This is a genomic window from Croceibacterium segetis, assembly GCF_011320115.1.
Classification (GTDB): Bacteria; Pseudomonadota; Alphaproteobacteria; order Sphingomonadales; family Sphingomonadaceae; genus Croceibacterium_B; species Croceibacterium_B segetis.
In genome coordinates this window covers 1-57,671 of record NZ_JAANOZ010000015.1, presented here as the reverse complement: position 1 = coordinate 57,671, position 57,671 = coordinate 1, and the positions used below count along the sequence as shown (strand labels likewise).

The following is a 57,671-nucleotide window of genomic DNA, read 5'->3' as shown; positions in this document are numbered from 1 at the left end:
CACGCAGGCGAGCTTCAAGCTCGGCATCTCGTTCGAGGACTGGGCGCGCGTCGGCGACCGCTATTTCCACGCCTTCGGGGTGACCGGACAGTCGACGTGGATGGCCGAGTTCCATCACCTGTGGCTGCAGGCCCATGAGCAGGGCCTCGCCAAGGACTTCGGCGAATATTGCTTCGAACTTCGCGCAGCGGAGGCGGGCAAGTTCCTCGGCGGCAAGGATTCCCGCCTCAATTACGCCTATCACCTCGATGCGACGGCTTACGGGCAATACTTGCGCCGGTTCGCCGAGCCACTGGGGGTCAAGCGGGTCGAAGGCAAGATCGCCGAGGTCCGCCTGGCACCCGAAACCGGGTTCATCGAAGCACTGGTGCTCGAATCCGGCGAAGCGGTCGCCGGCGACCTGTTCATCGACTGCACGGGTTTCCGTGCGCTGCTGATCGAGGGCGCGCTCGAGACGGGCTACGACGACTGGGCGCATTGGCTGCCGACCGACAGCGCGATCGCCGTGCAGACCGAGGCGACCGGACCCGCGCGGCCCTACACCCGCGCGATCGCTCACAAGGCCGGCTGGCAGTGGCAGATCCCGTTGCAACGGCGCGTCGGCAATGGACTGGTCTTCTGCAGCCGTCATATTTCCGACGACGAGGCCCATGCGATGCTGGCCGAGCGCGTCGAAGGCGAGATGCTCACCGAGCCGCGCCTGATCCGCTTTCGCGCGGGCAGCCGGCGCAAGGCGTGGAACAAGAACTGCGTCGCCATGGGCCTGGCGAGCGGGTTCATCGAACCGCTCGAGTCGACCAGCATCCACCTGATCATGATCGCCGTCACGCGGCTGATGCAGCTGTTCCCCTTCGGCGGCGTGAACGAGGCGCTCGCCACGCGCTACAACGAGGTCTCGCAGCGCGAGCTCGACGGTATTCGCGACTTCATCATCCTTCACTACCACCTGACCGAGCGCGACGAGGATCCCTTCTGGCGCGAATGCAGGGCGATGGAGATTCCGGGTACGCTCGCCCAGCGCGTCGCGCTGTTCCGCGACGGCGCCTACGCTTACCAGGCGGCCGACGAGCTGTTCCGCACCGACTCCTGGGTGCAGGTCATGCTCGGCCAACGGCTCTTGCCGCGCAGCCATCACGCGATCGGCGGTCTGATGCCGCCGGAACAGCTTCGTGACGCGCTGGCCAGCATGAAGAGCAACATCGACTCCGCCGTCGCCAGGCTGCCGCAGCACCAGGCCTTCCTCGACGGCTTCTGCGGTTCGCCGGGAGGATAGCAGCCCGTCGCGAACTGCCGTGACGTGAACCGATCCGCCGCGATCCGGAACCAACGGATCGCAGGAGGTACGGTTGGTTCGAAGCGCCACGCAGACGCTCGGAGGAACGGACGTCGCGGTCGCTCGCCCCGTGCGAACATGGCTCGCCGACGTTCGCCGGTCGCTGGCTGGTCCGTTGACCGACCTTGTCACCGACATCGCGCGCTTCGCGGGCCCGCGGCGTCTCGCCGCTGCCTTTGCCGTCATCGTGGCCGGTGCCGTGTTCGAAGGCGCCGGCATCCTCCTGCTGGTGCAGCTCATGCAGACACTGCTGAGCCCCGCCGCCGATTCCGCGGCCTTTCCATCGCTTGCACGGGCGGGACAACACCTGCTGGCCGGTATCGCGCCCCCCGCCCGGATGGCGCTAGGACTGGCGCTCTTCTGTGGCCTGATCGCCGCGCGCGGCGTCACCCTGACGGTCCGCGACACCTTGCTCGCCCGGTTGCAGCATGGGTTCGTCCAGCACACCAAGATGGACCTGCTTGGGCAACTCGCCGCGGCGCGCTGGGTCGATCTCATCCGGCGCGACCGCGGGGCCCTGCTGCAAATGCTCGGCTCGGAAATGGCCCAGCTGGCCGGCGCCGTGCATCATTGCCTCGGGTTGTTCGTGTCCTCGATCTTCCTCGTCGCCATGACCGGGTTCGCGTTCTGGCTGGCTCCCGGCTTCGCGCTGTTCACCGTGAGCTTCATGGGCGCGTTCGGCCTGGCGAGCGCGATCTACCTCCGTCGCTCGGGCCTCTCGGGCAAGAAGCTGCTCGATGAGGAAATCGCCATGAACGAAACCGCGATGAGGTTCCTCGATTCGATCAAGCTGGCGAAAGCTCACGGGCTGGAGAGGTCGTTCCTCGAGCGCTACGACAGCTCGTCGAGCGCCGCGGTTCGGCAGCGCGTGGCCTTCGTGCAATTGCTCAGCCGGTCGAGGAACGGCCTCATGGCAACGGCTGCCATCGTCGCCGTGCTGGCGGTGGCCACGGGGCTGTCGCTTATGGAGGTCAAGCCGGCCGAGCTGGTCGCCTTCGTGATCATCCTGTCGCGGCTCGCCGTGCCCGCCCTTTCGATCCAGCAGAGCCTCCAGCAAGTCGCCGTCAGCGTTCCGCAGTTCGACCTGGCCAGGAAGCTCGGGCGGACCCTGGGCGAGCCCGGCCTGGAAGGACTCGCCGCCGAGCCCACCGGCCCGCGCGTAGGGGACGGGCGGGTCGAATTGGCGGGCGTCCATCTCGAACGGAACCTCGGTCCCCTGGGATCCGGGTGCCTGCATGATGTCTCGTTCGCCGTCGACCCCGGAGAACTCATCGGTCTTTGCGGCCCGTCCGGCGCCGGAAAAACGACGATCCTCGATATCGTCGCGGGCCTGATTGCGCCGTCGCGCGGAGTGGTGAGGATCGGCGGGACGGCCGTGTCGCCAGGCCGGCGCCGTGGGATCGTCTATCTTGGGCAAGAGAGCGCGCTTTTCGCCGGCTCGCTGCGCGACAACCTGCTCTGGTTCGCTCCCGGCAAGACCGACGAGCAGGCCGAGCGGGCGATGCGGCAGGTCGGCGGTGGCGAATTGCTCGCCCGACACGGCGCCGGGCTCGACATGGATCTGGCGGACGGAGGCGGCAACCTTTCGGCGGGCGAGCGCCAGCGGATCGCGCTGGCGCGCGGCGTGCTGCGCGGCGGTTCGCTTTTTTTGCTCGACGAGGCGACATCGTCGCTGGACGCCGCATCCGAACGCCAGGTCATCGAGGCGATCCGTTGCCTGGCCGGGAGGCCGACGGTCATCCTGATCTCGCACCGCCGCGAGACCCTGGCGATCTGCGACCGTCTGCTCGCACTCGAAGATGGCCGATTGCAGCATGCCGCCGCGAGTCCATCGGCGAGCGCCCCGACGTGGCCGCGGCCCCATTCCATCGATGCAACTGGAGTTTAGTGATGCGTAAAGGCACCAGAATCCTCGTCTCCCTCGCCGCCGTGGGCGCGCTTCTTTCGATCGCGGGCGAGGCCTTCGGCGAAGGGACGAGCGGCGGAAAGACCTACACCGTCGAAATGGGCAACATGGTCTATGCCAAAGTGCCCACCACCGCGAAGGTCGGTGACACGATCGTGTGGATCAACACGGACACCGTGCAGCATAGCGCGACGGCGAAGGACGGAAGCTTCGATGTCCGGCTGCAGCCGGGCCAGAAGGGCCGCACCGTGCTCAAGAAGGCCGGCAAACTGGCCTTCTACTGCATCTATCATTCGCTGATGCGTGGCACGCTTCCCGTCGCTACGTCTTGACGAGCATCACCTGCTGCCAGGGAAGCCCGACGGCGCTGACGCCATGCGAGGCGCAGTGTTCGTCGAATGCGGTGCGGACTTCGGCGAGGTCGTAGTCGTCTCCGAGAAGGATCCCGCCCGGGACCAGGCGCGGCCAGAAGAATTCGAGCGCGGCGCGCGTGCCGGCGGCCAGGTCAAGGTCGAGATGGACGAAAGCGAACCGTTCCGTGCCGCTGGCGATAGCCGACTGCGGGAACAGCCCGGTATGGAAACGCACCCCCTCGTAGGGCGCCAGGAGTCGCTCGACAGCGGCAAGCGTCGAATGGAACCGGTCGAAGTGGTCCCGAACGGTGCGCCCGTCATCGTCCAATCCGCCGGATTGGAGCGTCTCGAAGACGTCGTACAGGTGCAGCGCGCAGTCGCCTTTCTCCTGGCAGATGAGCCGCGCGCTTCCGCCCCAGAGGACGCCTGCCTCGGCCATGGCGGCGCCAAGCGGGCGCGCCGCGCGCACGCAGGCGAGCAGAAACAGCGCGCGTGCGTCGGTGAGCAGCAGGGGGGTCGTCTCGCGCGTCTCCGAAATTCGCGCAAGATCGCGCGCCGAGGCCGGACCGAGCTCCATCAGTGCCCTGTTCCGGGAGGCAAGGAAGCGCCGCAACAACCGTCCCGCCGGCGAATGCAGGCGTAGCCGCCGCCAGCGCGGAACCTTCGCTGTTCCGCCGATCACCAGCGGAATCGCAGGGCGGCCTGAAGCACGTTCTGGCGCTCTTCGGCCGGAATGGCGAAATACGTCGTTCGCGTGCCGCGCGTGCTCTCGACGTGCAGCGCCTCGACGAACACGTTGAGCATGTTTGCCAGCGGCCAGCGCACGGCGGCGGTCATCGCCCAGCCGTCTTCGCTTTCATCGGCGTGGACCATCTGGCTGCCGCGCTCCCGGGTATCGAAAGCCTCGACCCGGCCGGTCAGCGCGCCCGCGCCGATCGTGTGCGTGATCAGCACGAAAGCGGAGCGGAAGCGCGTGTGCACCCAGACGACGTCATTGGTCTTGAAACCCATTTTGGTGGTGCCTTGCATCGCCTGGGCGATCAGTCGGGTGCCCGGACCCAGTTCCGCGGCGAGCCCGAGGTTGAGGAAGCGCGTGCGCCAGCCCCATTGCAGGACGTTGCTGAAGGCCTCGGGATCGCCGCGATTGTCGTAGTAGAACGCATTGAGCACCAGGCTGGAGGATGGGCGCCACTCCGCCCGGCCGTAGAACCCCGGGCGATCGTCGATCTCGAGCAGCGAGCGGGTGCGGTGCTCCTGCGCGTTGGTGATGAACGAGTTGAGCGGCGGGAGCTTGAAGTGGCCGAAGGCCGTCGCCTTGATGTCGTGCAGCGCCCAGCCGCGGAACGACAGCAATGTGCCCGAGGTATTGTTGAAGCCGAACACCCCGGCGGTGAACGACAGGTCCTGCTCCCCCAGGCTTGCGTGGAGCGTGGCTTCGGCGCCGACGACTTTCACTTCCTCGCCGACCCACGCATTGATGGCCGAAGGGGTGATCGTATAGATCGTGCTCCAGGCGCCGCCCGTCGCGTGCTCGAGCGAGATCTCCGGCCAATAGAGCCCGCCCTTCAGTGAGTAATCGACATTGCCCGAGCGGCGCGGATTGAAGGTGAGGTAGGCTTCGAGGAGATCGGCGTCGTTTTCCTGGTCCTTCTGCCAGGCGACCGAGACATTGCCGACGAACGTGTCGGTGAAGCGCGGTTGCCAGATCAGGTCCGCTTCGACCGGCACCGCCTGGAGCCTGAAATCTCCCTGGGAGTTGCCGTCGAAACGAGTCTTGCCGAGGCCGCCATCGGCGAAGCTCCTGTGTCCATCGGCCACCACCAGCCGGGCGTCGAGCAGGACGGTCAGGGTGTCGGCCGAAAACAGGTCGAGCCCGCCGCCGGCGGAATCCTCGACGAAGTCGCCGGAGTTGTCGTTCGCGCCGTCGTTCGCGCTGTCGTCCGGCGCGAGTTCGCCGGCGTCGGTCTTGTCCGCAGAAGCGTCCTGCGCAAACGCCGGGCTGCCGGCGAGCAGGGCGAGGGCCGCGGCCGTGACTGAAAGATGCCTTGTGGCGATAGCGATCAACAAACCTGTGCCCTCCCTGGCGTGGACCTTGTCATCCTCGTCGGTTGGTCCTGCCGGGGCCCGCATGAGTTCAAATGGCCGCGCCGCTGGTCCACCGTTCGATGCCGCGAACCGTCGCCAGGCGGCCGCAATATCCGAGCTGCTCCAGCATAGGTGCAAGATCCGGCCGTGCCACTCGCGGCGTGCCGCCGGCGAGGACCAGGACCACGTCTGCCGCCGAAGCCTCGAGCAACGGAGCGGCAAGAACGACGACATCGGCGGGCTCGCCGGGAGCGAGCCGCGCCACGGGCAATCCGAGCCGCCGGGCCGCGGTTTCGCCGATCGCCTGTTCGAGCCGGCGGTCGCGAGCCAGCCCCGTCGCGCGGGCGAGGCGCAATTCGTCGAGCAAGTCGCCGTCGCTGGTCAAATGCGAATCGCTGCCGAGCAGCAGATCGATGTCTTCGGCGAACATCGCCGGCGGCGCGGTCTGGCCGAACAGGAAGAGGTTTGACGACGGGCACCAGCAGAATGCCGCCCCGGAGCGGCGGAATCGCGCCGCCGCATCGGCATCGACGCCCACGCAGTGGATCGCCAGCAGGTTCGCATCGAGCAGGCCGCGCGCCTCGAGCTCGCGGACTTCCCCGGCGGCGACGGGGTCCACCCCTTCGGCGACGTGCAGGGCGAGCAGTCCGCCCGGCTCTCCCCGCTCGAGTTCGGGCGTCATTCCGAGCGAGTCGGCGCTCGGGACCGGCGCGACGCGAAGCGGGAACTCGCGTTCGAAATCCGCCTCCCAGGGATCGTGGTGGACCACCGTCGTGACGCCCGCGAAGAGGTTCTTCCACGCGCCCGCCAGAAGGGCCTCGCGCCGCGGGATCCGCCGCCCCGCAGCGATGCGATCGCGGTAGCGCCGCTCGACGTCGCTCCCCCAGGCATAGGCGCTGGGATAGGGCGGCGTGCCGAGGCGGCCGTAGTGGTTGCGGTGAAGGTGGTCGTGGGCGTTGATCAGCCCCGGCCTGATCGCGCAGCCGGGAAAGCGCAGCTCGAGGTCGAACGCGCCGGCCGGCTCGACCAGTGCTCCACCCTCGATCCCGACCGCGAGGTTGTCCGCCGCGAGGAGGATCCGGCGGTCAGGCATCGCGCCTGAAGGCGAGCCCCAGCACTAGCGGACGGCCGCGCTGCTGCTCGTACATCGCAGCCTTTCCGGCCGCGCTGTAGAACCCGCGCACTTGCGGCCCGACGACGCCCTCGGCGGCGGCGCTCAGCACCAGTCCGGCCTTTTCGGCGGCGGCGATCTGGGTTTCGGCGGTGTGCACGTAGTGCTCGATCTCGAGCACCTCCTCGCCGTCGCGAAAGGTGCGGCGGAGCCCGGCGGCGTAGGCGTCGGGATGGAAATCGGTCACCACGACCTGCCCGCCGGCGGCCGCGGCCCGGCCGAGCTCGCGGTAGGCGGCTTCGCATTCGGGCAAGTGCCCGATCATCAGGCGGCACCAGACCAGCTCGAACGCGCCGGCGGGGACCGGCAAGGCCCGCGCGTCCCCTTCGAGCAGGCGGACTTCCGGGCCGAAACTGTGCGCCTGGCGGCCCGCCGCGAGCATCTCGGGGCACGCCTCGACGCCGGTCGCGCTCGCCGCGCCGCTGCCGACGAGCCGGCGCCCGGTGCCGCAGCCGACGTCGAGCAGGCGCAACCCTCGCGGCGAGCGCGAGAGCCGCTCGACCAGCTCGCATTCGAGCGTGGTGACGGCGTTCTCGTGCTCGTAGGTCGCGGCCCAGCGGGGATAGGCCTCCCGGGCAGCGGCGACCGTCATGCCGCCCCCGCCTGCCGCAAGTGGCCGTAGGCCTGGCGGTCGTCGGGAAGGCGCCGCGCGAGCGTGCGCACCCGTCGGAGCAGCTCCGGATCGGCGTAATGCCCGCTCCGCCAGCGGCGCAGCGCGAGGAGCTGCCCGGCGAGCTTGCCCCAGGGCCGCGTCAGGCGGTCGTGCGCGGAAGGAAAGCGGCTCTTCAGCACCAGCTCGAAATCGTCGACCCGCGCCTTCACCTCGCGGGCGAGCCACGGCACGTGGGGGTCCTCGTGGGTCATCCAGTTGACCCATTCGGGCCGCGTCCATTCCTCGAGATCGCCCGGCGTGCCCGACATCGCGTCGACGTCGCCGTAAGTGCCCGCGCGCTGCGGCGTGGGGGTGTAAAAGTAGCTGATGATCTCGAGCCGCGGGTTGATGCCCTTGAGCTTGCGGATGAAGCGCAGCGTATTGTCGATCTCGCGCTCCGGCTCGTCGGGATCGCCGAACACGAACGAGAACTCGGGGATGATCCCGTGCTGGCGGGTGCGCGCGGCGACTTCCTCGATCTGCGCCGTGGTGATGCCCTTGCTCATCTTGGCGAGGACCTCGTCGGAGCCGGATTCGGCGCCGCAGAAGACCATCTTCAGCCCGGCTTCGCGCAGGCGCCGCCAGGTATCGTCGGAAAAGCGGCACAGCGCGTCGATCCGCGCCTCGCACCACCAGGCGAGGCCGAGCGGGGCGAACGCCGCCGCCACCTCGCGCGCGTGCGCTTCGTTGAGGAAGAAGTTGTTGTCGTAGAAGTGCACCGAATCCATCCCGTGGTGCCGCTTGAGCCAGGCAAGATGCCGTGCGGTGCGCTCGGGCGGCTGGACTTTCTCCTTGCGCCCGAACACCGAGATCACGCCGCAGAAGTTGCACGCGTAAGGGCAGCCGATCGAGGCCTGGTAGACGCCCGAGCGGCGACCGAGGAAGGTCGGGTGGAGGTACTCGGCGACCGGTACCTTGTGATAGGGCGGGTCGGGCAGCTCGGCCGGGCCGACCCAGGTGCGTTCGGGGCCGATCCAGTGCGAGCCGTCGGCCTCGCGGAACGCCAGCCCGGCGACCGCGTGGGGATCGAGCCGGCCGGCGAGGACCTCGAGCAAGTCGAGGAAAGTCTGCTCGCCCTGTCCGCGCACGAGCCAGTCGACATAGGGCGCGTCGAGGACCGGCGCGGGATAGAGGCTGCCGAAGTTCCCGCCCCAGACGATCGGGATCTGCGGATGCGCCGCCTTGAGCGCCTTCGACACCGCGACCCCGCTGACCACCTGCGGGCCTGGCATCACGGTCACCGCGATCAGCTCGACCGGATCGGCTCCGCCGGCCCGCTCCTGCACGATCCGGGTAACGGTGGCCGGCACGTCGAGATCGGGCAGGTTGCCGTCGACGATCTCCCATTCGGTGCCTGCGGGCAGCGCGGCGCCGACAGCCATCAGCGAGAGCGGAAAGCGGCGGTTCTTGGGCCGCGTGGCGCGGGGGTTGATGAACACGATCACGCGCGGCGCTCCAGCTCGAGCAGGTAGTGATCGGCCAGCCACGGCAGCGGCGGCACGGTCTCGAGCCGGCGCTCGCAGCGGTCGAGCGCCGCCAGCATCCGCGGGTGACGCGCGGCCCAGGCTTCCGCGTAGGTGGGCGGCAGCAGAGCGCCGATCGCCGCGACGCGGCGCTGCGCGAAGTGCGGCGCGAACGCGCGCCGTGTCTCGCCGATCGAGGGATAGCGGATCGTCAGCCCGCGCCACGGCGCGCCTCCCCGGCGCAGCCGCCGCGCCGCCTTGCCCGGTTCGCCGTGAGCGAGGTACCAGCCCCACTCCCACGGGACGGCCGGACCCATCACGCACAGCAGCGCCCGCGCGCCAGGCCGCAGCAGCGCGGCGAGTGCGCGCGCGACGGCGGGCAAGTCGCTCACGCAATTCAGCCCGCCGAAGTTCGACAGCGCGCCGTCGAAGCGCCCGGCCGCCGTGTGCGCCAGCTGCTCGATCGCCAGCGGAGCGGCCTCGACCAGAGCGTCGAGCCCGGCGCGCGCCACTTTCGCGCGGGTCGCCTCGACCATCGGCGGCGAGCTGTCGGTGGCGAGCACGCGCACGCCGCGTTCGGCCAGGTGGACCGCGTCGTCGCCGGTGCCGCAATTGAGCTCGAGCACGCGCTCGCCCGGGCGGAATGCCGCGTCGAGCCGGCGCCAGGTGGCCGCGCGCATCCTCCGGCCGACCGCGCCCGCGCCGAACGAGCGGTCGTATTCGGACGCCATGGCGTCGAACGGCGAGGGTCGGCCAAGCGCGGCGAGGGTGGGGGCGGCGGTCACGCTTCGACCTCGTGCGCGGCGGCGAGAAGGGAATCGCGCGCGCGCAGCGCCTCGGTTCGGCGTGCGAGCGCTTCGGCGGGGTTGTCCTGCTCGAGCCGGAAGGCCGCCACCTCGCTGCGCAGCCAGGTGTCGGCATGCTTGTAGTAATTGCGTGAGTGGCGGCCCTTGATGACGAAATCGCGGTCGGTCGCCGCGCTCCATTCCTTGGTCAGCACCGCTTTGTCGGCGACCTTGCCGAAGTACGGGGTGTTCATGATCGGGTAGGCGACCGTGGTCAGGAACACGTCGGGGTTCCATTTCTTCACCTGCTCGACGGTGGCCTCGATGTCCTCGAGCTCCTCGCCGTCGTAGCCCCACATCAGGAACATGCCGACTTCGATGCCGTGGCGCTGGGCGGCCTTGGTCGCCCATTCGACCTGCTCGACGGTCACCGCGCGCTGCATGCCGTCGAGAATCCGCTGGCTGCCGCTCTCGGCGCCGATCCAGATGCGGTAGCAGCCCATCTCGGCGAGCGTCTCGAGCACCTCCTCCTTCATCATCCGGTCGGCGCGCGAGATGGTCTCGAACGGCAGGCGCAACCCGCGGCGCTTGAGCTCGCCGGCGTAGTTGTAGAGCCAGCGGTGATTGATGGTGAAGACGTCGTCCGAGTACCACACCTGGTCGGGGCGATAGACTTCGTTGATGTGCTCCAGCTCGGCGGCGCAATCGAGGAAGCTGCGGCGGCGATAGGAATAGCCGAACACCGCGTGCGAGCACCAGTTGCACTTGTAGGGGCAGCCGCGCGCGGTGATCAGGTTGACGCTGCCGCTGCCGTGGTGGGTGCGCCAGGTGTCGACGTACCTGGGCAGGTCGATCGCCGCGCGGTCGGGCCACGGCAGGCTGTCGAGATCGGCGATCTGCGGCCGCGGGGGATTGCTGACCATGGCCCCGCTCTCGTCGCGGAACATCGTGCCGGCCACGCCGTGCAGGCGGTGCGGCCCCTTGCTCGCGAGCGCCGGAAGCAGCTCGGCCAGGGTCTCCTCACCCTCGCCGACGACCACGACGTCGGCGCCGTGAGCCAGATACTGCTCGGGGTAGTTGGCGCTCTCCGGCCCGCCGAGAACGACCGTCCAGCCGTGACGCCTGGCCTCGGCGACGATCGCCAGCACGTTCGCCCGGGTTATCAGGTTGGTGTAGATCCCCAGCGTGCCGCCCGGCTCGCGCGCCAGCCGGGCGAAAAGCTCGGGCTTGCTGCCCCAGGTGCTGTCGTAGATTTCGGCCTCGTACCCCGCCCGCCGCAAGTAGGCCGAGATGTAGAGCAGCCCGAGCGGCGGGTAGGGCTTCATGATCTGCTGCTCCTTCTCGTCTTCGCCGAGGAAGTAGCCGTGGGTCAGGAGGATATCGGGCATGTCAGGCGCTCAGCCGCAGATCGCCGCTCCGGTGCAGCGCCGCCTTCGCCGCCAGTGCCGCCCAGCGCGCGTCGTCGAACGCGCCGGAGGGCGCCTCGGCATGGAGCGCATCGCGCACTTCGCGGTAGAACGCCGTGTCGAACGTGCCGCGGAACAGCATTGCCAGCTCGTCGGTGTCGCGCCAGTTCCGCTGCGGCCCCAGTTCGGCGAGCTGGCGTTCGTGGAACACGGTGCCGGGCAGCGGATAGGCGACCGACACGCCGATCTCGTCGGGCGCCTCCTCGCGCACCAGGTTGCGGGTCAGCAGGATGTCGTGCCAGTCCTCCGGCGGGTAGCCGAGCTGGAGGAACCAGCAGGCGCGGATGCCGTGGCGCTTGAGGTTGCGCGTCGCCGCGCGGGCGGCTTCCACGCGGGCGCCCTTGTCCATCGCGTCGAGGATCCGCTGCGAGCCGGACTCGACGCCGAGCCAGACTTCCTGCGCGCCGGCCCGGCGCAAGGCGTCGGCCACGGGAACCGAGATCAGGTTGACGCGCGACTGCATCATGAAGGGGATCACCGCGTCGCGGCGTTCGACCTCGTCGGCGAACTCGCGCAGCCAGTTCTCGCTCATGCCGAAGATGTCGTCGGCGAACCACAAATGGTCGGGATTGTAGCGCTGCTTGAGCTGGCGCATCTCATCGGCGACCGAGGCCGGCGAGCGCTGGTCGTAGCGCCGGCCGAACGTCGGCTTGGCGCACCAGTTGCAGGTATACGGGCAGCCACGCGAGGCGGCGATGTTGATCGAGAAGTGGCCGTGGGCAGCCGACCAGACGGCGCGGTAGGCCTCGATGTCGATCAGCTCCCACGCCGGCAGCGGCAGGCGGTCGAGATCGGGCCGGATGCGCGGACGCGGCAGGGGTTGCAGCCCGCCATCCGCGCCGATGGTGATGGTGCCCGGCCCGGCGGGGACCCCGCGAACGAAGTCGGCTGCGGCGAACTCGCCCTCGCCGGTGAGCACCGCGTGCGCCCCGGCGTCGAGGTAGAGCCGCGGATTGTCGGCGGAATCGGGCGAATTCACCGCCACGCGCCAGCCGCGCCTGCGCGCCGCGCCGATCATCGCCAAGGCATCCGCGCGGCGGGTCTCGGTGCACATCTTGGTCAGGAAATTGAAGTTGTCCTCGATGAGGATCAGCGTCGAAGGACGCCGCTGCGCGATGTGGGCTTCGAACGCGCCAGGCCCGTCTGCGAAGGTGGCGTCGAACAGCGATACCTCGTGCCCGGCTTCGCGCAGGATGGCGGCGGCCAGCAGCGTCGTCAGGGGAGGGTAGGGCTTCTGGCGGGCGAGTTGCTTTGCGTCTCTTCGCAGGAAGAACGAATGTGCCAGTAGTGCCAATGCCATGTTCCCACCCGCCGACTTGCGGGAATGGGTAGCCTGTCGCGGAGGCGAGGGTTCAAAGCGGGCGCGAAAAAAGGCGGTCAGCGCGTGAACTTCGCCCGATCCCGGCCGAACCAACGGGCCATGCGGAGCGGGGCCGAATCGTCGGCGCAAATGATCGCGGCCAGCCGGCTCGTCCACCGGGTCGAAGCCGTGCTTCTCGGCATGCCGGTGCGCATCGCCTGCGCCGGCGCTGCGAGTGCGGCATCGGTGCGCAAGGCCTGCGGGACGTGGGACGGCGCCCCCGACCGGGCGGCTGCTCCCTTGCTGATCGAGGTGCGCGAGAGCGCTCGTTCCGCGATGCTCGAATCTCCGCGCATCGAGGTCGCCGGCGGGCGCATGACCTTGTCCGGAAGGGGCGTCGCCGCCGCGGCCGATGCTGCCGGCCGGCGGGCGGTCTGCACGCTCTCGCCAGAGCTGCTGGGCTCGCCGGGCGCGCTGCGGGCCGATGTCCTGGAGCCGCTTTGCCTGTTCCTCGCCACCCGCAACGGACGCGTGCCCATCCATGCCTCCGGCGTCGAGCTCGACGCCCTGGCCGTGCTCTTCTCCGGCCCGAGCGGCGCGGGCAAGAGTTCGCTGGCCCTGGCCGCCTCGCGCGCCGGGATGGCGGTCATTTCGGAAGACACGGTCTATGTGCAGCAAGAGCCGCATTTGGCGATCTGGGGCTGGCGGGGACCGATCCACTTGCTGGCCAAGGATGCCGGAACCTCCGCCGGGCCGCCGCGCCTGCGCAACGGCCGGGTGAAGTTCGCCATCGAGCCGTACCAGGGCCGTGCCGCCCGGGAGCCGGCGACTTCGGCGACCCTTTGCCTCCTGCAACACGGCGAACGCGCGTCGCTCGCGCCGATCTCGCAAGAGCGGGCCCTGGCCGGACTCGGCGCGCTCGAGCCGGGGTTCGACCTCTTGCGATCCGAGATCGAAGCCGTGCTCGCCCGGCTGACTGCGAACGGCGCCTGGTTGCTGACGCTGTCAGGTTCGCCCGAGGAGGCCGTGGCGCTCGTCAGGAAAGAGGCCGAGGCCTTGCGCGGCCGCGCGACTGGCCGATGAAGATCGCGGTGGTCTTGGCCGGCGGGGTCGACCGTGACGGTACGACGCGCGTCATTCCGTGCGTGCTCTGGCTGATCCGGCGCCTGGTCGAGGCGGGCGACGAGGTGCATGTCTTCGCGATGCAGCAGGAGCCCGAGCCGGGCCGCTGGCGGCTCCTGGGAGCGAGCGTCTATAATGCCGGATCGAAGCCGAGGAGCCTTCGCATCGGCCGGGCGATCGCCGCCGAGCATTGGCGCGGCCGGTTCGACGCGATCCACGCTTTCGGCTCGTGGACCGGGGCCATCGCCGGCCTGCTAGGGCGGCTGCTTCGGGTGCCCGTGATCTTGACCTTCGTGGGCGGCGAGCTCGCTCGGGTCGAGGCGGCCGGATACGGCGGGCAGCGGACCGCGAGCGGGCGGGCGGTCGTCGAGCTCGCGGCGAAATGCGCTCGCGTGGTGACCGTGCAGAGCGAATTCATGCGAAAGCTCGCCGACGGGATCGGCATCGCGGCCGTGCGGCTGACCCTCGGCGTCAGCACGCGAGACTGGAGGCCTTCACCGCCGCGGCCGAGGATGGCGGGCGTGCCGCTGCGCATCCTGCACATCGCCAGCCTGAACCGGGTCAAGGACCAGGCGAGCCTGCTGCTGGCCATGGCCCGGCTGCGGGATCTCGATGTCGATTGCCAACTGTCGATCGTCGGCTGGGACGCGCTCGGCGGCGCGGTCCGGCGGCAGGCGGAGGCGTTGGAGCTCGGTTCGCGCGTGCGGTTCTGCGGCTTTCTGCCGCATCGCGAGCTCAGGGACCGGCTCGACGAGGCCGACCTGCTCGTCATGACCTCGCTGCACGAGGGCGGGCCGCTGGTGGTTCTGGAGGCGGCCATGGCGGGCGTTCCGACCGTCGGCACCGCGGTCGGTCACCTGGCCGACTTGTCCCCCGCGGCAGCCCTTTGCTCACCGCCCGGCGATCCGGCCGCGCTGGCGGACAACATCCGGCGGATCGCCGGGGACGAACCCCTGCGAATGAGCCTGGCCGCCGCCGCACATACCTTCGCTATGTGTGAAGATGCAGACTTTACCGCCGCCGCCTTCCGCAAATTGTACTTCTCGTCCTGACCCTTCGTGGACTCGTGCAGCACTGCACGAGAGCAGGGATGGCCGCCCGGTCCAGGTCAGGGACCGGGGACGATCGTGAGCGTGATGACGTCGGCGTAGGTCCCGGGCAGTTTCCCCGATGGAACGCCTCCGGGCAACGTAAGGGCAAAAGCGAAGGTGTTGCCGCCGACACCCGCTCGCGAAACGGTCTGCGGCGAGCCCGCCGTGATCGCCGAACCGGCGAACGTCATCGTGTACGGGATCGTCGAATTGGTGGGAAAGGGCGATACGGCTCCGTTGAGGACCATTTGCGAGCCGTTCACGGTGGAGACGGATACCGACATCGTGCTGGTGCTCTTGAGGGAAACTTGCAGTGTCTGCGACGTCGTCGTGAAGTTGCCGAAGTTGAGCGTCTGCGGGCTGGCCGTGACGATGCTGAGGACGCTGGCGATCGAGGTGGTCAGGGAGACTGCCGATCCCGTGTCGGCGCCCGAGGAGTTGCCGTTGGCGAAGAAGCATTGCAGCGAGTAGCCGAGATTTTCCGTGCACTGGGTCCCGCCGACAAAATCCTGTCCCGAAGAATTTACCGGCAGCGCAACGGTGAAGCTCGGCGATGTGACGGCCTTGTCCGACTGAGCAACGCCGGAGCTGACTGCCGTGGTGTTCTTTGGAAAGGATACCGTCGTGGCGCCCGAGGTGATGGTGTAGATCGGCCCAGTCGTGCCAATCCGCAGCGGCGTTCCCGTGTCGGCATCGGTCAGGATGAGGATATACTTCTTGTCGTTACTGGCGAACCCAGAGAGCGTCGCCGTGAACGTGGTCGTCGCCGATTGTGTGGCCTTAATCGGGTCGTAGGTGATCGTGGCAGGCGCACCGGGCGAAAAGGACACGTTGGCGCAATTCGCCGCCAACGCTGGCTCGGCGCCAAGGGCCGTTGCCGCCGAGGTCGCCACAAGTACAGCTCTAAGCGTCCGGTTCATTTGCCATGCTCCTGCGGAGTTTCCGTCAACGTGCCGATCCGGATCATCCCCGGTGCCGAGCCCGCCGCTTCATCGGGCAGTTCGAAGTCGAAAATGGCTGGAGGCTCGCTCGCCATGACGATCCGCCAACGCCCTGGACGAAGCCCTTGCGCGACAAAGCGTCCGTCCCGCGTGGTGAAGACCGTGATTCCCGGCCGTTTTGGCGCGGCTAGCTCGGTCGCCGTGCCGGTGAGCAACGAGACCGGGTCGCCAAAGCGGTTGAGCAGCTTGCCGACCAGGGCGGGGCCAAGCGTTCCCGATCGCGCCATTTCTCCGGTCGCGCGCGGGTCCAAGCGAGCCGCATGGCCTACGCGCCTGTGAACGTATGTCCGTCCGGATCGAGATCCCGTAGGTCGCGGTCGCGGGTTTCCTTGCCGTACCATCCGACGAGAATCAGCGCGACCACAGTTGGAACGGCGGTCGCGACCGCGACCAATGCCAAGGGTGGAACTAGGGCGAGAATGGCGAAGAACTGCGCGAGCATGCCGCCCGCCTTGCTGCAGGCGGCGACAATCCCGGTCGTCCGGCCGCGAATGCGCAGGGGGAAGCTTTCAGCGGCATAGGGTAGCAGCATGGCGACAAGCGCGTTCGTGCCGACGATCATCAGCGCCACTGGCAGCACAGGGCTACCAAAACCGGTCAGTTCGAGGTTCAACACGCCGAGCAAGCCGGCGATCGTCACGGCGATCGAAACGACTACCGACCATTTCGTGCTCCAGCGGCTGTAGGCGAGCGCGGCAAGGAACACGGTGGGAAAGGCGATCAGGGCGGATTCCGCGAGCAGCCGGCTCGAGACCTCCATGCTGTAGCCCTTGGCGACGAGATCCGCCGGGAGCCATAGCAGCAGGCCGAAGTTGACCAGGCCATAACAGATTGCGGCCAAACTCAGCGCGATCAGCTTGCCAAAAAACGCGCGGCCCGTCAGGGCCACGGCCTTGGGTTCGCTGGCGAGCTCGGCTTTCGGGGCCTGCAAGGCGTGGGCCTGGGCACCGAAGCGCGCCATCACCCGCTGTGCTTCCTCGTTGCGGCCGCGCGACAGCAGGAACTTGGCCGATTCCGGAATGAACGCGCCGAGCAGCACGAGCGTCAAACCCGTCGGCAGGTTGAGCAGCCAGAGAATGCGCCAGCTAAAGATCGGCACGAGCAGGGCGGACGCCCCGCTGGCGGCGAAATAGCCTCCGACCGAGCCCAGACCGCCGACCAGCACCAGGCTCCAGCCGCGGTGCTTGCTTGGCATCATCTCGGCCAGCAATGCGTAGGTTACCGGCAGCATGCCTCCGGCGGCGGCGCCCATCATAAAGCACATGCCGATGTTCCACTCGAGCGATGGCATCGCGCCGCACACCGACGTCCCGACGAACATCACCGCCGATAGCAGGATCGACGCCTTGCGGCCGTAAATGTCGGCGATCGCTCCCCACAGCACCGATCCCACAACAGTGCCGATGAGCGCGAAGAAGGGCACCAGCGAGACAGTCGCCTTCGGAACGCCGTATTCGCCGACCATGCCGGGGATAGTGAAACCGAGGCTGGCAGGCTTCATCACGTCGATGATCAGGGCGACGACGAGGACGGCCATGAGGCGCCAATGCTGCCACGATAAGGGCGCGTCTTCGGGCGGCGAAACCACAATATCCGAGGCGGCGGCGACCGTTGTCAGTCTTCGCGGAAGCAGGCCGTAGGCTGCAACGCCGATTCCGGCGACGATCAGCACCATCGCGACGATCATGGTGCGATCAATCCCCATGCCGACCATCTGGTAGCCCATAGGGGCGCCCATCAGGAACATCTGCACGTGGACCACGACGCCTGCAGCCACGGCGATCACTCCGAGCGCAAAGGCCCAGAGACCGCGCCGGTCCGTGCGCGAACCAACACTCGTCATTCCGCCTCCAAATTCCCCTGGCGCGTCACGCCTTTGGCGCTGGTCAACCCTTCGCAGCTTTGCCATGGTAGCGCAACCAAAGGAGGGAAATCTGCGACAAGTTGACGACAGCAAGCTCCCGCTGATCGCGCGGGCAGGGTTGACGCTGGCAGCGCTATTGCTCGCCGCGCCGGCGGTTGCGGGAAGCGCCGAGCCCGTGCCCCACGGCATGCTGGTGACTACCGATTCCGGGCTCAAGGTGCGCGTGCTCGCCTATTCGGACGGGACCTTCCGCGTGACCGCAGCGACCGATCCGATGCAAGCGCCGAAGAGCTACATGGTCGTGGCCGAAGCGGACGGTTCGCCGCAATTCGCCAGCGACGGCGGGACCGCCAGCCTGACCACTTCCCTCTCGCGCGCCGTGGTGCGGCTCTCCGACGGTCAACTCAGCGTGTTCGATGGTGCCGGCAAGCCGTTGCTCGAGGAATACGCGCCCGCGCGGCGGCTCGACCCCGTGACCATCGAAGGGCAGAGCTTCCTTGCCACCCGCGCGCAGTTCAATCGCGGCACGGACGCAGGCCTCTACGGCCTCGGGCAGCACCAGAACCGGCAGATGAACTACAACGGCGAGGACGTCGAGCTCGCCCAGCACAACATGGACATCGCCGTGCCCTACCTGCTCTCGACGCGCGGGTACGGCATCCTGTGGGACAACAATTCGATTACGCGGGTGGGCGACCCCAAGGGGTACGCGGAGCTGAAGCTGCCAGCCGGGTGGCAGGCCGAATATTTCGCCGGCGAGAAGCTGGCGGCGAGGCGGTCAGAGGCCGCGATCGACTACCCTTACATCCGCGATCTCAAGCGCTGGCCTGCGAAATTGCCCCTCACCCAGACGACAATGGTTGTCTGGAACGGCGCATATATTCCTGAAAAATCTGGAGATCACAAGTTTCGCCTGTATTCCTCAAGCTATGTCGAGGTCTATGCCGACGGCAAGAAAGTGCTCGAGCGCTGGCGGCAGAACTGGAACCCCTGGTACCACAATTTCGAGCTGCCGCTGACCGCTGGCAAATCCGTCAAACTGCGCGTCGAGTGGCAACCGAACCAGGGCTATATCGCGCTCTATCACGCCGATCCGCTGCCCGAGGCCGACCGCCGTTCCGTCAGCTTCGCGTCGGAGGCCGGCAAGGCGATCGACTACTATGTCGTGCCCGGCAAGGACATGGACGCGCTCGTCGCCGGCTATCGCCGGCTGACCGGCAAGGCGCCGATGATGCCGCGCTGGGCGTACGGCTTCTGGCAGTCGCGCCAGCGCTATGAAACGCAGGATCAGCTCGTCGGCGTGGTCAAGCAGTACCGCGACGAGGGCATCCCGCTCGATGCGATCGTGCAGGACTGGTTCTACTGGCCGGAAGACCAGTGGGGCAGCCACACGTTCGATCCCAAACGCTTTCCCAGGCCGCGGGAAATGGTCGACGCCGTGCACGCCATGCACGGCAGGATCATGATTTCGGTCTGGCCCAAGTTCTATCCGGGGACCGACAACGGCAAGGAGCTGGCGGCGAAGGGATACCTCTACCAGCGCCCGCTCGACGCCACGCAGAAAGACTGGGTCGGGCCGGGCTACGCCAACACTTACTACGACCCTTATTCGCCTGAGGCGCGGAAGATCTATTTCCGCCAGATCAGGGACGCGTTGGTCTCGAAGCACTTCGACGCCTGGTGGATGGACGCGACCGAGCCCGACTGGCACTCGAACCTCTCAATCGAGGAGCGCGCGTATCAGATGACCTCGCCCGCGGCCGGGCTTCCCGGTGGGGCGATCTTCAACAGCTACCCGCTGGTCCATGCGCTTGGCATGGCCGAGGGGCTGCGCGCCGCCGAGCCCGACAAGCGGCCGTTCATCCTCACCCGCAGCGGCTTCGGCGGCACCCAGCGCGCTTCGGCCGCGGTGTGGTCGGGCGACGTCGCCGCGCGCTGGAGCAACTTGCGCGACCAGATCAGCGCGGGATCGAACCTGTCACTCTCGGGCATTCCCAACTGGACGCATGACATCGGCGGCTTCGCCGTCGAGGACCGCTATTCGAAGCAGGACCCGGCGGCGCTGCCCGAATGGCGCGAGCTGTACTTGCGCTGGTTCCAGTTCGGCGCGTTCAGCCCGCTGTTCCGCAGCCACGGCGAGTTCCCGCTGCGCGAAATCCCGCAGGTCTCCGAGGGCGACCCGGCGATGCGTGCGGCGTTGATCCATTACGACAAGCTGCGCTACCGCCTGCTGCCGTACATCTACACGCTCGCCGCCGGGACTTACTTCGACGACGGCACGATCATGCGCCCGCTGGTGATGGACTTCGCCGGCGACAAGCGCGCCTGGGGCGTCGACGACGAATACATGTTCGGCCGCGCGTTGCTCGTCGCGCCGGTGAGCGAGTTCAAGGCCCGCGAGCGGCAGGTCTACCTTCCCGGCGGAAGCGAGTGGTACGAAGAAGCGAGCGGCAAGCGGATCGCAGGCGGCCGGGAGTATGCCGCGCCAGCACCGCGCGAGAGGATGCCGTTGTTCATTCGCGCCGGATCGATCGTGCCGCTGGGCCCGGAGGTGCAGTGGACAGGCGAGAGCTCGCAAGGTCCGCTGACGATCCACGTCTTCCCGGGCGCCGACGGATCGTTCACCCTCTACGAGGACCAGGGCGAGGACATGGGCTACGCCCGCGGCGAATTCGCCCGCATCCCCATGAGCTGGGACGACAAGGCGCGGCGGCTGACGATCGGCGAACGCGAAGGCCATTTCCCCGGCATGGCGACAACCCGACGGATCGGTATGGTCGTTCACGGCAGCGTCGGCGGGCCGGTGTTCGAGCAGCGGCCCGAACGCTGGCTCGACTATTCGGGCAAGGCGGTCGCGCTCAAGCTGTAAGGCGCGGCATGGTCGAGCGGCGGGATCGCGCCGTTGCGCATCATCACCCATGCCGCCAGTTCGTGACCGGCCCGCGCCGCTTCTTCGGCCGAGCCGCCGCGCAGACGGCAGGACAGGTACGCCGCGCCAAAGGCGTCGCCGGCGCCGCTGGTGTCGACCGGCTGCAAGGTCGCGTGGGGTGGCGCGATGTCCCCGCCCGGCAGCACGCAGCCCCGGGCGCCGAGCTTGACAACCACCTCCTGGCAGCCCGCCTCGCGCCAGGCGGCAGCGATGGCGGCCGGCTCGGCCGCGCCCCCGGCGATCTGTTCTTCGTCTTCGAGCGTGGGAAAGCCGAAATCAGCCTCATGGGCGGCCCAGTCACGCCAGAGCCGGGCTTCGTCGGGGTTTTGCCATAGACGCGGGCGATAGTTGCCGTCGAAAGCCACCTTGCCTCCGCGCGCGCGCACCGCTCGCGCCAGGCCCAGCAAGGCCTCGCGTCCTTCCTCCGGCAGGATTGCCAGCGAAATCAACGAATAGACGAGCACATCGGCTTGCGCGGCCTTGGCGGCGGCGCTCACGCTGTCGGGGTGATTGAACAGCCGTCGCGCGGCGCTGTCGGAGCGCCAGTAACTGAACTGACGCTCTCCCTGCGCATCGATCGAGATCGCGTAAAGTCCGGTGGTCCGGACAGGATCGCTCAGCACCAGCGAGGTGTCCATTCCTTCCCGGCCCCACGCGGCGCGCATCGGCCCGGCGAAGGGGTCGCAGCCGAGCACGGTGAGATAGGCGACGTCGTGGCCGAAGCGTACGAGGTGGAGCGCCTGGTTGATCGTGTCGCCGCCGTGCCCGACCTGCCAGCCGCCCGAGCGCGAGGACAGCTCGATCATCGCCTCGCCGGCGCAGACCACGCGAAAGCGCCCCCCGATCATGTCACCAGTTCCACATCGTCCCGTCGCTGAGGCGCGCGACGGGCAGGCACATGGGATTGTACGGATACTTGGCCGCCAGCGCTTCGTCGATCGTCACCCCATGCCCCGGGCTCTCGCCGCAGATCAGGTGCCCGTCTTCGAAGCGGTAGTCGTGCGGGAATACCGCGTCCGTCTCCTCGGTGTGGCGCATGTATTCCTGGATGCCGAAGTTGGGCACCCAGGTGTCGAAGTGCAGGGCGGCTCCCATGCATACCGGGCTGAGGTCGGTGGCGCCGTGGCTCCCGGTGCGGACCTGGTACATCGCCGCGAAGTCGGCGATCCGGCGCAAGTGGGTGATTCCACCCGCGTGGACTACGGTCGCGCGGATATAGTCGATCAGCTGCTCCTCGATCAGCTGCTTGCAGTCCCAGATGGTGTTGAACACTTCGCCGACCGCGAGCGGCGTGGTCGTGTGACGGCGAATGTGGCGGAAGGCCTCCTGATTCTCCGCCGGAGTGGCGTCCTCCATCCAGAACAGGCGGTGGGGTTCGAGCGACTTGCCGAGCTGCGCCGCTTCGTTGGGCGTCAACCGGTGATGCACGTCGTGCAAGAGCTGCGGCCCGAAACCATAGGCCTCGCGCAGCTTGTCGAACAGCCTGGGTGCGAAATCGAGGTACTTCGCGGTGTCCCACACGGTCTCGGTCGGCAGCCGTGCGTCGGCCGGCTCGTAGTATGTATCGCCGCGGCCGACACCGTAGGCCTTGTCGATGCCGGGAATCCCGCTCTGCGCGCGGATGGCATGGTAGCCCATCTCGATGTAGCGCCCGACCGCCTCGACCGTACTGTGGAGATCGGCGCCGTTGGCGTGGCCGTAGACAAGGACGCGCTCGCGGCTCTTGCCGCCGAGCAACTGGTAGAGCGGCTGGCCGCAGACCTTGCCCTTGATGTCCCACAGCGCGGTGTCGACCGCGGCTATCGCGGTCATCCCGACCGGCCCGCGCCGCCAGTAGGCGCCGCGATAGAGGTATTGCCAGATGTCCTCGATCTGGCTCGGGTCGCGGCCGATCAGGCAGGGGATGACGTGATCGGTCAGGTACGAGGCGACCGCCAGCTCGCGGCCATTGAGCGTCGCGTCGCCAATTCCGGTCACGCCCTGGTCGGTTTCGATCACCAGAGTGACGAAGTTGCGGCCCGGGCACGTCACGATGACCCTTGCCGAAGCGATCTTCATGCCCGAAACTCCTCTCCCGTTAGCGCTACCATTGCGTTAGGACCCCCGGGTTCGGCAAGAGACAAGTTGAGGAGGGCCCGCTGGCACACAAGCTCGAACTTCATCCTGACCGCTTGTTTCCCGCCGAGCCCGGCGTGCGGGCGATCGCGCGCGAGCTTTATGCGCCGATCGCCGGCCTGCCGATCATCAGCCCGCACGGGCACACCGATCCGGCGTGGTTTGCCGACAACGCGCCATTCGGCAACGCCAGCGAGTTGCTGCTGCAGCCCGACCATTACCTGTTCCGCATGCTCTATTCGCAGGGCGTCCCGCTGGAGGCGCTCGGCGTAGGCGGCCCGGCGAGCGGGCGGCACGCGTGGCACCTCTTCTCCGAGCACTACGCCCTGTTCCGCGGCACGCCGTCGCGCATCTGGCTCGACTGGGTCTTCGCCGAAGTCTTCGGGCTCGAGGTGCGCCTCGAAGCCGAGTCCGCCGATCTCTACTACGACACGATCACCGACGCGCTGCTGCGGCCCGAGTTCGCGCCGCGAGCGCTGTTCGAGCGGTTCAACATCGAAGTCATCGCGACCACCGAAAGCCCGCTCGACGCGCTCGCGCATCACAAGGCCATTCGCGAGAGCGACTGGCCAGGCCGCGTCGTCACCGCTTATCGGCCCGATCCTGTGGTCGACCCCGAGTACGATGGCTTCCTCCCTAACCTCGGCCGCTTCGCCGAGTTGACGGGGGAGGACTGCGGCACCTGGCACGGATACCTCGCCGCCCACCGCAAGCGGCGCGCGTTCTTTGCGTCGATGGGCGCAACCTCGACCGATCACGGCCACCCGAGCGCGCGCACGGCCGATCTCGCGCCGGCCGAAGCCGAGGCGCTGTTCGCCAAAGTGGCGTCGGGCAACTCGTCGCCGGAAGACGCCGAGCTGTTCCGCGCGCAGATGCTCACCGAGATGGCCGCGATGAGCCTCGACGACGGGCTGGTCATGCAGATCCACCCGGGATCGTTCCGCAACCACAACCGCGCCATTTACGCAGGCTTCGGACGCGACAAGGGCGCCGACATCCCGATGCGGACCGATTACGTGCATGCGCTCAAGCCGCTGCTCGACCGCTTCGGCAACGAGCGCGATTTCACGCTTATACTCTTCACGCTCGACGAAAGCGCCTACGCGCGCGAACTGGCGCCGCTTGCCGGGCATTACCCCTGCCTGCGCCTCGGCCCGGCCTGGTGGTTCCACGACAGCCCCGAAGGCATGCGCCGCTTCCGCCGGATGACCACAGAGACGGCCGGGTTCTACAATACCGTCGGCTTCAACGACGACACCCGCGCGTTCCTGTCGATCCCGGCGCGGCACGACGTCGCCCGGCGGATCGACTGCGGCTTCCTCGCCGAGCTGGTCGCCGAGCACCGGCTTGAGCTCGACGAGGCCCACGAGGTGGCAAGGGCGCTGGCGTACGATCTCGCGAAGGCGGCCTACAAACTGTGAGGCTGGCAAGCGAAACGCTGGGCCGGCTGCCGCCGGACGTTGCCCGCTTCGAATACGAACGGGATGCGCAAGCCGTCGGCATTGTCCATTTCGGTCTCGGCGCGTTCCACCGCGCGCACCAGGCCTGGTACACCGACCTGGCAATGAGCGGCGGCGAACGCGACTGGGCGATTGCGGGGGTGTCGCTGCGCTCCGCCGCTGTCGCGGAGCAACTCAATCCACAAGATGGGCTCTACACCTTGACCGAGCGCGGCGGCCACGCAGAAGCCACGCGCGTGATCGGGGCGGTGCGTGAAGTACTGGTCGGCAACCGTGAAGGAGTGGAGATCGTCGAACACCTGGCGGCTCCCGAATGCCACGTCGTCAGTTTCACGGTGACCGAGAAAGGCTATGCGCGGGCGCCCGACGGTTCGCTCGATTTCGCGCTGGCGGAAACAAGCTTCTATCCGCCGCTGGCGGAAGGGCTTGCGCGACGCCGCGACGCGGGGCTGCAAGGGCTGACGCTGCTTTCGTGCGACAACCTGACCGACAACGGTCGCCAGCTTGAACGGCTGGTGCGCGAGTGGCTCGCCTTTCGCGCGCCGGACCTGGTCGAGTGGTTCGAGAATGAGTGCCGCTGCCCGAACTCGATGGTCGACCGTATCGTGCCGGCCGCTACCTCGGCCGACATCGACGTCCTGGAAGCCCGCCTCGGCCAGCGCGACGAAGGCGCGGTGTTCGCCGAGCCGTTCAGCCAGTGGGTGATCGAGGACTGCTTCGCCGGCCCGCGCCCTGGTTGGGATAAGGTCGGCGCCGAACTGGTCACCGATGTCGCGCCGTACGAAACCGCCAAACTACGCATGCTCAACGGCGCCCACTCGGCGATGGCTTATCTCGGGCTTGAGCGTGGTCACGAATACGTCGATCAGGCGATCGCCGACCCGGCGTTGCGGCCGCTCATCGAGCAGTTGATGCGGCGCGAGGCGGCGACAAGCTTCGTTCCCGCTGTCGGGCAGGACCTCGACTCCTACGCCGACGCGCTGCTTGGCCGTTTTGCCAACCCCGCGCTCAAACACCGGCTGGCGCAGATCGCCATGGACGGCAGCCAGAAGATTCCCCAGCGCTGGCTCGCCAGCCTCGCGGCGCACCAGGCGCGCGGCGAACTGTGCGAAGCGACCTTGGCTGCGCTCGCCGCGTGGTTGCGCCACGTGCGCGGCGGTCCGCTTGTCGACGATCCGCTTGCCGCCGAGTTGGCTGGCGCCTGGCGCGAGAATGGCGCGGATGAGATCGTCCCGGCGTTTTTCGGTCCGCCGGGGCTGATCGCCTCGCCATGGCAGCCTAGCGCGGAGGAGCGCGCCTACCTGGAACGGCAGTTGCGGGGCTAGTTGGTCGCGAACGCCTCGGCGTGCTCGCGGATGATCGCCAGCATCTCGGCGTCGCTGTCGAAATTGCCGTACCAGCCTTGCGGCTCGTGCGGCGGGTCGCCCATGTACTGGGTGTCCACGCCGGCAACGAAATGGTGGTCGGCGTGCTGAGCGCGAGCCTCGCCGTTCCAGGCCCAGAAGTTGGTTCCCTGGACCGGCCCACCCGCCGCGAGGCTGGCCTCGGCGGCGCCGTAGATCAGGCGGTAGTAGCGCTGGCGGAACGTGGTCGGCACGGAGGGATCGTAGAGCTCGCCGTCGCGCGGGAAGCCGAATTCCTCGAACACCAGCGGCTTGCCCGCTTCGCGCGCCAGGCGAACGTGGGTGTCGATGTAGTCGACCACCTTGGCCTTGCCCGCGTCCCAGGTGCCGGCGAGGTTCTTGCCGTCGACCCAGCCCCAGTTGAGCGGCCAGACGTGCGCGGTCATGTAGTCGATGTCGCGGTGCGCGCGGGCGACGATCTCGGTGCTACCGTTGGTGGCGATCGTTCCTTCCATGCCGAGCGAAACGAGGTGGTTCGGGTCGAGCGAGCGGATCAGCGCCGCGCTGTCGCCGATCCACTTGTAATAGGCGGGCAGGATCGCCTTCATCACCGCCGGCGAGACGCCCGGGCGCGGCTCGTTGCCGAGTTGCCAGGCCATCAACGTCGGGTCGTCGCGATAGGCGAGGCCGGTGACGCTGTTGGTGCGCGTTACCAGCATCCGCACATAGCCGAAGAAACGCCTGACCGCCGGCTCGTTGGCGTAAAACGCGCTGCCCGCATCGGGGAAGGCCGGCCACGGGTCGGCCGGGTCGTTCATGTTCTTGAGCTTGCCGGTCTCCCAGTAAAGGCGGCTCATCATCCCGCCCGACCATTCCCAGTTGTTGGTGATGTACAGAACCGCGGTCATCCCGCGCTTGCCGAGCTCGGCCATCGCCGTGTCGAGCCCGGCGAGGAGCGCGGTGTTGAGCGTGCCGTCCTGCATCTCGAAGCCGGGCTTGATGCTGTTCCTGACCGGGCTTTCCTCTGCGCCCGCGAGGAGGCGGACGTTACCCACGCCGATCGCCTGCAGCCGGTCGAGCTCGCGGCCGAGCCGGGCACGGTCGCCGTACTTGGTGTCGCTGCCGAGCCAGGCGAGATACCACGCGTTGGCGCCGGTGTAGCGATAAGGCCGACCGCCGCGGGTGAAGCGCATGCCGTCCCGGCGGACGAAGCGGTCGCTTCCGGCGGGTGGCAGAGTGACGCAGCCTGCGAGGCTGGTTGCCCCTGCTCCGGCAAGCAACGAACGCCTGTCGAGCGTGAAATCCATCAAGGCCATGGCGCTTCTCCCCTCACGCTCTTGCATCGCGCGATGATAGCGCTACCATAACCACGAGGCCGCGACAATTCCGTGCGCAACGGGAGGGCGGCAGCGAGGGGAGAGGCCGTCTTGCACGCATCGATTCGATTCGCTCTGGGGGCCGTCGCGGCGCTGGTCGTCGGCTGTACGACGGCTTCCCAAAAACCGTCGGCCGAGGGCAACGGCGTCGCCCATCCCGAGAAATGGCCGCAGTACAAGTACCCGGTGCCGCGCGACCCGGCGGTCGAGGCGCAGATCACCGACCTGCTCAAGCGCATGACCCTGGAGGAAAAGATCGGCCAGCTTGTGCAGGCGGACTTGTGCTGCGTGAAGCCCGAGGACGTGAAGACGTATCACCTCGGCTCGATCCTCGTCGGCGGCAACAGCGGGCCGAACGGCAACGACCTGGCGCCCGCGCCCGAGTGGCTCAAGACGGCCGACGAATTCTACCTCGCCTCTGTCGACAAGTCGGGCGGCGGCGTCGGCATTCCGGTGATCTGGGGCATCGACGCGGTCCACGGCCACGCCAACATCATCGGCGCCACCGTCTTCCCGCACAACATCGGCCTTGGCGCGATGCGCGATCCCGCGTTGGTCGGGAAGATCGGCGCGGCTACAGCACAGGAAATTCGCGTCACCGGCCAGGAATGGACGTTCGCGCCGACGGTCACCGTGCCGCAGGATTACCGCTGGGGCCGCGCCTACGAGGGCTACTCGTCCGATCCCAAACTGGTGGCTTCGTACGTCGGGGCGATGGTCCGCGGCCTGCAGGGCCCGCCCGACCAGCCGAACCTTCTGGCGCGCGACAAGGTCATCGCCTCGACCAAGCACTTCCTCGCCGACGGCGGGACCAAGAACGGCGTCGACCAGGGCGACGCGCAGATCTCCGAAGACGAGCTGCGCGACATCCATGGACTGCCTTACGGTCCGGCGATCGAGAACGGCGTCGCCACCGTCATGGTCAGCTTCTCGAGCTGGCAGGGCAAGAAGATGACCGGCAACAAGAGCCTCGTCACCGACGTGCTCAAGAAGCGCATGGGTTTTGGCGGCTTCACCGTCAGCGACTGGAACGCGCACGGCCAGGTCGAAGGTTGCACCAACGATTCCTGCCCTCAGGCGCTGATGGCCGGCGTCGACATGTACATGGCGCCCGACAGCTGGAAGCCGATCTACAACGACCTCCTCAAGCGCGCGAAGGCGGGCGAGATCCCCATGGCGCGGATCGACGAGGCGGTGACCAACATCCTGCGGGTCAAATTCCGTCTCGGCGTGTTCACCGCCGGCAAGCCGTCCGACCGGCCGCTGTCGGGTCAGTGGAACCTGCTCGGCTCGCCCGAGCACCGCGCCGTGGCCCGGCAGGCAGTGCGTGAATCGCTCGTGCTGCTCAAGAACCAAGGCGTGCTCCCGCTCAAGCCCGGCGGCCGCCTGCTGGTCGCCGGAGAGGGGGCGGACGACGTCTCGCGCGCCTCGGGTGGGTGGACATTGAGTTGGCAAGGCACCGGCCTGAACAACTCCCAGTTCCCCGGCTCGACGACGCTGTGGAAGGGCCTCCGGCAAGCGGTGACCGCCGCCGGCGGCAGCGCGCAGCTTTCGCCCGACGGCAGCTTCACCCACAAGCCCGATGCGGCGGTCGTGGTGTTCGGCGAGAAGCCTTACGCCGAGTTCCAGGGCGACCGTGCGACGCTGGCGCTCGATGCCGACCTCACAGGTCCCTATGCCACGATGAAGAAGCTCAAGGCGCAAGGCATTCCGGTGGTCGCGGTGATGATCACCGGGCGGCCGCTCGAGGTGAACGCCGCGCTCAACGCTGCCGACGCATTCGTCGTCGCCTGGCTCCCGGGAACCGAGGGCGGCGGGCTGGCCGACGTGCTGATCGGCGATGCCGCCGACAAACCGCGCTACGATTTCGCCGGCAAGCTGCCGACAGCCTGGCCGAAGACCCCGAGCATGGCCGATGGGGCGTTGTTCCCGTTCGGCTACGGGCTGACATATCAGTCGCCGCGCACGGAGTGGAAGGCGCTGCCCGAGACCGCAGGCGATGCCCGCGACGCGCGGATCTACTTCGCCAAGGGCGTGCCGGCTTCGAGCTGGTCGCTGGTTCTCGGCAATATCGACCGCGCGGACGAGAAGCGCATCACCTCGGTTCCGGCCGATGCCATCGGTGGCCGTGCCAAGGTCACTGCGGCGGACGCAGCGGTGCAGGAGGGCGCGCGGCGGGTGCAGGTGAGCAGCGGCGGTGCGGCGCTCGCGGTGTCGAGCCACGATCCGATCAACGTCGGCCGCGAGACAAACGGCGACGTGCTGGTGCTGTTCACCGTCAAGGTCGACAAGGCGCCGGCCAGCACTGCGCTGGCGCTGCGCTGCGACGGGCCCAAGTGCGGCGCGCGCGTACCGGTCAAGCTGCCGGCCAACGGCAAGTACGTCCGTTACGGGGTGCCGCTCAAATGCTTCGCCGCCAAGGGCGCCGACATGAGCAAGGTCACCGCGCCGTTCATCCTCGAGACCACCGGAGCGGCCGACTACTCGCTCGCCGAGGTGCGCCTCGGCAGCGACGCGGAGAAGGTGCTGCCTTGCGGCTGAGCGGCTTCGTCGCCGCGGCCGTGCTGGCCGCTACGGCTGCTTCGGCGCAGCCGGCGGGGCCCATGGTCGCCGTTCCAGGCGGCGAAGTGCGCGGCGAGGCGGTCGGCGGCGCGCTGGTCTTCCGCGCGATCCCGTACGCCGCGCCGCCGTTGGCCGACTTGCGCTGGCGCCCGCCGCAGCCGGTCAATCACTGGCAAGGCGTGCGGGACGCGACGCACAACGGCCCGGCCTGCCTGCAGAACTCGGAAGGCTGGAACCGCGCGTCGTGGCTCCACGCCAGCGAGGATTGCCTGACCCTCGACGTTAAGACGGCGTCGCTGACCGGCAAGCGCCCGGTGATGGTGTGGATCCACGGCGGCTCCAATCGCTCGGGGTCGTCCGGCGGCCCGGCGGATTCGGACCTGACCCAGCAAGGGGTGGTCGCGGTCGGGGTGCAGTACCGCCTCGGCGTGCTCGGTTTCCTCTCCTCGCCCGAGCTGTCGGCCGAGCAGGGCGGGGCGAGCGGGAATTACGCGCTGATGGACCAGATCGCCGCGCTGCAGTGGGTGCATGACAACATCGCGCGCTTCGGCGGCGATCCGGACAACGTGACGATATATGGCGAAAGCGCCGGGTCGCAGGACGTCTCGCTGCTGCTCGCCGCACCGGCTGCGCAAGGGCTGTTCCACAAGGCGATCCTCGAGAGCGGCACGCCGGGTTTCGGGATGACTTTCCGTCCGCTCTCCGAAGCCGAGAAGCTCGGAACCGAACTGGAAGAGAAGGCCGACGCCAAGGGCGATCTCGCAGCGTTGCGCCGCCTTTCGCCGGTGGCGCTGCTGACGCTGCAGGAGCAGCTGCACGATCCGCTCGCGCAGCACGGCGAGGCCAATTGGCTGCGGATCACCGTCGACGGGAAGGTCCTGCCGCGCGCGCCCGACCTGCTGATCGCCGAGAACAAGCCCAAGCCGGTCATTATCGGGACCAACAAAGTCGAGTTCGGGCCAGGCGCTGATTCGATCGAACCCACCAAGCTCGCCACGCTGGCCGAGACCTGGTTCGGCGCCCATGCGGCCGAGGCCGCCGCGGCCTACCGCGCCGAGCAGGCGCCCGATCCGCGCCGCGCCCATCTCGAGATGCGCATCCAGTCGGACGGCGAATTCCATTGTCCGGCCGACCGCCTGGCCGATCTCCTGGCCGATCACGGGTGGCCGGTCTGGCGCTACAGCTTCGACGTCGGCGAGAACGGCGGCTTTACCCGCCACGCCTACGAAATCGGCTGGGTGTTCGAGCGCAAGCCGCTTCCGGGCGGGGTGGCGATGCAGGACTACTGGGCGGCGCTGGCGGTCAGCGGCGATCCGAACGGCAAGGCCGGGCGAACCGCGGCGCGACCGGCTTGGCAGCGGTGGGTCCCGGTCAGGCCGCGCCAGATGGGTTTCGGGCAGGAGCAGTCCGCGATGGAGCCGGGCAAGCCCCGCGCCGCGTTCTGCCGCTTCACGGAGAACTACTAGGCATGCGCACACTCTTTGCTTCGTTTCTCGCCGCGCTGCTGCTGCTCCCGGGCACGGCTACGGCGCAGAAGGCCGACCTCGCCCAGACCCCGCCGATGGGCTGGAACAGCTGGAACCATTACGGTTGTTCGATCGACGAGGCGCTGATCCACCAGACCGCCGATGCGCTGGTAAAGTCGGGCCTGCGCGACGCCGGTTACGTCTACGTCAACCTCGACGATTGCTGGCAGCTCTCGCGCGACGCGCACGGCGACATCCAGGCGGATGCGCAGAAGTTCCCATCGGGAATGAAGGCGCTCGGCGATTATCTCCATTCACGCGGCCTCAAGTTCGGGCTCTACACTGATGCCGGCGAGAAGACCTGCGGCGGCCGCCCCGGCAGCCAGGGCCACGAGTTCCAGGATGCCGCGCAGTACGCCGCGTGGGGTATCGACTACGTCAAGGTCGACTGGTGCAACACCGGCTCGGGCGCGGCCGAGCGCAACCCGCGCGAGGCCTACGGCACGATGAGCCGGGCGATCGCCGCCTCGGGCCGGCCGATGGTGCTGTCGATCTGCGAATGGGGCGATCATCAGCCGTGGCTGTGGGGCCGCGAGTACGGCCATCTCTGGCGCACCACCGGCGACATCACCAATTGCTGGGACTGCATCGTGAACCACGGCGGCTGGTTCAGCTCGGGCGTGCTGTCGATCCTCGACCGCCAGGACGCCCTGCGTGCCTACGCCGGGCCGGGCGGGTGGAACGATCCCGACATGTTGGAAGTCGGCAACCTGCCGACCGCGGCGGAGAACCGCTCGCACTTCGCGATGTGGACGATGCTCGCCGCGCCGCTGATCGTCGGCACCGACGTCGAGGCGATGACCCCGGCGATCCGCGACCTGCTCGCCAATCGCCGCCTGATCGCCATCGACCAGGACTCGCTCGGCATCCCGGCGATGAAATGGATCACCGTGCCGGGGCTGGATTACTGGGCCAAGCCGCTCGCCGACGGACGCTGGGCGATCGCCCTGCTCAACCGCGGCGACAGCCCGCGCGCCGCGCGGCTCGACTGGGCGACGGCCGATCTCAACGATGGGCTCAAGAACAGGCAAGCGGACTTCAAGAAGACCCGTTTCCGCCTGACCGACGTGTGGACCGGGCAGGCCGCGGGGACGACCGCCACGCCGCTCGAACGCACCATCGGGCCGCACGACACGCTCGTCTTCACGCTCGATCCGGCGTGACGGCGATGGACCAAGGGATAATGCCATGAATCGTTCGATCTTGCTCGCGGCGGCCGCGTCGCTGACGTTGGCCTCAACCGCCCCGGCGGCCGACGCGCCGCGCTCGCTGCCGGTCGGCGCGTGCATCAACATGGGCAACCAGCTCGAAGCCCAAGCCGAGACCGCGCACGGCGGCGTGGCGATCGAGGCGAGCGACTTCAAGCGCATCCGCGCCGCCGGGTTCACCACCGTGCGCATTCCGGTGCGCTGGTCGGACAAGACCGGCGGCGGGCCCGATTACGCGATCGATCCCAAGTGGATGAAGCGCGTCACCACGGTCGTCGACCAGGCGCTCGCGGCCGACCTGCACGTCATACTCAACGATCATCACTTCAACGCGCTCGACGACGATCCGGCGGCCAACAGCGCCAAGCTGGCGGCGATCTGGCAACAGGTCGCGGTGCACTTCGCGAACCGGCCGACGAAGACCCTGTGGTTCGAGATCGAAAACGAGCCGCACGAGAAGCTGACCAACGCGATCCTCGGCGAAACCCTCGCCCCCGCGCTCAAGATGATCCGGGCGAGCAATCCCGACCGGCCGGTGGTGATCGGCGGCGACAACTGGTCAGGGATCGATTCGCTGGCAACGCTCGAACTGCCCGGCGATCCAAACGTCTATCCGACGTTCCACTATTACGAGCCGTTCGACTTCACTCACCAGGGCGCCGGCTGGGTCAAGCCGGCGCCGCCGAAACTGGGCCGCGTCTACGGCAGCGCCGAGGACGCCCAGCGGCTGGTGACCGACACCGCCAAGATCAGGATCTACATCGCCCGCACCGGGCTGGTCCCGTTCATGGGCGAGACCGGGGCCTACGACGCTCACATCCCGCTTGAGCAGCGCGTGCAATACACCCGGGCGGTGCACGATGCTTTCGCCCCGCTCGGCGTGGGCATCTGCGGCTGGGCCTACACCAACACCTTCCCGTACTACGACCACGAGGCCAGGCGCTGGCTGCCGGGGATGCGCGCGGCCTCCGGTCTGCCTGAGAATTGAGCGCGAAGCGAAAGGGAGGCGTTGCGATGATCGGAAAAGCCGCGATGGCGGGGATCGCCGCGGGCGCCTTGGCATTGGCGAGCGTCGGGTCGGCGCAGGACCTCAGCCCCGAGTTGCAGGCGCTCGACGCCAAGCTGCCGGGCACGCTGATCAACGATCCGTCGAGCCTCGACTGGAAGACCCAGGGGCTCGGCTTCAAGTCGAAAGGCGTGACCGACCCGGCGATTCCCGGCGGCGGAGCGGCGGTGCAGTTCGAGATCCGCAAGGCGGACCCCAAGCCGTACACCATCCAGGCCTTCGTCCCGCTGCTGAGCACCATCGCCAAGGGGGACACCGTGACGATCGGCTTCTACGCCCGCGCGCTGTCCGCCGACACGACTGACGGCAAAGGCGTGGTCAACGTCCGCTTCCAGCAGAACTCCGACCCGTGGCCCGGCTTCGGCGACGCGGCGGTCAAGGTCGGGTCAGAATGGGAGTGGCACGAGGCCAGCGGCATCTCGAACATCAATATCGCCAAGGAGGTCGCCGTCGTCGCGCTGCAGCTCGCCGGAGCCAAGCAGACGATCCAGATCGGCCAGGCGATCGTGGTCAAGGGCGCCTCGGCAATCGCCGGCGCGGCCGATCCGTCGCGCCAGGCCGATGCGGCGATCGCCGCGCTCAAGGAATCGGTCGATCTGCCGCCACCGCTCAAGGACGCCGGGCGCCTGATCGACCGCCCCGACGTGCGCGGCTGGGGCAATTCCGGACCCGCAGGCTCCATCGCCGAACTCGACGACAAGACCATCTGGCTGGGCAAGGCGACCCGCTTCACCGTCACCCAGAAGGGCCAGAACCGCTGGGACGTCGGTACCGCGATCCAGCTGCGCGAGGGCATAGCCGTCGGCGACAAGCTGCTGATCGCGGTCGCCGCCAAGACCGTCAGCGCCAGCACAGCCGACGGCAAGGCGCTGGTCGGAGTGCGTGTGCAGAGCAGCGACCCTCCGCACGAGGGCTTCGCCGACCATCTCGTCGCTGTCGGGCCAAACTGGCAGCTGATCCGCCTGAATACCACCGCCACCCAGGCGATTCCCGAGGGCAAGGCGGAGATCGCGCTGCACTTCGCCGAAGCGCCGCAGGTGGTCGATATCGGCCCGGTCTACGTGTTCAAGGTGCCCTAGCGGCCCGCCAGTGCGTAAGGCCCGATCACCAGTCCGGTGAACAGCCCGGCATGGACCGTGGCGAGCGGCTCGACGTCGACTTTCGCCGACAGCACCTGCCAGCGGCCGCCCGGCTTGCGCCAGCTCAGCGCCGCGTGGCCGCCGTCGATGGCCACACGCAGTTCGAGCGGGCCGGTCACGCCGCGCGGCGCGCTGGCGACCACTTCGCCGCGCTCGTCCTGCGTCGCATCGGTGCGCCGGTGAGCGACGATCTGCTGGCCCTCGATCCCGAAGGCGAGGAAGTGCGCCTCGTCCATGAACGCCAGCAGCCCGGCGAAGTCGCCCGGCTTGTCGGGCGCGAAGGCGACGGTGGTCGAGACGGTCGCCGCCGGATGGCGCAGGCGCTTGCCCCAGAAGGCGGGCGTGCCGAGGCTGCCCGCAGGATCGGCGCCGGGGACCAGCGCGAGATCGCCGCCTTCGAGCGCGTGGTCCTGCACCGCGCCGGGATTGCGGATGCGCAGCCATTCGGCGGAGAGCGCGCGCTCGCTGAAGTCGTCGGTCCACTTGTCCCATGCGTCGCCCGGCGAGGCGGGCAGGGCGGGACGCCTGGCCACCAGCGGCACCGGCTCGCCCGGGGAGAGGAACAGCGGCCAGCCGTCCTGCCAGCTTACCGGCAGCAGGAAGGTCTCGCGACCGAGCAGGGTCGATTGCCCGGCGAATGGCCGCGTCGCCAGGAACACGCCCCACCAGCTGCCGTCGGCGAGCTGCACCAGGTCGGCATGGCCGGTCGCCTCGACGCGGTCCGAGCGGCCGGGCGGCAGGTTGCGCTGGGTCAGGATCGGGTTGATCGGCCCGGCCTCGTACGGCCCGTCGGGCCGGCGCGAGCGGTAGATCGTCTCGGAATGATTCTCCGCCGTGCCGCCCTCGGCGGCCATCAGGTAGTACCAGCCGTCCTTCGTGAACACGTGCGGCCCTTCGGCCCAGACCGGCCTGTCCTCCGGGTGCACCCCGCCGTCGACCAGCACCTTGCGGGGCCCAAACAGCTTGAGCGTCTTCAGGTCGAACTGCTGGATCCAGATCGCCCGATGTCCGTCGTAGCGCGGCGTTTCAGGCGGCGAACCGTTGTTGACGATCCACGCACTGCCATCCTCGTCGACGAACAGCGAACAGTCGATGCCGTCGAAATCGAGCCATACCGGGTCCGACCACGGACCCGCTGGGTTGGTTGCCGTGCCCAGGAAATTGCCGCCGCAATCGACGCAGGTGTTGAGGATGTAGAACGTGCCCTCGTGCCGGGTGATCGCCGGCGCGAAGACGCCGCGGCTGGTGCCGAGCCCGGCGAGGTCGAGCATCCCCGGCCGGTCGATCGCGTTGCCGATCTGCCGCCAGTGGACGAGGTCGCGGCTGTGGTAGACCGGGATGCCCGGAAACCACGCGAAGGTCGAGTTGACGAGGTAGAAGTCGTCCCCGACGCGGATGATCGAAGGGTCGGGCTGGAAGCCCGGCAGCACCGGGTTGCGGTAGCTCCCCGCCGGCGTCGGCGGAACATGCTGCGCAACGTAGGTCAGCTCGGCGAAGTGCGCCGTCGGCGCCGCGGCGCAAGGCGCTGAAACAAAAGCCAGGAATGCTCCGGCGGCGGCCAGTGTTTCGCGCATACGAAATCCTCCCATAGGGGATGAACGGACTTGCTCTCTCGTTCATCCTCGCCCATATGGTAGCGCTATCAACGGAGAGGGCAATAAGCGGCTGTGGCCGAAACGCTGCACGACATTCTGCCGTCGGACTTTGCGTCCGGGACCTTCATCGGCCGCGCGCTCTCGCCGGCCGGGCCGTGCGTCATCGCGCTGCGCGGCGGGCGATTGTTCGACCTGACCGACGAGGTCGCGACGGTCGCCGGCGCGATCGACCGCAAGCATTTCTCGGGCGGGCGCGACCTTGGGCCGGTGGAGCAAGGCTTGCCTGAGGGCTGGAGCCTCCTTTCCCCGGCCGACTTGCAATGCATCAAGGCCTGTGGAGTCACTTTCGCGCTCTCGGCGATCGAGCGGGTGATCGAGGAACGCGCGCGCGGCGATGCCGGCAAGGCGGCCGAGATTCGCGGCGCGCTCGAAGCCAAGGTCGGCGCCGGCATCCGCGCGGTGGTGCCGGGGAGCGCCGAGGCGGCCGAGCTCAAGCAGGCGCTGATCGACGAAGGCATGTGGTCGCAGTACCTCGAGGTGGCGATTGGGCCCGATGCCGAAGTGTTCTCCAAGTCGCCGGTGCTCTCCACCGTCGGCGCGGGCGCCGAGATCGGCGTGCGCTCGGATTCGGCGTGGAACAACCCCGAACCCGAGGTCGTGCTGGCGGTCGATCCGCGTGGGCAAGTGCTCGGAGCGACGCTCGGCAACGACGTCAACTTGCGCGATTTCGAAGGCCGCTCGGCACTGCTGCTGTCGAAGGCCAAGGACAACACCGCGAGTTGCGCGATCGGGCCCTTCATCCGCCTGTTCGACGGCCACTTCACCATCGACGACGTGCGCCAGGCCAACGTCGACCTGACTATCGACGGGCCCGAGGGCTACCGCCTCGAAGGCAGCAACGACATGGGCCAGATTAGCCGCGACCCGCTCGACCTGGTGGCGCAGACCTTGTCCGAGCATCACTATCCCGACGGTTTCGTGCTGTTCTGCGGCACGCTGTTCGCGCCGACGCAGGACCGCGACACGCCCGGCGGCGGCTTCACCCACAAGATTGGCGACCGGGTGACGATCTCGTCGCGCCGGCTCGGGCGGCTCACCAACACCGTGACGACCAGCCGCGATGCGCCACGCTGGGAGCTCGGCATCGGCGCTTTCATGCGCAACCTCGCTTCGCGCGGGCTGGCAGACAGGATTTAGGGACGCAAAATGGATACGCAGATTCTCGGGCATTACATCGGCGGCGAATGGACCGGCGCGGACGGCGCGCTCGAAAGCCGCAACCCGTCGGATACCGACGAAGTCGTCGCCCGTTTCCCCGACGGCGGCGAGGCGGAAGTGGCCCATGCGGTCGCCGCGGCGAAGGACGCGCAGCCGGGCTGGGCGAACGCCTCGCCCGAGGTGCGCTCGGACGTGCTGCGCAAGGCGGGCGAGGCGCTGTTCGCCCGCTCGGGCGAGATCGGCGAGCTGCTCGCCCGCGAGGAAGGCAAGACCCGCGCCGAGGGTGTCGGCGAGACGCTGCGCGCCGCGCGCATCCTGCTCTACTTCGCCGGCGAGGCGCTGCGGCGCCACGGCCAGACGCTCGAATCCACCCGCCCGGGCCTCGATGTCGCGACCTACCGCGAGGCGCTCGGCGTCGTCGGGCTGATCACGCCGTGGAACTTCCCAATCGCGATTCCCGCGTGGAAGGCCGCCCCGGCGCTGGCGTTCGGCAACACCGTGGTGCTCAAGCCGGCCAATATCACTTCGGCTGTCGCCGCGGCTCTGACGCAGGTCCTCCACGACGCCGGGATGCCGCCCGGCGTGTTCAACCTCGTGCTCGGGCGCGGCCGCGTCGGCCAGGCGATCGTCGATCACAAGGACGTCGCGGCGATCAGCTTCACCGGCTCGCAAGGCGTCGGTTCGCAGGTCGCCAACAGCGCGGTCGCGCGCCAGGCGCGGGTGCAGCTCGAGATGGGCGGCAAGAACCCGCTGGTGGTGCTCGCCGACGCCGACCTCGACAAGGCGGTGGCGATCGCCGCCGACGGCGGCTTCTTCCAAACCGGCCAGCGCTGCACAGCCTCGAGCCGGGTGATCGTCGAGGACGCGATCCACGACAAGTTCGTCGCCGCACTGGCCGAGCGGGCCAAGGGTCTCAAGGTCGGCCCGGCGCTCGCCGAGGGCACGCAAGTCGGCCCGGCATCCAGCGAGAGCCAGTTCGAGCAGAACATGAGCTACGTCGGCATCGCCACCGGCGAAGGCGGGCGGCTGGCCGCGGGCGGGGACAAGCTGTCGCTCGATACCCCGGGCTACTTCATGCAGCCGACGGTGATCGCCGACACCGATCCGAGCATGCGCATCAATTGCGAGGAAGTGTTCGGACCGGTCGTCTCGACCGTGCGGGCCAAGGACTACGCCGAGGCGCTCAAGTTCGCCAATCGCGGCGAGTTCGGGCTTTCGGCCGGGATCGTTTCGAACAACGCCAAGCTGATCCGCGATTTCCGCAAGAACGTCCGCGCCGGGATGGTGATGGTCAACCTGCCGACGGCGGGGGTCGATTACCACGTGCCGTTCGGCGGTACCCGCGGATCGAGCTACGGGCCGCGCGAGCAGGGCTTCGCGGCGGTCGAATTCTACACCCAGATCAAGACAGTTTACACAGGGGATTGAGGGCTTTGGCGGAGGGAATCATCAGGCCGGTGGGCCAGGGGGCGGTCTATCCGAGCCTCGCCGGCAAGCGCGTCATCGTCAGCGGTGGCGGTACGGGGATCGGCGAGGGAATCGTCGAGGCATTTGCCCGCCAGGGCGCGGCGGTTGCCTTCGTCGACGTCCAGGACGACGCCAGCGAGGCGCTCGTCGCCCGGCTCGCCGATGCGGCGATCGCGCCGCTGTTCGTCCATTGCGACATCCGCGACTGCGCCGACTACGGCGCCAAGATCGCCAAGATCGTCGACAAGCTCGGCGGCTGCGACGTGCTGGTCAACAACGCCGCCAACGACGATCGCCACCAGGTCGAGGAAGTGACCCCGGCCTATTGGGACGAGCGGATGGCGGTCAATCTCAAGCACCAGTTCTTCGCCGCCAAGGCGGTGTTGCCGGCGATGAAGGCGGCCGGCGGCGGCTCGATCGTCAACCTGGGCTCGATCAGCTGGCACCTCGGGCTGCCCGACCTGACGCTATACCAGACCGCCAAGGCGGCGATCGAGGGCCTCACCCGCAGCCTGGCGCGCGAGTGGGGGCGCTGCGGTATCCGCGTCAACGCGGTGATCCCGGGCAACGTGCAGACGCCGCGGCAGATGCAGTGGTACACGCCCGAGGGCGAGGCCGAGATCGTCGCCCAGCAATGCCTCGAAGGGCGCATCCAGCCGGCCGACATCGCCGCGATGGTGATGTTCCTGGCGAGCGACGACGCGCGCTTCTGCACCGCGCACAACTATTGGGTCGATGCCGGATGGAGATGAAAGCTCAGGTTCGCGAGGTGCTTCACACCGAGTGCACGCTCGGTGAAGGGGCGCTGTGGGATGCCCGGCGCAAGGTCGTGTGGTTCGTCGACATCAAGAAGCACCACTTGTGGCATTACGACCCGGCGACCGGCAGCAATGCCCGCGCCGTGGCCCCCGACCAGATCGGCTGGGCGCTGCCCGCCGAAGACGGCCGTCTGCTTTGCGGGCTCAAGGAAGGGCTGTGGACCTTCGATCCCGAGCACCAGACCTTCACCCGCCTGCGCGACGTGCCCGGCGAACCGGCCAGCAACCGCAACAACGACGCCTGCACCGACACCCGCGGCCGCGTCTGGCTCGGCACGATGGACGATGGCGAGAAGGCCGACACCGGGCGCTTTTACGTCTTCGACAAGGGCCAGGTCACGCCCGCGGGCCCCGACCATGTCTCGATCACCAACGGCCCGGCGGTGAGCCCTGACGGCAAGCGGATCGTTTTCACCGACACGCTCGGCCAGAAGATCCTCGCCGCGGAAATCCGCGACGACGGCAGCCTGGGACCGGTCAGCCTGTTCGTCGACACCAAGGCGCATTTTCCCGGCGCCTATCCCGACGGCCCGGTCTTCGATGCCGAAGGCTTCCTGTGGACCGGGCTCTACGTCGGCGACCGAATCGCCCGCTTCGCGCCCGACGGCAAGCTCGACGCCACGGTGGCGATGCCGACCTCGAATCTGACCAAGCTGTGCTTCGGCGGCGACGACCTCAAGACGGTCTACGTCACCAGCGCGAGGGCAGGCCTCAGCGCGGAAAAGCTTGCCGCGCAGCCGCTGGCGGGTAGCCTGCTGGCGTTCGAAGCCCCGGTGGCGGGCTTCGCCGGGACGAGGGTCAAGCTATCGTGATCAAAGCCGGGGTCGCACTCGCCGCATTCCTGTCCGCTTCCACGGCGCTCGCTGCGCCCACGCTAAGCCCGGTGTGGACCGATCACGCGGTAATCCAGCGCGACCGGCCGGTGGTGGTGGAGGGAACCGCCAAGCCGGGCGAGAAGCTCACCGGCACGCTGGGGGGCGCGAGCGCCAGCGCCACGGCGGCGAAGGACGGGTCGTTCGCGCTGACTTTCCCGGCGCGGCCCGCCTCGAGCGAACCGGTCGCCCTCACGGTGAACGGCGCCGACGCCAGCTCGACCACCGTCTCCGACCTCCTCGTCGGCGACGTCTGGCTGTGCGGCGGGCAGTCGAACATGGAATTCTCGACGTGGTCCTCGGCCGGCGGTCCGCTGGCGGCGCAGAACTCGAAGGACGACAGCCTCCGCCTGCTGATGATCCCCAAAGTCAGCGCGCTCACCCCGCAGAAGGATTTCGGCGGCAAGGTCGCCTGGGCGCCAGCTGCGCTCGACAGCGTGAAGGACTTCTCCGGCGCCTGCTACTTCATGGCGCGGCAGCTGAGGAAGGACCTCAAGGTCCCGATCGGCGCGATCCATTCGAACTGGGGCGGCTCGCAGATACGCGCCTGGCTCAATCCCGAGGGGGGCGCCAAGCTCTATGGCGCCGCGGCGATGGCGCAGCTCGTCCAGTACCAGAAGGACCCGCTCGCCGCGGTCACCGCTTTCGGCCCGGAGTGGGAGAAGTGGTGGACCGATCACGCCCATCAGGCGCCGTGGGACAATCCCGACGCGCTCGACTGGCAGCCGGTGCCGCAGATATCGGCCTGGGGCGAATGGAAGGGCACGCCGCTGGCGACGAACGGCAACGGCAACGTGTGGATGCGCCGCACGATCACGCTCACGCCGCAGCAGGCCAAGGCCGGCGGCACGCTCAACATCGGGCTGGTCGACGACATCGACATGACCTTCGTCAACGGCCACCCCGTCGGCAACACCTCGAGCTGGAGCGACGAGCGGCACTACCGCATCCCCGCGAGCTACCTGAAGGCGGGCGCCAACGAGGTCATGGTGCTGGTCACCAACAGCTACGGCGCCGGCGGGATGGAGAGCAAACCCGACCGCCTGTCGTTCGACCTCGCCAATGGCGCGAGCATACCCCTCGGCGAAGGCTGGCGCTATTCGATCTCCAAGGTCACCGACTACCCGCCGCGCGCGCCGTGGGACGGGATCGCCGGGATCGGCGTGATGCACAACAAGATGATCTCTCCCTTCGGCCACTTCGCCCTCACTGGCGCCGGCTGGTACCAGGGCGAAAGCGACGTCGGCATCCCCGGCTATGCCGATCGCCTGCGCGAGCTCATCGCCGGCTGGCGCGAGCAATTCGGGTCCGGCCTCAGGATGCTGGTGATCCAGCTCCCGAACTGGGGCCCGACCACCGAGCACCCGACCGCTTCGGGCTGGGCCGAGATTCGCAACGAGGAATTCAAGGCCGTCGCCGCGGACAGGAACGCCGCGCTGATCCCGACGCTCGACATCGGCGAGAACGACAACCTCCACCCGCTCGACAAACTCCGCGTCGGCCTGCGCATGGCCATGGGCGCCGAGGGCAAGGCGCTGCCGCTGCCGGTTTCGGCCAGGCGCCAGGGCGGCGCGGTGGTCGTGAGCTTCTCCGGCATCGAAGGCGGCCTGCACACCTGGAGCAGCGGCCACGCCATCGGCGTCGAGCTGTGCGGCGCGACGCAAGAGAGCTGCCGCTACGCCGCGGCGACCGCAATGGGCGACACTCTGAGCATCGTCGACGACGGCCAGCCGGCGACGCGCGTGCGCTATGCCTGGATCGATAGCCCGGTGGTCAACCTCTACGACGCCCGCGCCCTGCCGGTGCCCGGCTTCGAGCTGCCGATAACGCAGTGAGCCTGACGCTCAGCGCGGGCCCATGGCAGGCCGAGCTGCGGCCCGAGGTCGGCGGCGTGCTGGCATCGTTGACGCTCGATGGCACCGAAGTGCTGCGGACGATGCCGCAAGGCGTAACCCACCCGCTCGAAGCCGCCTGTTTCCCGCTCGTGCCGTATTGCAACCGCATCCGCGACGGGCGCTTCACCTTCGCCGGGCGCGAGATCGTCCTGCCGCCGAACTTCGCGCCCGAGCGCCACAGCATCCACGGCCTCGCCTGGCAGCGGGAGTGGCGGGTCGAAAGCGCGGTCGAAGGCAAATGCGTGATCGTCGACGATTACGACGGCTTGGGCGCCTGGCCGTGGGGCTATCGCGCCGAGCAGCGCGTGCGGCTCGGCGACAAGGGCTGCGCGATTACGCTGGTGCTGACGAACCGGGGCGACACCGCGATGCCCGCGGGGATCGGCCTGCACCCGTACTTCCGCCGCCGCGAGGGCGCCCGCGTGCGCTTCGCCGCCGACCATGTCCTTCTGAGCGATCCCGAGTGCCTGCCGACCGGCGTCACCGCCCCGGCGGACCATTTCGCCGACTTCCGCCACGGCGCGGCGCTGCCGCCCGAAACGGTCGATCACTGCTTCGCCGGGTGGAGCGGCGAGGCGACGATCGAGGACGATCTCGGCACCATCGCGATCACCGCCAGTGGCGCCCCGCACCTCCATGTCTACGCCCCCGCCGACGGCAGCGCCTTATGCCTCGAACCGGTCGGTCACACCCCCGACGCCCCGAACCGCGCGCCCGAGGCCATGACCATCCTCCCGCCCGGCTGCTCGGCCACCCTCACGCTGCGGATTTCGGCCGAATCCTTCTCCTGATCCCGGTCCGTCCCTTGTAATCTGCCCGCCGCGCGGCCATTTCGGAATGGCATCGAAGCTTGAGGTAATGAGGGTGGACGCAAGCGCCGCAAACGCCGCGCTGCCCATCTTTTCCCGCCCCAAAGAGAAGCGCCGCCGAGCGATCGGACCGCACTTCCGGCGATGTCCGCGGCGCGCCATGCGCCGGGGGAACCGAAGGCAGGCATTCATTGACGTCAACTTCTACCGAATGCCTCTCGTTCTCCGAGAGCGAAATCCTCGGCGGGCACCTGTCGCGGCGATTCAAAGCCTATGGCGCCGATCTCAAGCGAAGCCTCTTTCAGCTGATAACGACCGGCTTGCCGTTCATCGCGCTGCTCGGGGTCATGGCCGAGGCATCGCGCGGCAGCTATTGGCTGACGCTTCTGCTGTCGATTCCGACGGCCGGGCTGCTCGTTCGCCTGTTCATCATCCAGCACGATTGCGGCCACGGCTCGTTCTTCAAGTCGCGTGCCGCCAACGATTTCCTCGGCCGCGCGCTCTGCGTGCTCACGCTCACGCCCTACGGCAGCTGGAAACAGGGCCATGCGGCGCACCACGCGACCACCGGCAATCTCGACCGGCGGGGCCGCGGGGATGTCGAGACCCTGACGGTTGCCGAATACGAGGCGCTCACCCCGCTCCGGAGGCTGGGCTATCGGCTCTACCGCAACCCCTTCGTGATGGTTCTGCTGGGCGCGCCGATAAACTTCATCGTGCTGCAGAGATTGCCGCTGGGGCGGCAGTTCCGTGACCGCGACGCGCGCCGCAGCATCCTCTGGCTCAACGCCGCGCTGGTCGTCGTCTTCGGGCTGCCGATGCTGGTGATCGGGGTGGTTCCGGTCCTCGTGACCTACCTGCCGGTGATGATCATCGCCTCGTGGATCGGCAACTGGCTGTTCTACGTCCAGCACCAGTTCGACGGCGCCTATTGGGAAGCGGAGCGCGACTGGAGCTTTCACGCCGCCGCGCTTAGCGGCAGCTCCTACTTCAAGCTTCCGCCCCTCCTCCAGTGGTTCAGCGGCAGCATCGGCCTGCACCACGTGCATCACTTGTGCAGCCGGGTTCCGAATTATCGCCTGCAGGCCTGTCACGACGCCGCGCCCGAACTGGATCGCTTCGTCAAACGGATAACGCTGCGTGAAAGCCTGCGATGCTGGCGCCTGGCGCTGTGGGATGAGCAGCGCCGCCTGCTGGTGGGCTTCCGCGATCTGAAGCGCCAGCCTGCCTGACGGAGGGCGCTCAATACCCGAACGCGAGCAGGCTGACGACGACCTCGAAGGCGATCAACGCGACGACGGCCACTTCGAGCCGGAAGGATCGCTTGTCCATCACCAGGTTGAGCAGCACGTCGGCCGCATCGCCGATCACTTCGAGCTTGCGTTCGATCGCGCGGGCGCGGTCGCCCAGCTCGAACTCGGCTTCGAGGCGGCCGTAAAGTCGGTCGAGCTCGGGATGGTCCCATAGCAGGTCCGGCTTTTCGCCTATTTGCGCGCGCCCGACGACGCGGTGCCGCGTGGCGAGGACGCCGCCGATATGCTGCATGACCCGCTTGATCGGCAGCCGCGCGCGGCCATTCGTGCGAAGGTCGTTCACCAGCGGCTCGAGGCGGTCGAACACTTCGGCGATGCGGCTTTCGTCGCGCGCCAGCACGACGCTGCGCGCGAGGACCGTCGCGGTCAGCAACAACCGCTCGGGCGTGGCTTCGCGCAGGCGGATATGACCGTTGGCGCTGACGTTCTCGTCGCCGCCCGCGCGAATCTCGATCGAGGCGGTCTCCAGCTCGGGGGAGGAGGCCGGCTCGATGACATGTTCCATCAGTTCCGCGACCAACTCTGCTTCCAGTTCCGCCGAAGCTCCGAAAAGCACCAGCACCCCGTAACGGAAGACGAAGGCGGCGCCGGTCCCCGACAGCTGCAGGTCGCCGGGCTCGACGAAACGAGGCAGGTGGCGGGTGTCGATCCGGGTGCCCAACAGAAGCGCCCGGACATCGGCAGTGGGCGAGCTCGACGCGATCGGGAAACCAAGAACCTCGCGAACGCCGACACCGCCAGGACGTATCGGTCCCGATCCTGCGAGCGCACTGGTTTCCGGTCGATCTGTCAAAGCCCGCCTCGCCTCGCATCGTACCGCAACGAATCGGTACATCCACGCTGGGTCGAGACTGTAATGCGGCGCTTGGCTTGTCCCAAGTCGTTGCCTGCCGGGCGGGTTGGCGGCCTCAGTGGTTGTGGCGCGGCGGCTTGTTCGCCGTGCCGCGGTACTTGAGCGCGAAGTCCATCACGCCGCCTTCGCCGAGCTGGCCGGTCTTCTCGCGGTAGAGCTCTTCCCAGGGCGTGCGCGATTCGGGGATCGGCGGGGCGGGGTCCTCCGCCTTGCGGCGGGCGATCTCGGCTTCGTCGACCAGCGCGTCGCAGGTGCGGGCGTTGAGGTCGACGCGGATCGTGTCGCCGGTGCGCAGCCAGGCGAGGCCGCCGCCGGCGGCGCTTTCGGGGCTGGCGTTGAGGATCGAGGGGCTGTCGCTGGTGCCCGACTGGCGGCCATCGCCGAGGGTGGGCAGCCATTCGATTCCGCGCTGGAGCAGCGCATCGGGCGGCTGCATGTTGACCACCTCGGCGCTGCCCGGCCAGCCGATCACACCGGCGCCGCGCATCACCAGGATGCAGTTCTCGTCGATCTGGAGCGAAGGATCGTTGATCCGCGCGTGATAATCGTCGCCGCCGTCGAACACGATCGCCCGCGCCTCGAACACGTTCTCGTGCCCCGGGCGGCAGAGGTAGCGCTGGCGGAAGTCGTCGGAGATCACTGAGGTCTTGAGGATCGCGAAGTCGAACAGGTTGCCGGCAAGGACCAGGAAGCCGGCCTTGTCCTGCAGCGGGTCGGCGAAGGGGCGGATCATCTCGCGGTCGTCGCTTTCGCGCCCGGCGAGGTTCTCGGCGAGGGTCTTTCCAGTGCAGGTCAGGCACTGCCCGTCGATCTTGCCGGCCCCGAGCAGCTCCCACATCGCCGCCGGTACGCCGCCGGCGCGGTGGAAGCGCTCGCCAAGGTATTCGCCGGCGGGTTGCATGTTGACCAGCAGCGGCAGCGCGTAGCCGTGCTGCCAGTCGTCGGGAGTCAGCTCGATCCCGGCGTGGCGGGCGATGGCGACGAGGTGCGGCTGGGCGTTCGACGAACCGCCGATGGCGGTGATCGTGGCGACCGCGTTGAGCACAGCCTCGCGGGTGATGATCTTGCTCGGGCGCAAGTCCTCGTGGACCATTTCGACGATCCGCCGCCCGGTGCGATAGGCGAACTGCCCGCGCTCCTTGTACGGCGCCGGGACCGCCGCGCAGCCGGTCAGCGACAGACCGAGCGCCTCGGCCACCGCGTTCATCGTGCTCGCGGTGCCCATCGTGTTGCAGTGTCCCGCCGACGGCGCGCTGTCGAGCGCGCGGCGAAGGAACTCGGCCTCATCGATCTCGCCCGCGGCAAGCTTGCGGCGGCTCTTCCAGATCACCGTGCCCGAGCCGACCAGCTCGCCTTCGTGATGGCCGTCGAGCATGGGCCCGCCGGAGAGAACGATCGCCGGAATGTCGACCGTCGCCGCGGCCATGATCTGGCTCGGCGTGGTCTTGTCGCAGCCGGTGGTCAGCACCACGCCGTCGAGCGGGTAGCCGGTGAGGATTTCGACCAAACCGAGGTAGAGCAGGTTGCGGTCGAGCGCGGCGGTCGGACGGCGGCAGTTCTCGAAAATCGGGTGGACCGGGAATTCCATCGGGATCCCGCCCGCGTCGCGGATGCCGGCCTTGGTCCGCTCGGCCAGCTCGACGTGGATGCGGTTGCACGGGACGAGGTCGCTGCCCGACTGGGCTATGCCGATCACCGGCTTGCCGCTGCGCAGCTCCTCGGGCGTGACGCCGTAGTTCATGAAGCGCTCGAGATAGAGCGCGGTCTGGTCCCACCGCTCGGCGTTGTCGAACCAGTCGCGGCTGCGCAGCCGGCGCTTTTCAGGCCCTTGCGCCACGCTCAGCTCTTTCCGCGGACGGAGCGCTTGGCGAGGGTCGGTGCGGCGTCGGATTGGCGGCGGATCAGTTCGTACCCGAGCGTGATGGTGGTCGGTTCGGGCCGGCCGCCGCCGCGCTTCTGCTTGAGCTCGGTGCTGAGCAGGTCGATCGCCTTGCGCGACATCTCGCCGATCGGCTGGCGGATGGTGGTCAGCTCGGGCCAGATCGTGCTGGCGATGGCGGTATCGTCGAAGCCGCACACCGAGACGTCGACCGGTACGTCGAGGTGCAGCCGGTGGGCGACCGCGACGGTCGCCGCGGCCATGTCGTCGTTCGAGGCGAAGATCGCGCTCGGCGGGTCGGGCTGGTTGAGCAGGCGCATCGCCGCGTCGAGGCCCGAGCGGTAGCTGAACAGCCCTTGCGCGAGGTAGCTTGGCGGAACCTCGAGCCCGTGCGCGGCCATTGCCGCCTGGAAGCCTTCGAGGCGCAGCGCGCTGGCGGTCTGGTGCGGGTTGCCGATGATGAAGCCGACCTTCTTGTGACCGAGCCGGATGATATGCTCGGTCATGTCGTAGGCCGCCTGGTACTCGTCGATCATCACCGCCGAGTGATGGTCAGGGCCGATGCCCGAGCCGATCGCCACGGCGCTGACGCCCATCTCGGTGAGCAAATCGAGCAGCGGCTGCTCGTCGCACAGCGGGGAGGGCAGCAGGAAGCCTTCGATACCGCTCTCGGTCAGCCGGCGGACGACGGCGAACTCGTCCTTCTCGAACTCGCAGCGCTCGACCACCAGGTGAACGTCGCTGAGGCTCGCCTGCTCGAGGCCGCCCATCAGCAGCTCGCTGAGGTATGAGGCCGAGGGGTTCGAATAGAGCAGCGCGATGCGCGCCTGGTCCGTCCCGGCGAGGCGTCGCGCCGCGCGGTTGGGCTGGTAGTTGAGCTCGCGGATCGCCTCGAGCACCGCCTGGCGGGTCTGCTCGCGCACGCTGCGCTCGCCGTTGATCACCCGGCTCACCGTCATCGGCGAGCAGTTGGCGACGCGCGCGACGTCGGAGATCGTCGGCGCGCCCTTGTGGCGGCCGGTCCGGCGCGTGGCGGTGTCGGTCCTCGCGGTGCTCATCGCGAGGCTCTTAGGGCTGCGTCCGGGACGGACAAAGGTTTTTTTAGGAGCATTTCATTCCCCCGGTGCCTCAGGGAAGCTGAGGGCTTTGTAATAGTCGAGCGAATGCTCGGGCGGGCGGGTGCCGGCCGGCAGCGGCAAGCCGTTGATGGACTGCCAATAGGCGATCGAGGCATCGCGCCACCAACGGGCTTCCCGGCTCTGGATGCGCAGGAAATCGGCGGTGTCGGCGAAGCGCTCGGGATCGACGTAAGGCGCAAGCGAAGCCCAGGTCGCCGCCATCTCGTCGACCGTGGCGACGCCGCGGTCGTAGCGGTAGACCAGCTCGCCCCACAGCGGCCGGCCGGACGGGGTGCGGAAGTCCCACGGCACGTGGTGGAACCACAGCAGGTAATCCTCGTCGATGGTCCTGGGATCGGCCCACTGCGCGGCGACGGAGGGCGCGTATTGCGCCAGCGCGTTGCTGCCGCTGGCGGTGCGGTCGAAGCCGATCCCGCCCTTGTCGGCGCGGCTGTAATAACACGGGTTCCACTCGGGCCGCTTGAGGTTGCAGATCCACGGGCCGGGGCCGTAGTGGTGGCCGGTGGCCATCTGGTGCGTGAGGCCGAGCGGGGTCATGTATTCGGCGACCGCCTCGCGGCTGGCGATCATCATCGGCACGACCTTGCCGATGAACCCGCGTTCGCGGCTGAAAGTCTGCATCGCCCATTCGCGGGCGATCTGCGCGCTCGACAGGGTGGGGTCCCAGGCCAGCCGGCCGAACGCGTACCAGTTGGCCTGGTTGAAGTGCGAGCCCGACCAGTTGCGGTCCGAACCGGTGTTGGCGACCCCGGCCATGCCCGCCGGGGCGATCACCTGGGCAACCGTCCCGCCGCGGCCGGTCTGGGCGTCGAGCACTTCTTTCCAGTACGGCGCGAGATAGGCGAGGTGGGTCGCCTGGCCGAGGTATTCCTTGGTGATCTGCCCTTCGAACATCAACCGGGTGTGCGGCATCGCCCCGAACAGCGGATGGAACGGCTCGCGCGGCTGGAAGTCTACCGGTCCGTTCTTGACCTGCAGGATGACGTTGGGCTCGAACTGGCCGTCGAGCGGCACGAACTCGTTGTAGGCCTGCTTGGCCCGGTCGGTCTGGTCCTCGGCCGAGTAGACGAAGGCGCGCCAGATCACCACGCCGCGGCTGCCGACCGCGCGGGCGAGGGTGTTGGCGCCCTCGGCGTGGGTGCGGTGGTAGTCCTGCGGCCCCGGCTCGCCTTCGGAGTTGGCCTTGACGAGGAACCCGCCGAAGTCGGGAATCGCCGCGTAGAGCGCGTCGGCGCGGGCCTTCCACCAGGCCTGCACCGCCGGGTCGAGCGGGTCGGCCGTCGGCAGCCCGCCGACGTCCTTCGGCGCCGAGAAGCGGGCGCAAATGTACAGGCGGATGCCATAGGGCCGCCAGGCGTCGGCGATGCGCCTCAGCTTGGGGATGTAGCGGTCGGTCAGGAACAGCGGGCTGGCGTTGACGCTGTTGACCACCGCGCCGTTGATGCCGATCGAGGCGTCGGCGCGGGCATAGTCGACCAGCCGCTGGTCGAGGTGCTCGGGCAGCTTCCACCAGTCGAAGATCGAGCGGCCCGAATAGCCGCGCAGGACATAGCCGTTCGGATCGTCCCAGTGGTCGAGCAGGCGCAGCGGCATGGCGGGGCGCTCGTCGAGGTCGATCTTTGCCGGATTGCGGCCGAGCGACAGCTCGCGCAAGAGGGCGAACGCGCCGTAAAGGCAGCCGATCGGCTCGCCCGCGGAAATGCGCAGGCCGCCGTCCGCCGGTTTTATCGCGAAGGCTCCGCCGGGCGGAACCGCGGAGTCTCGGCACTCGAACGACAGCGAACCGGGCGGCAGCGGCCGCGCCAGGCGCGAGGCGGTTATCACGACGCCCGGCCGCCGCTCTTCACCGCGCAGCTTAGCCAGGCCGTGCACCAGCTCCTCGCCGGCGAGGGCGACCGTCGGATCCTGATCGGCATGGACCACCAGCGGCAGCGCTCGAACCCGGGCGAGCGCTTCGCCCTCGAGCGGCGCATAGCGCAGCCAGAGCCGATATCCGTCCTCGGCCTGCGCCGCGCTCGCCACGGCCAGCGCGGCGCAGGCCGCGATGAGCGCCAAGAGGCGATTGACAAGCCCTCTCCCCATAATCATGGTAGCGCTATCACGAAGGGCCGTACAGTCAAGATGCGGCGGGTGGGGAGAGTTTGAATGACGGGTCGCTTCAAGGCCGCCGCGCTGGCCGCCGGAATCGCTCTAACGGCGCTTTCGGGGGCGCTCGCCAGCCAGGCTGAGGCGCAATCGGCGCCTGCCGCGGCGGCCAAACCGATGGCCACCGCGCCCTATTGGAACGCTTCCCTGCCGACCGAGCAGCGGGTTGCCGACCTCCTCGCGCGGATGACGCTGGAGGAGAAGATCGCCCAGATCACCGCGCTGTGGGACAACAAGGCCGAAGTCCAGCGCGCCGACTACAGCTTCGATCCGGCCAAGGCCTCGCAGACCCACCCCGACGGCATCGGCACGATCTCGCGCCCGTCCGACAAGCACGGGCCCGGGAGCCCGCGGACCGAGCCGCCGCGCACGATCGAGGACAGCGTCGCCTACGTCAACGCGGCGCAGAAGTGGGCGCGCGAGAAGACCCGCCTGGGCATCCCGATCCTGTTCCACGAGGAAGCGCTCCACGGCATCAACCCTGGCCGCGACGGGACCGCCTATCCCCAGGCGATCGGCCTCGCCTCGACCTGGGACCCCGACCTGCTGCGCACCGTCAACGCCCAGATCGCCGGCGAAATTCGCCCGCGCGGGGTGCAGCAAGTGCTTTCGCCGGTGGTCGACGTCGCCCGCGACCCGCGCTGGGGCCGCATCGAGGAGACGTTCGGCGAGGATCCCTACCTCGTCGGCGAGCTCGGCGTCGCGGCGGTCGAGGGGCTGCAGGGCGTCGGTACCGGCCACAAGCTCGCGCCGGGCAAGGTCTTCGCCACGCTCAAGCACATGACCGGCCACGGCCAGCCCGAGAGCGGCACCAACACCGGCCCGGCGCCGATCGGCGAGCGGACGCTGCGCGAGTTCTTCTTCCCGCCGTTCGAGCAGGTGGTGAAGCGCACCGGCATCGATGCGGTGATGGCGAGCTACAACGAAATCGATGGCGTCCCGAGCCATTCCAACGTGTGGCTGCTGCACGACGTGCTGCGCGGCGAGTGGGGCTACAAGGGCGCGGTGGTCAGCGATTACTACGCGATCTCCGACCTGATGGAGATCCACAAGATCGCCCCCGACCTGAAGACCGCCGCCGAGCTGGCGCTCAAGGCCGGGGTCGATGTCGACCTGCCGACCGGCAATGCCTACGCCCATCTCGCCGAGGCGGTGAAGGCGGGCGAAGTGCCGATCAGCGCGATCGACACCGCGGTCGGGCACATCCTGACGATGAAGTTCAACGCCGGGTTGTTCGAAAGCCCGTGGGCCGACCTTTCCGAGGCGCGCAAGTCCGGCGGGCCCGAGGGCGTGGCGCTTGCCCGCAAGGCGGCGGCCGAAGCGCTCGTGCTGCTCAAGAACGACGGCACCTTGCCGCTGGCGCTGCCCAAGGGCGGGGCCAAGCCGACCATCGCGGTGATCGGACCGAACGCCGCGGTCGCCCGGCTCGGCGGCTATTACGGCATCCCGCGCAGCAAGGTCTCGCCGCTTGAGGGCATCAAGGCGCTGGTCGGCGACAAAGCCAACGTGGTCACCGCCCAGGGCGTCGTCATCACCAAGAGCGACGACTGGTGGGAAGACAACGTCGAGCTCGGCGATCCGGCCGAGAACGCCCGGCTGATCGCCCAGGCGGTCGAGACGGCGAAGACCGCCGACACGATCGTTCTGTTCATCGGCGACACCGAGCAGACCAGCCGCGAAGGCTGGGCCAAGAGCCATCTCGGCGACCGCGCCGCGCTGGATCTTGTGGGCCAGCAGAACGACCTGTTCAACGCGCTCAAGGCGCTCGGCAAGCCGGTCGTCGCGGTGCTGGTGAACGGCCGCCCGCCGAGCTACCCGACCGTCGCCGCCGGGGCGAATGCGATCCTCGAGACCTGGTACGGCGGGCAGGAACAGGGCCACGCCATCGCCGACGCGCTGTTCGGCCGGGTCAACCCCGGCGGCAAGCTGCCGGTGACGGTGGCGCGCGATGTCGGCCAGCTGCCGATGTTCTACGACTACAAGCCGAGCGCGCACCGCGGCTACCTGTTCAGCGAGGCGACCCCGCTCTACCCATTCGGTTACGGCCTGAGCTACACCAGCTTCGACGTCGGCGCGCCGGTGCTCTCTTCGGGGAGCATCAAGGCCGGCGAGGGCCTCAGCGTCACGGTCCCGGTGACCAACACCGGCAAGATGCCCGGCGACGAAGTGGTGCAGGTCTACTTGCGCGACGACGTCAGCAGCGTCACGCGGCCGGTGAAGGAGCTGGCGGCGTTCCAGCGGGTCACGCTGCAGCCGGGCGAGACCAGGCAGGTCGCGCTGGCGATCCGCCCCGAAAGCCTGGCGCTGTGGAACCGCGAAATGAAACGGGTGGTCGAGCCGGGCACGTTCACGATCATGGCCGGCGGCAATTCCCAGGACCTCAAGAGCACGACCCTGACGGTGACGCCGTGAATCGGCGCGGCGCCCTGCGCTTGCTCGGCGGCGGCAGCGTCGCCGCGCTGGCGGTGGCGCAGGCCCCGCTCGCTTTCGCCAAGGCCGGAGCGCCGCTCTACAAGGACGCCAGGGCGCCGATCCCGGCGCGGGTCGCCGACCTGCTTGCGCGAATGACGCTGGCCGAGAAGATCGCCCAGATGCGCGGCGTTTGGGCCGGCAAGGGCGGCATGCTCAGCGGGCTCGATTTCGATGCCACGAAAGCCAAGGTCAACTTCCCCGACGGGATCGGCGCGCTCGGCCGCCCGTCGGACAAGCGCGGCACGCCGGGCGTGGGGCAGGCCTCGGGCGGCTCGGCAGACCGCTGGCGCACCCCGCGCCAGACCGTCGAGTTCATCAACGCACTGCAGAAATGGGCGCTCGAGGGCACCCGGCTCGGCATCCCGGTGCTCGTCCACGAGGAATCCCTGCACGGCTACATGGCCACGCAGGCGACCAGCTTCCCGCAGGCGATCGCCATGGCGGGCACTTTCGACCGAGACCTCACGCGCCGGGTGCACAGGCTGATCGCCGGCGAAATGCGCGCCCGCGGTGTGTTCTACACCCTCTCCCCGGTGATCGACATCGTCCGCGATCCGCGCTGGGGGAGGATCGAGGAGACCTTCGGCGAGGATCCCTACCTCGTCTCCGAGATGGGCGTGGCCACGGTCGAGGGGCTGCAGGGGCCGGGCAAGTGGGAGCGGCTGCCGGCCAATCACGTCTTCGCCACGCTCAAGCACTTTACCGGCCACGGCCAGCCCGACAGCGGCACCAACGCCGGGCCCTCCGAAGCCTCCGAGCGCGAGCTGCGCGAAAACTTCTTCCCGCCGTTCCGCGCGGTGATCGAGCGCACGTCGGTGGGCGCGGTAATGCCGAGCTACAACGAGATCGACGGGGTGCCGAGCCATTCGAACGTGTGGCTGCTCGGCAAGGTCCTGCGCGGCGAGTGGGGCTTCGACGGGCTCGTCTCGAGCGACTACAACGGGGTCGACCAGCTCGCCGGGCTGCACCACGTCGCCGCCGACAACGCCGAGGCGGCGCGCATGGCGCTGCTCGCGGGCGTCGACAGCGAGCTGCCCGAGGGCGACGCTTACGCCACGCTCGCCGGGCAGGTCGCCGCCGGCAAGATCGACCCGGCGCTGATCGACCGCGCCTGCGCCCGCGTCCTGACCTTCAAGATGCGCGCGGGCCTGTTCGACGATCCCTACGGCAACGCCGACAAGGCCGAGGCGGTCACCGGCAACGCCGACGGGCGCGCACTGGCGCTCGAGGCGGCGCGCAAGGCGCTGTGCCTGCTGACCAACAAGAACGGCACGCTGCCGCTCGATCCGGCCAGGATGGGGCGGGTGGCGGTGATCGGGCCGAACCATGCGATCGCCCGCTTCGGCGGCTACTCGAGCGTGCCCAGGCAGGCGGCGACGCTGATCGAGGGGCTGCGGCAAGTCGCCCCCAACGCCGATTTCGTCACCGCGCAAGGCGTGTTCATCACCACCAGCGACGACCGCTCGGTCGACAACGTCGAGCTGTTCCCCGCCGAGCGCAATCGCCAGCTGATCGCCCAGGCGGTCAGCGTGGCCAGGACCGCCGACACCGTGATCCTCGCCATCGGCGACACCGAGCAGACCAGCCGCGAGGGCTTCGCGGTGACCCACCTCGGCGACCGCGACAACCTCGACATCGTCGGCGACCAGAACGCGCTGGTCGATGCCCTGGCGGCGCTCGGCAAGCCGCTGGTGATCTGCGCGATCAACGGCCGCCCGCCGAGTTGGCCCAACGTCGCCGCCAAGGCCGACGCCATGCTCGAATGCTGGTACCCCGGGCAGGAAGGCGGCACGGCGATCGCCGAGGCGCTGCTCGGCAAGGTCAATCCCGGGGCCAAGCTGCCGGTCAGCGTGGTGCGCGACGCCGGTCAAGTCCCGCTGTTCTACAACCGCAAGCCGAGTTCGCGTCGCGGCTACCTGTTCGAGGACGCGGCGCCGCTGTTCCCGTTCGGGCACGGGCTCAGTTACACCAGCTTCGACATCTCCGCGCCGCGCCTTTCCGCCTCCCGCGTGGCGCCGGACCAGCCGGTGCAAGTCGAGGCGACCGTCGCCAACACCGGCCAGCGCGCGGGCGACGAGGTCGTCCAGCTGTACATCACTCGCACCGAGCTGCCGGTCACCCGGCCCGTGCTCGAACTCAAGGGCTTCGAGCGAGTCACGCTGGCGCCGGGCGAGAGCAAGACGGTGCGCTTCACGATCACGCCCGCGCAGCTCGCCTATTTCGATCGGGCGATGAAGGAAGTGAACGGGCCCGGACCGGTCGCCGTCCACGTCGGCAACAGTTCGGCCAATCTCAAGTCCGCCGGGTTCGTGGTCGCGTGAGCAGCGCCGCGCCCGCGATCGCCCCCGAGCGCCCTGGGCGCTACCGCTGGTCGATCTGCGCGCTGCTGTTCTGCGTGATCACCATCAACTACGTCGACCGCCAGGTGATCGGGGTGCTCAAGCCGATCATCGAGAAGGACATGCGCTGGAGCGAGGTCGACTACGGCAATATCGTCACCGCGTTCCAGGCGAGTTACGGGATCGGCCTGCTGGTCGTCGGCCGCTGGCTCGACAAGGTCGGCACCCGCAAGGGCATGGCCCTGGCCATCGGCCTGTGGAGCGTGGCGGCGGCGTTCCATTCGGTGGCGCGCAGCGTGCTCGCCTTCATCCTCGCCCGGGCCGCGTTGGGCATCTCCGAGAGCGCCGCCTACCCGGGCGCGGTCAAGTCGGTCGCCGAGTGGTTCCCGCGCAAGGAGCGCGCGCTCGGCGTCGGCATTCTCAACGCCGGGGCCAACGTCGGCGTGCTGCTGACGCCGATCGTCGGGATCATGGTCGCGGGGACGTGGGGCTGGCGCGCGGCGTTCCTCGTCACCGGCCTGCTCGGGCTGCTGGTGCTGGCGGCATGGCTGCGGATGTACCGCCTGCCCGAGGACCATCCGCACATCCTCGCGGCGGAGCGGGCGCATATCGTCCAGGACGGCGAGGACGGCGCCGGCCGGCCGCTCGGCTGGAGCGCGGCGCTGCGCCAGCGGCAGGCGTGGTACTTCATCTGCGGCAAGTTCTTCACCGACCCGGTGTGGTACCTGTTCCTGTTCTGGCTGCCCGACTTCTTTTCCAAGACCCAGGGCATGGAGCTGTTTCCCAAGGGGCAGGGCAGCGTCTTCTCGACCGTCGGTCCGGCGCTGATCGCGGTCTACCTGCTCGCCGACATCGGCTCGATCGCCGGGGGCTGGCTCTCCTCGCACCTCATCAAGCGCGGGTGGACGGTCAATCGCGCGCGCAAGACCACGCTGTTCCTCGCCGCCGTGTGCGCGCTGCCGCTGGTCAGCGTGGCGAGCATCGATAACGCCGCAATCGTCGTGCTGCTCATCGGGCTCGGCACCGCCGGGCACCAGGCGTTCTCGTCGAACATCTTCACGATGATCTCCGACCTCTACCCGCGCCGCGCGGTGGCGACCGTCGCCGGGCTGGGCGGGGCGGCGGGCGCGGTCAGCGGCATCCTCATCGCTCAGGCGACGGGCTGGACGCTGCAACTGACCGGCTCGTACGTGCCCATCCTGCTTTACGCCGGTATCGCCTACCTGCTGGCGTTCGGCGTCATCCACCTCCTGGTGCCGCGAATGGAGCCTGCGCCGTTATGAGCTTCGACCTGACCCGCCGCGGTGCCCTGGCCGGTATAGCGGCGGCGCCGCTCGTTTTGGCTGCAGCACCCTCGTTCGCGGCGGCGCCGGTCGTCCCGTCGCCATCGCTGAACGCGCTGGCGGCGCGCAAGGGCCGCCGCTTCGGCAGCGCCATCGGCGGGCGGCGCGGCGGCGGGATCGACAACCCCGACTATGCCGCGATCGTCGCCGGCGAGAGCGGGGTGATCGTGCCCGAGAACGAGCTCAAGTGGCAGGCGACGCGCCCCGCGCCCGACAAGTTCGATTTCGCGCGGATGGACGCGATCGTCGCCTGGGCCCAGGCCAACAAGCTCGCCGTCCGCGGGCATACCCTGTTTTGGGACCGGCCGGAGCGCTTTCCCAAGTGGCTCGTCGGCTACGATTTCGGCGCCCGCCCGGCGCGCGAGGCCGAGCGGCTGCTGACCACCCACATCCATACCGTGACCGACCGCTACCGCGGCGTGATTCAGAGCTACGACGTGATCAACGAGGCGGTCGACGAGCGGACCGGCGCGCCCCGGGTCAACAACGTCACGCGGGCGCTGGGGAGCCCGGAAGCGCTGGTCGACCTGGCGTTCCACACGGCGCGCGAGCGGCTGCCGCAAGCGCAGCTGGTCTACAACGACTTCATGAGCTGGGAGCCGGGCTCGCGCGCCCACTGCAGCGGCGTGCTGCGCCTGCTCGAGGGCTTCCGCAAGCGCGGCACCCCGGTCGATGCGCTCGGCATCCAGTCGCACATCGAGATGTTCTCGATCGACCCGGCGAGCGGCGTCGGCCCTTACCTCGAGAGCGAGTGGCGCCGCTTCCTCGATGAGGTCGTCGGCATGGGCTACAGGCTGCTGATCACCGAGTTCGACGTCAAGGACAAGGCGCTGCCCGGCGACATTGCCCTGCGCGACGAGCGGATCGCCGACTTCGCGCGCCGTTACTTCGACGTGATGCTCGATTACGACGCGCTCGGCGACGTCCTCGCCTGGGGCATGGTCGACAAGTTCAGCTGGCTCCAGGGCTTCGCCGCGCGCGACGACAAGCTCGAGGTGCGCGGTACACCTTACGGCGACGATTACCGCCCCAAGCCGATGCGCGCCGCGCTCGCCCAGGCGTTCGCCGCCGCCTGAAAATCCAACATCGCCGGGCGTGCGAAGGCCCCGGGCGGGGCGAACCCGTCCGAGGCCTCGACGTGAGGACCTTCGCGGCCGGCGCGGCGTCAGTCCGGACGCAGCGCAGGGGCGGGCGGCGG

The 57,671-nt window shown here is 68.6% G+C and carries 43 protein-coding genes (1 of these 43 running past the window's edge); 24 read left to right on the top strand and 19 right to left on the bottom strand.

Translation table 11 applies throughout. The annotated features are described in order from the left end of the window. The 3 genes from G7B69_RS14285 to G7B69_RS14275 form a co-directional block, all read left to right on the top strand. A protein-coding gene (locus G7B69_RS14285) for a tryptophan halogenase family protein (RefSeq protein ID WP_207786034.1) crosses the window boundary here: on the top strand, window positions 1–1,273 show its 3' portion. Its footprint begins 227 nt before the window's first position; 1,273 of the gene's 1,500 nt are visible here — the last part of the coding sequence; its start codon lies beyond the left edge, outside the window; it ends in the stop codon at window positions 1,271–1,273. Window positions 1,274–1,346: 73 nt separating this feature from the next. Continuing rightward, complete coding sequence (locus G7B69_RS14280) at window positions 1,347–3,221, top strand: ATP-binding cassette domain-containing protein (RefSeq protein ID WP_166180457.1); 1,875 nt, start codon at window positions 1,347–1,349, stop codon at window positions 3,219–3,221. 2 nt (window positions 3,222–3,223) lie between these two features. Then, window positions 3,224–3,571 carry a cupredoxin domain-containing protein gene (locus G7B69_RS14275; protein WP_166180455.1) on the top strand — a complete coding sequence of 116 codons (348 nt, stop codon included), beginning with the start codon at window positions 3,224–3,226 and terminating at the stop codon, window positions 3,569–3,571. Here the strand turns inward: G7B69_RS14275 and G7B69_RS14270 are convergent. The 8 genes from G7B69_RS14270 to G7B69_RS14235 form a co-directional block, all read right to left on the bottom strand. Continuing rightward, a complete protein-coding gene (locus tag G7B69_RS14270; protein WP_166180453.1) occupies window positions 3,561–4,169 on the bottom strand; it encodes a TylF/MycF/NovP-related O-methyltransferase in 609 nt (202 codons plus the stop codon). The genes G7B69_RS14275 and G7B69_RS14270 overlap by 11 nt on opposite strands. 101 nt (window positions 4,170–4,270) lie before the next feature. Continuing rightward, window positions 4,271–5,722: a hypothetical protein gene (locus G7B69_RS14265; protein ID WP_166180451.1), complete on the bottom strand. Its 1,452-nt coding sequence runs from the start codon at window positions 5,720–5,722 to the stop codon at window positions 4,271–4,273. A 4-nt stretch (window positions 5,723–5,726) separates the two neighbouring features. After that, the gene (locus G7B69_RS14260; protein ID WP_166180449.1) at window positions 5,727–6,770 is read right to left on the bottom strand and encodes an amidohydrolase family protein; all 1,044 of its coding nucleotides are present in this window, start codon (window positions 6,768–6,770) and stop codon (window positions 5,727–5,729) included. Further along, window positions 6,763–7,440: a class I SAM-dependent methyltransferase gene (locus tag G7B69_RS14255; protein ID WP_166180447.1), complete on the bottom strand. Its 678-nt coding sequence runs from the start codon at window positions 7,438–7,440 to the stop codon at window positions 6,763–6,765. The genes G7B69_RS14260 and G7B69_RS14255 overlap by 8 nt, the downstream gene beginning before the upstream one ends. Beyond that, on the bottom strand, window positions 7,437–8,945 hold the full coding sequence (locus tag G7B69_RS14250; RefSeq protein ID WP_166180444.1) for a B12-binding domain-containing radical SAM protein: 1,509 nt from the start codon (window positions 8,943–8,945) through the stop codon (window positions 7,437–7,439). Before G7B69_RS14250 ends, G7B69_RS14255 begins: the two co-directional genes overlap by 4 nt. After that, window positions 8,942–9,748, bottom strand: coding sequence for a class I SAM-dependent methyltransferase (locus tag G7B69_RS14245; RefSeq protein WP_166180442.1), 807 nt, complete (start codon window positions 9,746–9,748; stop codon window positions 8,942–8,944). The genes G7B69_RS14250 and G7B69_RS14245 overlap by 4 nt, the downstream gene beginning before the upstream one ends. Further along, complete coding sequence (locus G7B69_RS14240; RefSeq protein WP_166180440.1) at window positions 9,745–11,136, bottom strand: B12-binding domain-containing radical SAM protein; 1,392 nt, start codon at window positions 11,134–11,136, stop codon at window positions 9,745–9,747. The genes G7B69_RS14245 and G7B69_RS14240 overlap by 4 nt, the downstream gene beginning before the upstream one ends. A gap of 1 nt (window position 11,137) precedes the next feature. Then, the gene (locus G7B69_RS14235) at window positions 11,138–12,514 is read right to left on the bottom strand and encodes a B12-binding domain-containing radical SAM protein (RefSeq protein WP_166180438.1); all 1,377 of its coding nucleotides are present in this window, start codon (window positions 12,512–12,514) and stop codon (window positions 11,138–11,140) included. A gap of 150 nt (window positions 12,515–12,664) precedes the next feature. On the opposite strand from G7B69_RS14235, the gene G7B69_RS14230 reads away from it, so the two are divergent. Both G7B69_RS14230 and G7B69_RS14225 read left to right on the top strand, forming a co-directional pair. Next, entirely contained in the window at window positions 12,665–13,597 is a 933-nt protein-coding gene (locus G7B69_RS14230) for a phosphoenolpyruvate carboxykinase (ATP) (RefSeq protein ID WP_166180436.1), read from the top strand. Continuing rightward, window positions 13,594–14,688, top strand: a complete 1,095-nt coding sequence (locus tag G7B69_RS14225) for a glycosyltransferase family 4 protein (protein WP_166180434.1) — start codon at window positions 13,594–13,596, stop codon at window positions 14,686–14,688. Before G7B69_RS14230 ends, G7B69_RS14225 begins: the two co-directional genes overlap by 4 nt. A 56-nt stretch (window positions 14,689–14,744) precedes the next feature. Here the strand turns inward: G7B69_RS14225 and G7B69_RS14220 are convergent, their stop codons facing one another. From G7B69_RS14220 to G7B69_RS14210, 3 genes are read right to left on the bottom strand one after another with little or no spacing between them, the layout of a single operon-like run. Then, entirely contained in the window at window positions 14,745–15,647 is a 903-nt protein-coding gene (locus G7B69_RS14220) for a hypothetical protein (protein WP_166180432.1), read from the bottom strand. Next, a complete protein-coding gene (locus tag G7B69_RS14215) occupies window positions 15,644–15,955 on the bottom strand; it encodes a hypothetical protein (protein WP_166180430.1) in 312 nt (103 codons plus the stop codon). The genes G7B69_RS14220 and G7B69_RS14215 overlap by 4 nt, the downstream gene beginning before the upstream one ends. 38 nt (window positions 15,956–15,993) lie before the next feature. Then, window positions 15,994–17,475 (bottom strand): MFS transporter, encoded by a 1,482-nt coding sequence (locus G7B69_RS14210; protein WP_243415194.1) that lies wholly within the window; start codon window positions 17,473–17,475, stop codon window positions 15,994–15,996. A 160-nt stretch (window positions 17,476–17,635) separates the two neighbouring features. Here G7B69_RS14210 and G7B69_RS14205 point away from each other — a divergent pair, with 160 nt between their 5' ends. Next, window positions 17,636–20,461: a glycoside hydrolase family 31 protein gene (locus G7B69_RS14205; protein ID WP_166180428.1), complete on the top strand. Its 2,826-nt coding sequence runs from the start codon at window positions 17,636–17,638 to the stop codon at window positions 20,459–20,461. On the opposite strand, the gene G7B69_RS14200 is transcribed toward G7B69_RS14205, so the two are convergent. After that, a complete protein-coding gene (locus tag G7B69_RS14200; RefSeq protein WP_166180426.1) occupies window positions 20,428–21,369 on the bottom strand; it encodes a sugar kinase in 942 nt (313 codons plus the stop codon). The two genes, G7B69_RS14205 and G7B69_RS14200, sit on opposite strands and share 34 nt — an antisense overlap. A gap of 1 nt (window position 21,370) precedes the next feature. Then, the gene (manD, locus tag G7B69_RS14195; protein WP_166180424.1) at window positions 21,371–22,579 is read right to left on the bottom strand and encodes a D-mannonate dehydratase ManD; all 1,209 of its coding nucleotides are present in this window, start codon (window positions 22,577–22,579) and stop codon (window positions 21,371–21,373) included. Between the two features lie 80 nt (window positions 22,580–22,659). Here manD and uxaC point away from each other — a divergent pair, with 80 nt between their 5' ends. Both uxaC and G7B69_RS14185 read left to right on the top strand, forming a co-directional pair. Then, a complete protein-coding gene (uxaC, locus tag G7B69_RS14190) occupies window positions 22,660–24,057 on the top strand; it encodes a glucuronate isomerase (protein WP_166180485.1) in 1,398 nt (465 codons plus the stop codon). Next, the gene (locus G7B69_RS14185) at window positions 24,054–25,421 is read left to right on the top strand and encodes a mannitol dehydrogenase family protein (protein ID WP_166180422.1); all 1,368 of its coding nucleotides are present in this window, start codon (window positions 24,054–24,056) and stop codon (window positions 25,419–25,421) included. Before uxaC ends, G7B69_RS14185 begins: the two co-directional genes overlap by 4 nt. On the opposite strand, the gene G7B69_RS14180 is transcribed toward G7B69_RS14185, so the two are convergent. Continuing rightward, entirely contained in the window at window positions 25,418–26,755 is a 1,338-nt protein-coding gene (locus G7B69_RS14180) for a glycoside hydrolase 5 family protein (protein ID WP_207786033.1), read from the bottom strand. The genes G7B69_RS14185 and G7B69_RS14180 overlap by 4 nt on opposite strands. A gap of 111 nt (window positions 26,756–26,866) precedes the next feature. On the opposite strand from G7B69_RS14180, the gene G7B69_RS14175 reads away from it, so the two are divergent. Genes G7B69_RS14175 through G7B69_RS14155 form a run of 5 tightly spaced genes read left to right on the top strand, consistent with a single transcriptional unit; the run spans window position 26,867 to window position 34,256 of the window. Further along, complete coding sequence (locus G7B69_RS14175) at window positions 26,867–29,356, top strand: glycoside hydrolase family 3 protein (protein ID WP_166180420.1); 2,490 nt, start codon at window positions 26,867–26,869, stop codon at window positions 29,354–29,356. Continuing rightward, the gene (locus tag G7B69_RS14170) at window positions 29,347–30,843 is read left to right on the top strand and encodes a carboxylesterase/lipase family protein (RefSeq protein WP_166180418.1); all 1,497 of its coding nucleotides are present in this window, start codon (window positions 29,347–29,349) and stop codon (window positions 30,841–30,843) included. The genes G7B69_RS14175 and G7B69_RS14170 overlap by 10 nt, the downstream gene beginning before the upstream one ends. Window positions 30,844–30,845: 2 nt before the next feature. Next, window positions 30,846–32,066, top strand: coding sequence for a glycoside hydrolase family 27 protein (locus G7B69_RS14165; protein WP_166180416.1), 1,221 nt, complete (start codon window positions 30,846–30,848; stop codon window positions 32,064–32,066). A 25-nt stretch (window positions 32,067–32,091) separates the two neighbouring features. Continuing rightward, window positions 32,092–33,099 carry a glycoside hydrolase family 5 protein gene (locus G7B69_RS14160; RefSeq protein ID WP_166180414.1) on the top strand — a complete coding sequence of 336 codons (1,008 nt, stop codon included), beginning with the start codon at window positions 32,092–32,094 and terminating at the stop codon, window positions 33,097–33,099. A gap of 26 nt (window positions 33,100–33,125) precedes the next feature. Beyond that, the gene (locus tag G7B69_RS14155) at window positions 33,126–34,256 is read left to right on the top strand and encodes a hypothetical protein (protein ID WP_166180412.1); all 1,131 of its coding nucleotides are present in this window, start codon (window positions 33,126–33,128) and stop codon (window positions 34,254–34,256) included. On the opposite strand, the gene G7B69_RS14150 is transcribed toward G7B69_RS14155, so the two are convergent. Beyond that, window positions 34,253–35,890, bottom strand: coding sequence for a glycoside hydrolase family 43 protein (locus G7B69_RS14150; protein ID WP_166180410.1), 1,638 nt, complete (start codon window positions 35,888–35,890; stop codon window positions 34,253–34,255). The genes G7B69_RS14155 and G7B69_RS14150 overlap by 4 nt on opposite strands. A gap of 93 nt (window positions 35,891–35,983) precedes the next feature. On the opposite strand from G7B69_RS14150, the gene G7B69_RS14145 reads away from it, so the two are divergent. The 7 genes from G7B69_RS14145 to G7B69_RS14115 all read left to right on the top strand — a co-directional run bounded on the left by G7B69_RS14145 (window position 35,984) and on the right by G7B69_RS14115 (window position 44,222). Beyond that, window positions 35,984–37,108, top strand: a complete 1,125-nt coding sequence (locus G7B69_RS14145) for a fumarylacetoacetate hydrolase family protein (protein WP_166180408.1) — start codon at window positions 35,984–35,986, stop codon at window positions 37,106–37,108. A 9-nt stretch (window positions 37,109–37,117) separates the two neighbouring features. Further along, window positions 37,118–38,557, top strand: coding sequence for an aldehyde dehydrogenase family protein (locus G7B69_RS14140; protein WP_166180406.1), 1,440 nt, complete (start codon window positions 37,118–37,120; stop codon window positions 38,555–38,557). A gap of 5 nt (window positions 38,558–38,562) precedes the next feature. Then, the gene (gene xylB, locus G7B69_RS14135; RefSeq protein WP_243415193.1) at window positions 38,563–39,348 is read left to right on the top strand and encodes a D-xylose 1-dehydrogenase; all 786 of its coding nucleotides are present in this window, start codon (window positions 38,563–38,565) and stop codon (window positions 39,346–39,348) included. Further along, window positions 39,345–40,226: an SMP-30/gluconolactonase/LRE family protein gene (locus G7B69_RS14130; protein ID WP_166180404.1), complete on the top strand. Its 882-nt coding sequence runs from the start codon at window positions 39,345–39,347 to the stop codon at window positions 40,224–40,226. The genes xylB and G7B69_RS14130 overlap by 4 nt, the downstream gene beginning before the upstream one ends. Continuing rightward, the gene (locus G7B69_RS14125) at window positions 40,223–42,121 is read left to right on the top strand and encodes a sialate O-acetylesterase (RefSeq protein WP_243415192.1); all 1,899 of its coding nucleotides are present in this window, start codon (window positions 40,223–40,225) and stop codon (window positions 42,119–42,121) included. Before G7B69_RS14130 ends, G7B69_RS14125 begins: the two co-directional genes overlap by 4 nt. Further along, complete coding sequence (locus G7B69_RS14120) at window positions 42,118–42,972, top strand: aldose 1-epimerase (protein WP_166180402.1); 855 nt, start codon at window positions 42,118–42,120, stop codon at window positions 42,970–42,972. Before G7B69_RS14125 ends, G7B69_RS14120 begins: the two co-directional genes overlap by 4 nt. 209 nt (window positions 42,973–43,181) lie before the next feature. Continuing rightward, window positions 43,182–44,222 carry a fatty acid desaturase gene (locus G7B69_RS14115; protein ID WP_166180400.1) on the top strand — a complete coding sequence of 347 codons (1,041 nt, stop codon included), beginning with the start codon at window positions 43,182–43,184 and terminating at the stop codon, window positions 44,220–44,222. A 10-nt stretch (window positions 44,223–44,232) separates the two neighbouring features. On the opposite strand, the gene G7B69_RS14110 is transcribed toward G7B69_RS14115, so the two are convergent. The 4 genes from G7B69_RS14110 to G7B69_RS14095 form a co-directional block, all read right to left on the bottom strand. Then, window positions 44,233–44,964, bottom strand: coding sequence for an RMD1 family protein (locus G7B69_RS14110; protein WP_243415191.1), 732 nt, complete (start codon window positions 44,962–44,964; stop codon window positions 44,233–44,235). Between the two features lie 247 nt (window positions 44,965–45,211). Continuing rightward, complete coding sequence (locus tag G7B69_RS14105) at window positions 45,212–46,999, bottom strand: IlvD/Edd family dehydratase (protein WP_423717955.1); 1,788 nt, start codon at window positions 46,997–46,999, stop codon at window positions 45,212–45,214. Then, window positions 46,996–48,093 carry a LacI family DNA-binding transcriptional regulator gene (locus G7B69_RS14100; protein WP_166180394.1) on the bottom strand — a complete coding sequence of 366 codons (1,098 nt, stop codon included), beginning with the start codon at window positions 48,091–48,093 and terminating at the stop codon, window positions 46,996–46,998. The genes G7B69_RS14105 and G7B69_RS14100 overlap by 4 nt, the downstream gene beginning before the upstream one ends. 54 nt (window positions 48,094–48,147) lie before the next feature. Beyond that, a complete protein-coding gene (locus tag G7B69_RS14095; RefSeq protein WP_423717954.1) occupies window positions 48,148–50,256 on the bottom strand; it encodes an alpha-glucuronidase in 2,109 nt (702 codons plus the stop codon). Between the two features lie 63 nt (window positions 50,257–50,319). Here G7B69_RS14095 and G7B69_RS14090 point away from each other — a divergent pair, with 63 nt between their 5' ends. Genes G7B69_RS14090 through G7B69_RS14075 form a run of 4 tightly spaced genes read left to right on the top strand, consistent with a single transcriptional unit; the run spans window position 50,320 to window position 57,549 of the window. Next, window positions 50,320–52,731: a glycoside hydrolase family 3 N-terminal domain-containing protein gene (locus G7B69_RS14090; RefSeq protein ID WP_166180390.1), complete on the top strand. Its 2,412-nt coding sequence runs from the start codon at window positions 50,320–50,322 to the stop codon at window positions 52,729–52,731. Then, on the top strand, window positions 52,728–55,112 hold the full coding sequence (locus G7B69_RS14085) for a glycoside hydrolase family 3 N-terminal domain-containing protein (RefSeq protein WP_423717953.1): 2,385 nt from the start codon (window positions 52,728–52,730) through the stop codon (window positions 55,110–55,112). The genes G7B69_RS14090 and G7B69_RS14085 overlap by 4 nt, the downstream gene beginning before the upstream one ends. Next, window positions 55,109–56,413, top strand: coding sequence for an MFS transporter (locus G7B69_RS14080; protein WP_166180388.1), 1,305 nt, complete (start codon window positions 55,109–55,111; stop codon window positions 56,411–56,413). Before G7B69_RS14085 ends, G7B69_RS14080 begins: the two co-directional genes overlap by 4 nt. Continuing rightward, window positions 56,410–57,549, top strand: coding sequence for an endo-1,4-beta-xylanase (locus G7B69_RS14075; protein WP_166180386.1), 1,140 nt, complete (start codon window positions 56,410–56,412; stop codon window positions 57,547–57,549). Before G7B69_RS14080 ends, G7B69_RS14075 begins: the two co-directional genes overlap by 4 nt. The last annotated feature ends 122 nt before the right edge of the window (window positions 57,550–57,671 follow it).

Bases quoted from the DNA above. Each gene is read 5' to 3' on its own strand.
- G7B69_RS14275 (WP_166180455.1), top strand. From the start codon at position 3,224: ATGCGTAAAGGCACCAGAATCCTCGTCTCCCTCGCCGCCGTGGGCGCG.
- G7B69_RS14270 (WP_166180453.1), bottom strand. From the start codon at position 4,169: ATGGAGCTCGGTCCGGCCTCGGCGCGCGATCTTGCGCGAATTTCGGAG.
- G7B69_RS14265 (WP_166180451.1), bottom strand. From the start codon at position 5,722: ATGCGGGCCCCGGCAGGACCAACCGACGAGGATGACAAGGTCCACGCC.
- G7B69_RS14260 (WP_166180449.1), bottom strand. From the start codon at position 6,770: ATGCCTGACCGCCGGATCCTCCTCGCGGCGGACAACCTCGCGGTCGGG.
- G7B69_RS14255 (WP_166180447.1), bottom strand. From the start codon at position 7,440: ATGACGGTCGCCGCTGCCCGGGAGGCCTATCCCCGCTGGGCCGCGACC.
- G7B69_RS14240 (WP_166180440.1), bottom strand. From the start codon at position 11,136: ATGCCCGATATCCTCCTGACCCACGGCTACTTCCTCGGCGAAGACGAG.
- G7B69_RS14235 (WP_166180438.1), bottom strand. From the start codon at position 12,514: ATGGCATTGGCACTACTGGCACATTCGTTCTTCCTGCGAAGAGACGCA.
- G7B69_RS14230 (WP_166180436.1), top strand. From the start codon at position 12,665: ATGATCGCGGCCAGCCGGCTCGTCCACCGGGTCGAAGCCGTGCTTCTC.
- G7B69_RS14225 (WP_166180434.1), top strand. From the start codon at position 13,594: ATGAAGATCGCGGTGGTCTTGGCCGGCGGGGTCGACCGTGACGGTACG.
- G7B69_RS14220 (WP_166180432.1), bottom strand. From the start codon at position 15,647: ATGAACCGGACGCTTAGAGCTGTACTTGTGGCGACCTCGGCGGCAACG.
- G7B69_RS14215 (WP_166180430.1), bottom strand. From the start codon at position 15,955: ATGGCGCGATCGGGAACGCTTGGCCCCGCCCTGGTCGGCAAGCTGCTC.
- G7B69_RS14210 (WP_243415194.1), bottom strand. From the start codon at position 17,475: ATGTTCCTGATGGGCGCCCCTATGGGCTACCAGATGGTCGGCATGGGG.
- G7B69_RS14205 (WP_166180428.1), top strand. From the start codon at position 17,636: ATGGTAGCGCAACCAAAGGAGGGAAATCTGCGACAAGTTGACGACAGC.
- G7B69_RS14200 (WP_166180426.1), bottom strand. From the start codon at position 21,369: ATGATCGGGGGGCGCTTTCGCGTGGTCTGCGCCGGCGAGGCGATGATC.
- manD (WP_166180424.1), bottom strand. From the start codon at position 22,579: ATGAAGATCGCTTCGGCAAGGGTCATCGTGACGTGCCCGGGCCGCAAC.
- G7B69_RS14180 (WP_207786033.1), bottom strand. From the start codon at position 26,755: ATGGCCTTGATGGATTTCACGCTCGACAGGCGTTCGTTGCTTGCCGGA.
- G7B69_RS14165 (WP_166180416.1), top strand. From the start codon at position 30,846: ATGCGCACACTCTTTGCTTCGTTTCTCGCCGCGCTGCTGCTGCTCCCG.
- G7B69_RS14160 (WP_166180414.1), top strand. From the start codon at position 32,092: ATGAATCGTTCGATCTTGCTCGCGGCGGCCGCGTCGCTGACGTTGGCC.
- G7B69_RS14155 (WP_166180412.1), top strand. From the start codon at position 33,126: ATGATCGGAAAAGCCGCGATGGCGGGGATCGCCGCGGGCGCCTTGGCA.
- G7B69_RS14150 (WP_166180410.1), bottom strand. From the start codon at position 35,890: ATGCGCGAAACACTGGCCGCCGCCGGAGCATTCCTGGCTTTTGTTTCA.
- G7B69_RS14140 (WP_166180406.1), top strand. From the start codon at position 37,118: ATGGATACGCAGATTCTCGGGCATTACATCGGCGGCGAATGGACCGGC.
- G7B69_RS14130 (WP_166180404.1), top strand. From the start codon at position 39,345: ATGAAAGCTCAGGTTCGCGAGGTGCTTCACACCGAGTGCACGCTCGGT.
- G7B69_RS14100 (WP_166180394.1), bottom strand. From the start codon at position 48,093: ATGAGCACCGCGAGGACCGACACCGCCACGCGCCGGACCGGCCGCCAC.
- G7B69_RS14095 (WP_423717954.1), bottom strand. From the start codon at position 50,256: ATGGGGAGAGGGCTTGTCAATCGCCTCTTGGCGCTCATCGCGGCCTGC.
- G7B69_RS14090 (WP_166180390.1), top strand. From the start codon at position 50,320: ATGACGGGTCGCTTCAAGGCCGCCGCGCTGGCCGCCGGAATCGCTCTA.
- G7B69_RS14075 (WP_166180386.1), top strand. From the start codon at position 56,410: ATGAGCTTCGACCTGACCCGCCGCGGTGCCCTGGCCGGTATAGCGGCG.